Here is a 43,172-nt window from a genome sequence, read left to right as displayed (position 1 = left end):
TGTTGGAAGGCTGGCGTATCCATGATGAAGGTCCTTGCGGTGATGACCTACTTCCAGATTAGCCTTCCAACACATAATTGGGACAGCGCCTTTTTCATGGCCCCATGACCCGTTCCCCGCCAGCCTGTTGGCAGGCATACTGCTCCTTCATCCCCATGCAGGAGCACATATGAAACAGTTGAACACCCTCAAGGCCGAGGGACGGATCGAGGAAGCCCGTCAGCACGGTCTGCTGCAACTCATCGCGCACCCGGCCCACGCCGAGCTGCATTACGAAGTGGCCGGACTGCACGACATGCTGGGGCGAGAGGCACAGGCCATTCCCCTCTATCAGAAGGCCGTGTCGCTGGGGCTTGGCGAGTCGTCGCTGCGCGGAGCCCTGCTTGGACTAGGCAGCTCCTATCGCACCACAGGCCGTCATGCCGAGGCGCTGGCCACCTTTGACGAGGCCCTGTCCCGCTTCCCCGATGCCGTGGAGTTCAAGGTGTTTCGTGCCATGACCTGCTACAACCTGGGGCGCAGCAAGGAGGGAATGGAGACGCTGCTGGGGATCCTCGCGACCACCACCACGGATCCCGCCCTGTTCCCCTACCGGCGCGCCATGGCACTCTATGCCGAGGATCTGGACAGGCGCTGGTGAGCGCCAGAAACGACAAAGCCGCTCAAAAGAGCGGCTTTGTCTGAAAATGGTGGCCCCTGGGGGACTTGAACCCACGACCAATCGATTATGAGTCGACTGCTCTGACCAACTGAGCTAAGGGGCCATTGATGCTGGTTAGCGGCGTGGATTATAGGGGATGGCGGATACCCCGTCCATAGTCAGATCAAACACTTGGCGAGATTTCATCCATATTCAAGCGGTTCCATGACCCCTCTTCACGCCCATGCCAGCACGGATAAAACAAAGCCCCGCATGGCGGGGCTTTTTGTTGCAATGTCAGGCTGACAGAACTCGGGACTACTCGTCCAGGAAACTGCGCAGCACTTCCGAGCGGCTCGGATGGCGCAGTTTGCGCAGGGCCTTGGCTTCGATCTGACGGATACGCTCACGGGTGACGTCGAACTGCTTGCCCACTTCCTCGAGGGTGTGGTCAGTGTTCATGTCGATACCGAAGCGCATGCGCAGTACCTTGGCCTCCCGTGCGGTCAGACCGGCCAGCACTTCGCGGGTCGCGTTGCGCAGGCTCTCGCTGGTGGCCGCATCCGCTGGCAGAGCCAGGGTGGTATCTTCGATGAAGTCACCCAAGTGGGAGTCTTCATCATCACCGATGGGCGTCTCCATGGAGATGGGCTCCTTGGCGATTTTCAGTACCTTACGGATCTTGTCTTCCGGCATGCCCATACGCATGGCCAGCTCTTCCGGGTTCGGTTCACGACCCATCTCCTGCAGCATCTGGCGGGAGATACGGTTGAGCTTGTTGATGGTCTCGATCATGTGCACCGGGATACGGATGGTACGGGCCTGATCCGCGATGGAGCGGGTAATGGCCTGACGGATCCACCAGGTGGCATAGGTCGAGAACTTGTAGCCGCGACGATATTCGAACTTGTCGACCGCCTTCATCAGACCGATGTTACCCTCCTGGATCAGATCCAGGAACTGCAGACCGCGGTTGGTATACTTCTTGGCGATGGAGATAACCAGACGCAAGTTAGCCTCAACCATCTCTTTCTTCGCACGGCGGGCTTTGGCCTCACCAATGCTCATGCGGCGGTTGATATCCTTGATCTGGGCAATCGACAGACCGGTCTCTTCTTCGATCTGCTGCAGCTTGCCGATGGAACGCAGGACTTCTTCGTCCATCTCGAGCAGGCGGGGAGACCACGCCTTGCCGGCCTGCTTCTGGTATTCGAACCAGGCAGTTTCGCACTCGTTGTTGGTGAAGGCCGCGACGAAGGTCTTCTTCGGCATCTTGGCCTGCTCAACGCAGAGCTTCATGATGATGCGTTCCTGCACGCGGACACGCTCCATCATCTCCCGCATGTTGTTGACCAGGCGATCGAACTGCTTGGGCATCAGGCGGAATTGACGGAAGACATCGGCCAGCTGGGCGATGGCATTCTGGGTGTCGTCGTGGGCACGGCCATTCTGCTGAATGGAGAGACGAGTCACCTCGTACTGGGCACGCAGTTCGCCGAATTTCTCGCGAGCGACTTCCGGATCCGGGCCACCGTCGCCGTCATCGTCGGAGTTGTCACCGTCTTCGTCTTCGTCCTCATCTTCGTCTTCGTCTTCGTCGGCGAGGTCGTCCTCGCTGAGTTCGGAGCCGATATGAGTGGCGGTCGGTGCCACGTCATCCACTTCGTTCGGATCGATGAAGCCGGAGATGATGTCGGACAGGCGAAGCTGCTCGGCTTCGTACTTGTCGTACTGTTCGAGCAGATAGGTGATGGCTTCAGGGTACTCGGCGACGGAGCTTTGTACCTGGTTGATACCGTCTTCAATCCGCTTGGCGATGTCGATCTCGCCTTCGCGGGTCAGCAGTTCGACGGTACCCATTTCCCGCATGTACATGCGGACGGGATCGGTCGTGCGACCAATCTCAGATTCAACTGATGCCAGAGCCTGGGCCGCTGCTTCGGCAGCGTCCTCATCGGCGGTACCACCTTCAGCCATGATAAGGTCATCGGCATCCGGAGCGTTTTCAACCACTTGAATGCCCATATCGTTGATCATCTGGATGATGTCTTCGATCTGGTCTGAATCGACAATGTCTTGCGGGAGGTGATCGTTCACCTCGGCATAGGTCAGGTAGCCCTGTTCTTTACCTTTGGCAACGAGGAGTTTAAGCTGAGACTGCGGGGTTTGCTCCATAGAACTCATCCGGTTGGTGTTGCTAGGTTGCGCGTACAGTGCGCTGCTGCGCAAATAGCCAATTCTAATAGAAAACCGCCAGACATGCTATGTCTGGTTGCGGCGTCGGTCATGAGAAACCCCTGCCCGCAGTGTTGTCGGGGCCAGGTGGTTATAAAGTGTTTGCTTTCAATCCCGTCGATTCGGGCAACGCTATTCATATTGGGACTGCTCACTCAAATATCAAGCCCCACTCTCATTTCTTTTCTCAATCTGCACCTCTCTGATCAGCATCATCAGCTCCTGAGTTTCCTCAGAGCTTAGCCCTTCCTGCGCCACCTTGGCCTGCAATTCTTCGATCCGTTGCTTCAGGAAAAGGTTGATGAAACCGACAAAAGTATCCTGCAATTCTCCCAGAATATCGGGCTCCTGGTCGAGCTTTACCTCTTCAAACAGGTCATGCATCGCCAGCTGGGCAAGTATTTCTCCCTCTTTTGTGCCGCGCCAATGCTCCAGCAGGATACCCGTTGTCACTCCCGGCTGGATCAGGATCTGCTGGTGCAGTTGCAGCAGGAAAGGGATCCCCTGCAGGCGCAGCCCGGCCAACTCGGGCATGGCCGGCAGCTCGGCGGTGATCGCCGGATACTGCACCATCAGGGCCAGAGCCCTGCGGATCGGCGTCAGTTTGGTCGCCTTGGGTTTGTTAACTTCCGCCTTGGGCTGGCTGTTGCGGGCAAACAGCTCGGCAATCCGCTGCTTGTTTTCTCCCCAGCGCATCATGCTGGAAAGTCGGGTAATCAACCCCTCGCGAGTGAAACCTTCCGGTACCCGACGAATCAGCTCGGCGGCCTTGTTGGCCACTTCAAACTTGCCTGCCTCACCGGAAAGAGCCGCATCGCGCCCGAGGCGTTCGAACATGAAATCCGCAAACGACTGGGCCTTGTCGAGCAGCGCTTCGAACCCCTCCTTGCCGATCTGGCGTACCAGCGAGTCGGGATCCTCGCCATCCGGCAAAAAGACGAACTTGAGTTCACGGCCGTCCTGCAGGTGGGAGAGCGCGTTATCCAGCGCCCGCCAGGCCGCTTCCCGACCGGCGTTGTCGCCGTCGTAGCAACAGACCACCTCTGCCGTGGTACGGAACAGGGTGTGGATGTGATCGCTGGTGGTCGCAGTCCCCAGTGCCGCCACCGCATAGTCGATGTCGTACTGGCCGAGCGCCACCACATCCATGTAGCCTTCCACCACAAGGATCCGGCGCGGATCCTTGTGTGCCTGCTTGACCTCATAAAGGCCGAACAACTCCCGCCCCTTGTGGAAGATGGGGGTTTCGGGGGAGTTCAGGTACTTGGGCGTGCCATCCCCCAGCACTCGGCCACCGAAGCCGATGACCCGGCCACGCTTGTCACGGATCGGGAACATGATGCGATCGCGGAAACGATCGTAGCTGCCCGGGCCGCTGTCACGGGGGATCAGCATACCGCCCGAAATCAGCAGTTGTTCGTGATCCCTACTGGCGCCAAAGCGGCGACGCACCTGATCCCAGTCCCCAGGGGCATAACCGATGTTGAAGCGCTTGACCACCTCGCCAGTCAGGCCCCGGCCTTTCAGATACTCCACCGCCTGAGGCGCGTTCTTGAGATTGCTCTCGTAGAAGCGCGCAATCTGGTTCATCAGCTCGAACAGATCCTTGCTGACGGCTGGTTGGCTATGGCTTGATCCACCCGCCGTTTGCTCACGGGGGACCTGCATACCGTGCAGGCTTGCCAGCTCTTCGATGGCATCGGGGAATTCCAGGCCGTCGTACTCCATGACAAAGCCGATGGCATTGCCGTGGGCACCACAACCGAAACAGTGATAGAACTGCTTCTCCTGGCTGACGGTAAAGGAGGGGCTTTTTTCGTTATGAAAAGGGCAGCAAGCCTGGTAGTTCTTACCGGCTTTCTTCAACCGCACACGGGAGTCGATCAACTCGACTATGTCCGTGCGTACGAGCAGATCATCGATAAAGGATTGCGGGATCCTGCCAGCCATAACCGTCCTGTTTCATTGCATAGGAAATAAAAAAGCCGCGCATTCCAATGGGAAGCACGGCTTCTTCGACCAAACAAGAGAGTTGCCTGTTACGCCAAGCGGGTTTTCACCTGAGCACTGACGGCGCCGACATCGGCACGCCCCTGAATTTTTGGCTTCAAGACAGCCATGACTTTACCCATGTCAGCCATGACGGCAGCACCACTTTCAGTGATGGCTTGCTCGATCAGGGCGGCAATTTCGTCTGCGGTCAGCTGTTGTGGCAGGAACTCCTGCAGCACAACGATCTCGGCGGACTCTTTGTCGGCAAGATCCTGGCGACCGGCAGCTTCAAACTGGCTGATGGAATCGCGACGCTGTTTGACCATTTTGGTCACGACAGCGAGGATCTCTTCATCATTGAGCTCGACACGGGTATCGACTTCACGCTGCTTGATTTCTGCCATCAACAAGCGGATAGCACCCAACCGAGGCTTGTCTTTGGCAAGCATGGCGAGCTTTTGCTGATCCTTGAGTTGATCCTTCAGAGACACGGCATGATCCCTTGATTAGTACAGGCGGATACGACGTGCGTTTTCGCGGGACAGCTTCTTGGCGTGACGCTTGACAGCGGACGCTTTGGCACGCTTGCGAATGGTAGTCGGCTTCTCGTAGAACTCACGGCTACGAACTTCGGACAGGATACCGGCCTTTTCGCAAGAACGCTTGAAGCGACGCAGAGCAACGTCAAACGGCTCATTTTCACGGACTTTGATTACTGGCATGTGCCTTTCACCTCAGTGATAAATTGTTAGCTGACCTTCAATCGATCAGCATGTCTTAAAATGGTGCGAAATTATACTCTGGACAGGGAATGAAAGTAAACCCGCAGAGATCGCTCTGGTTTAAAAAACCCGCGAAGGTTACCATAGCCGTCTCATTTTAGCAGTGAAATTTTTTAGCAATGCGTGTATTGGGCATAGAGACATCCTGTGACGAAACCGGGATCGCGATCTTCGATGATCAAAAAGGGATCCTTTCCCACCAGTTGTACAGCCAGGTCAAGCTGCATGCGGACTACGGCGGCGTCGTTCCCGAGCTCGCCAGCCGGGACCATGTACGCAAGACGATCCCCTTGATCCAGGCCGCCTTGAAAGAGGCCGGACTTGGCAAGGATGACATCGATGGCATCGCCTATACCGCGGGGCCAGGTCTGGTTGGCGCCATCCTGGTCGGGGCGACCATAGGCCGCTCGCTGGCCATGGCCTGGGACAAGCCGGCCATCGCCGTACACCACATGGAAGGCCACCTGCTGGCCCCCATGCTGGAAGAGCGAGCCCCCGAGTTTCCCTTCGTGGCGCTCTTGGTTTCCGGCGGCCACTCCATGCTGGTCCGGGTCGACGGCATCGGCAGCTACCAGCTGCTGGGCGAATCGATCGACGATGCCGCCGGTGAGGCGTTCGACAAGACCGCCAAGCTGATGGGTCTGGACTATCCCGGTGGTCCACTGCTCTCCCGGCTGGCAGAAAAGGGCACCACTGGGCGCTTCACCTTCCCCCGTCCCATGACCGATCGCCCAGGGCTCGACATGAGCTTCTCCGGCCTCAAGACCTTTGCCGCCAATACCATAGCAGCCAATGGCGACGACGAGCAGACCCGTGCCGACATCGCCCGGGCGTTTGAGGATGCGGTGGTCGACACCCTGGCCATCAAGTGCCGTCGTGCCCTGAAAGAGACCGGCCTCAATCGTCTGGTCGTGGCAGGCGGCGTCAGCGCCAACCGTCATCTGCGCGCCCAGCTGGCCGAGCTGATGGAGAGCCTCAAAGGTGAAGTCTTCTACCCGCGCACCGAATACTGCACCGACAACGGCGCCATGATCGCCTATGCCGGCATGCAACGCCTGAAGGCGGGAGTCTTCGAACCCCTCGTCGTCAAGGCCGTGCCGCGCTGGCCGCTGGACACTCTGGATCCGGTATGATCCGGAAGATCCACGACAAAAAGAAAGGGGCCTGTGGCCCCTTTTTCATCTTGATGACGGTATTCATACCCGTTTAGTTGGTGCGGAACAGCGCTTCGATGGAGAGTCCCTGCCCCAGCAGGATCTCCCGCAAGCGGCGCAACCCTTCCACCTGGATCTGACGCACCCGCTCGCGGGTCAAACCAATCTCGGCACCCACGTCTTCCAGGGTGGCCGGTTCATAGCCGAGCAGACCGAAACGGCGGGCCAGCACTTCGCGCTGCTTGGGATTCAGCTCCTCCAGCCAGTGCACTATGCTGCTGCGCATGTCATCTTCCTGGGACTCCAGCTCGGGCCCCATGCCGCGCTCGTCGGAAAGCACATCCAGCAACGCCTTGTCGCGATCGCCACCAATGGGAGTATCCACCGAGGTGATCTTCTCGTTGAGCTTGAGCATGCGATTCACATCGTCCACAGAGCGATCCAGTGCAGAGGCGATATCCTCGGCGGTCGGCTCATGGTCGAGGCGATGGGAAAGCTCGCGCGCAGTGCGCAGATAGACGTTCAGCTCCTTGACCACATGGATGGGCAGACGAATGGTCCGGGTCTGGTTCATGATGGCCCGCTCTATGGTCTGGCGGATCCACCAGGTGGCATAGGTAGAGAAACGGAAGCCTCGCTCGGGGTCAAACTTCTCGACCGCGCGAATAAGACCGAGGTTGCCCTCTTCGATGAGATCCAGCAGCACCAGGCCGCGGTTGTTGTAGCGCCGGGCAATCTTGACCACTAGGCGCAGGTTGGATTCAATCATGCGCTTGCGCGCCGCTTTGTCGCCACGCAGGGCACGGCGGGCGTAGTAGACTTCCTCTTCGGCCGTGAGCAAGGGGGAGAAGCCTATCTCCCCCAGATAGAGCTGGGTGGCGTCCATTACCTTGTTCAGCTCTGGCGCCATCAGTTCATCGGAAATGGTCTCTTCGGCTTCGGCCGCCACTTCCTGAACCTCTTCTTCCTCCTGAACCTCCAGCTCCTCGTCGAACTCTAACTCTGCATCCTGCATTACCAGTTGTTCTTGGCTCATGATATCTCTCCCTGACCTACACCAGAGTAAGACTCAGCTCTCTGAGTTAACGCTTTGGCAAATAGCCCATCGGGTTGATCGACTTGCCTTTGTACCGGATTTCAAAGTGCAAGCGCACATCCGGCGCATCCGTGCTACCCATATTGGCGATAACCGCTCCGCCCTTCACGGTGTCTCCCTCCTTGACCCTCAACTCATCGTTGTGAGCGTAGGCGGAGAGGTAGTCATCGTTGTGCTTGAGAATTATCAGCTTGCCATAACCTCGCAGTGCACTGCCCGCATAGACCACTTTGCCGCTGCTCGCAGCGTAAATGGGTTGGCCCTTCTGGCCGGAAATGTCGATGCCCTTGTTGCCTTGTTCCGCAACGGAGAAGCCTTCAACGATCCGCCCTTTGGTCGGCCAATGCCAGGAGAGTGTTGACGAGGAACTGACGGTTTTTTGTTCTTTAGCCTGAGCGTATGCTGTTGACGAGGCAGGAGCAATCGTTTTCTGAGCAATAAATGGTGTGGTCGTACCTGCCGGAGCCGTGGCCAGGGGTTTGGGCCCCGTGCTGGTCACCACCGGTGTGGTTGCTGCCACCATCTGACCACCCGAGGAACCCGAGCCCCCCACATTGAGCACCTGGCCCACGTGCAATGCATAAGGAGCCTGGAGGTTGTTGCGCTGGGCCAAGGCCTGGTTGGAAAGACCGAACTGGCGACCGATGCTGCTCAATGTATCGCCACGGCGCACCTCGTAACTACCAGACCCCGTCACGCTGCCACGACTGACAGGGCTGCCGACGGTTGCCACCGCCATGGGGGCGGAAGCGCCATCGAGCCTGAGCTGCTGGCCGGGATAAATGTTATAGGGGGGAGTGATGCCATTGATGCTGATAAGCGAAGCCACATCCATGCCAGAACGAAATGCAATGGAGTAGAGAGTGTCTCCTTTGACCACGGTGTACCCGTTGCCTGCAATGCCGGGCTTGGTCATACCTTGACGCACGGGGATGGTCGAAGCGACCTGATCATTGCCCAGGCTGTGCACCGGAGCCGCAGTCTTGCTGGAGGAACAGGCAAGCAGCAGCCATGACAACACGACGACACCGCTACCTTGCCAAACACGCGAACACATAGTGGATCCTTAACGACTAAACCAGAAATAGGCCGCAACGGCCAAACCAATACAGAGCCAGCCCAGCACATCCACATAGTGCATCAGCTTGCGCTCCATCTTCTCGCCGCCCCAGCGCATCAGACCTGCAACCAGGAAGAAGCGCATGCCACGACCGATCAGCGAGGTCAGGATGAAAGGCAACAGTGCCATGTGGAGCAAGCCAGCCGTGACGGTAAACACCTTGTAGGGGATCGGCGTGAAGCTGGCAATAAAAATAACCCAGATGCCCCACTGCGCGAACCACTGCTCGGCCAGGGCAATCTTGTCCTCATAGCCAACCGAGGTCACCAGCGGCTGCACCACTGGCTCCCACAGGGCATAGCCGAGCAGATAACCAAACAGGGCGCCCAGCACCGACAAGAGGGTAGCCAGCGCGGCATAGTGCCAGGCGCGATGAGGTTTGCCGAGCGCCATGGGCGCCAGCATCACATCCACCGGGATGGGCCAGAAGATGGATTCAATAAAGGCGGTGATGGCCAGATACCAGGGGGCATACTTGTGGCGTGCCCACTGCATCACCAGAACATAAAGGCGGGAAAACAACTTCACTCGACATCTCCGTCAATCAGGGGAACGAAACGTACCGGCTCCAGAATCCGGCTGGTGAGCTGGGAGCCCGATCGCTCGATGAGCTGCAGGGTCTGCTGGCCATCACCCACCGGCAACACCAGACGACCACCATCAGCCAGCTGATCGGTCAGGGCCTTGGGGACCTCACTGGCCGCCGCCGTCACCAGAATGGCGTCGAAAGGGCCCTTGTTGGGCCAACCTAGCCACCCATTGCCGTGCTTGGCCGACACATTGTGCAGATCGAGCTGGCGCAATCTGCGCCGGGCCTGAAACTGCAGCGACTTGATCCGCTCCATGGTGTAGACATGCTCCACCAGGTGGGCCAGTACCGCCGTCTGGTAGCCCGATCCCGTCCCGATCTCCAGCACATGGGCCGGATCGTTCTGGATCAGCAGCTCGGTCATGCGCGCCACGATGTAAGGCTGGGAGATGGTCTGCCCATGGCCGATGGGCAGGGCCGTATTGTCCCAGGCCTTGTGGGCCATGGCCTCGTCCACAAACAGCTGGCGCGGCACCTTCGCGATCGCCGCCAATACGCGGAAATCGCGGACATCCTGGGCAATCAGTTGATTCAACAGGCGCTGTACTATCACAACGTCATCCCTGCAGATCCAGCCACGCGCCCAGGGTCGACAGACTGCCGTAGGCCGTCATGTCGATGGTCAGGGGAGTGATGGAGACATAACCCTGCTCGATGGCGGCAAAGTCCGTTCCCTCTCCCGCATCCTGCTGGTTGCCGGGGGGACCAATCCAGTAGACCGGCTGACCACGGGGATCCTCGGTGCGGATCACCGACTCCGCCCGGTGGCGATTGCCAAGGCGGGTCACCCTGATCCCCTTGATCTGCTCGAGCGGCAGGTCCGGCACATTCACGTTGAGGATCTGATCCGCAGGCAACGGATGCACCATCAGCCCCCGCACCAGCTGGGCGGCGTAGTGGGCCGCACTGGCGAAATGAGTCTTGCCCACCAGCGAAACGGCGATGGAGGGGAAACCAAGATGACGCCCTTCCGTCGCGGCCGCCACCGTCCCCGAGTAGATGACGTCATCCCCCAGGTTGGCCCCGTGATTGATACCGGCCACCACCATGTCGGGCTCAGGGCGCAGCAGTTCGTTGACCGCCAGATGAACGCAGTCGGTCGGCGTCCCCTTGACCGCATAACTCTTGATGCCGTGAAAACTGGACGCATCGAGGCGGATGACCCGCAGCGGCACTTCCAGCGTCAGGGAGTGGCTGGCACCGCTGCGGTTGCGATCCGGCGCCACCACCACGACCTCGCCACAGGCACGCAACGCCTCGCTGAGGGCGCGAATGCCCTCGGCGTGCACCCCATCGTCATTACTGACCAGAATTCGCATCGGTTGAGTTCCTGAAACCGTGATCGGCCTCTTCGGCCTGCATTAATTCGCGTACCACGCTGGTGGCAAAGGCGCCGGCCGGCAGGAAGAACGACAGGGTCAGCACCGCGTCCTCCCGTTGCCAGCTCATCTGCTCCGGCTTGAGCAGCAGCGGGCGCCTGTCCTGATCCAGCCCGGCTTTTTCCAGTCCTTCGCACCAGTCGCCATAAGGGGCCAGCACTCCTTGCTCGAACTCGGCAGCAGCGCCCTGGCTCGCCAGACGGCCACGACCCCACTGGGGAGCGGTCAGCTGCACGTCCCCGGAGGCAAGGCGTGCTTCCAGCTCGGGGGTCACGCTCTCTTCGCTGAAGATGGAGTGGCTGCCCTTGAGCATCACGCAGTCGCCGGCCAGCAGCTGATGGGCCAGTCCCTGCTCGATGCGGGCGCTGACGATGGCATTGAACAGCATGCTGCGGGCGGCGGACAGATAGAGGGAGCGCTTGTTGCGATCCTTGATCCGTTTGCCGGCGAACATCGCCTTGGCGGCCTCCAGGTTGTTGCCACCGCGGCCGAAACGCTGCTCGCCGTAGTAGTTGGGTACCCCCTGGGTTGCAATCGCCTGCAGACGGGATTCCAGCCCGTCGGCCTGCTCCAGCCCGGTGAGACGCAGGGTGAAGTGGTTGCCCTTGAGATAGCCGACCCGCAGCTTCTTGTTGTGGCGCTTCACCTCAAGGATCCGGATGTTGTCGTTCTCGATGACCGAGAGATCCGGTTCGCCCTTGCCCGGCAGATGGATGCCGAACCACTGTTCGGTCACCGCATGGCGATCTTTCAGACCAGCCCAGGTCACCGCATTGCGGGCAACCCCGGCCGCATCGGCCAGCAGGCCAGCCACCCAGGCGGTATTCTCGCCGGTTTTGCGTACCCGGACGAAGATGTGTTCCCCCTCGCCGCAAGGTGCAAACCCGAGATCTTCATTGACCACGAAGTCGGCGGCCTCGGCCTTGAGGATGCCGCGAGCAGTGGGCGTCCCGTGCAGATAGGCAAGTTGTTCAAGCATCATTGTTTCACCAGCAAGACGACGGCTTCGGTGGCGATCCCTTCCTTGCGCCCCGTGAATCCGAGTTGTTCGGTGGTGGTCGCCTTGACGTTCACCCGGTTCAAATCACATTGCAGATCCGCGGCCAGCACGGCGCACATGGCGTCGATATGGGGGGCCATCTTGGGGGCCTGGGCGATGATGGTCACATCCAGGTTGCCGATGGCATAACCTGCGAGCTGCACGCGGGCAAAGACATCCCGCAGCAGGATGCGGCTGTCGATGCCCTTGAATTCGGCTGAGGTATCGGGAAAGTGGCGGCCGATGTCACCGGCGCCGATGGCGCCCAGCAGGGCATCGCTCACCGCATGCAGCACCACGTCGCCATCGGAGTGGGCCAGCAGGCCCTGTTCATAGGGCACTGCCACCCCGCCCAGCATGCAGGGACCGACCCCGCCAAACTTGTGAACATCAAAACCATGTCCGATCCGCATCATGCCTGTGCCCTCCTCAATACACGGAAATCTGTCTCATCAAAACCATGTCCGATGCGGATCATGCCTGCTCCTCTGGGGATGAATCGGGTCGTGCCGACCGGCACGCACGTTGTTGCTGTAAATAGAGCCCGGCCAGGGAGAGATCTTCCGGCCGGGTCACCTTGATGTTGTCGGCCCGCCCTTCCACCATGCGCACGGGGAAACCGGCGCGCTCCATGGCGGAGGCTTCATCGGTGATGGCGGCGCCGAGCGCCAGCCCCTCCTCCAGCGCCCGCTTGAGGGGGCGGACCAAAAACATCTGGGGCGTCAGGGCATGCCAGAGCTGCTCGCGATCCACGGTGGCGAGGATATTGCCGGCCGCATCGGTGCGCTTCATGGTATCGCGCACCCGGCTGCCGAGGATGGCACCGCCAGAGGCCATGGCGGCAGCAATGAGCGCATCGAGATCCTCGTGGGTCAGACAGGGCCGGGCGGCGTCATGCACCAGTGCCCACTCCCCTTCTGCCACGTGCAACGCATTGAGCACGGAGAAGGCGCGCTCGCTTCCCCCTTGCACTCGCAGCACCCGCGGATCGGTTGCCACGGTCAAGGTCTCAAACCAGCTGTCGTGGGGCGCCAGCGCCACGATCACACGGGCGATGGCGGGATGGGAGAGCAGACGCTCCAGGGTGTGCTCCAGAATGCATTTCCCTGCCAGGGAAAGGTACTGCTTGGGGCAACTGGCCCCCATGCGACTACCAATACCGGCAGCCGGGACGATGGCGGTCAGGCCGCTCAGGCTATCAGTCATCGTAGGGGGCACCATCAGGCTCCGTCACCTGATCCTTTTCTTTGGGAATGATTCGGTAGAAGGTCTCGCCCTGCTTGATGTAGCCAAGATCGTTGCGCGACAACTCCTCGATGGCCTCAAGGCCAGAGGTAAGATCGTCGATTTCCCGGTAAATCAGGCTGTTGCGGTCCTTGAGTACCAGGTTGTCCTGTTGCTGCCGCTCGATGGCGGTGGAGAGTTCCCGATAGTCGGAGAGGCCGTTTTTCCCCAGCCAGAGGTCATATTGCAGCCCTCCCAACAGGAGGAGCAGGATAAGAGTGAGTAGCCGCATGCACTGAGTCTCCTTCAAGCGGCCTAGTTTCCCATATTCGCAGGCAAGACAAAAGAAAGCCTGTGTGCCGGATGGGTTGGTCGGAATAAAAAATGCAGGTCGCACACGCCCATAAGCGCAGAACGAAAAAGCCCCGCCAGATGGCGGGGCTTTGTGAAGCATGAACGCAGGCGAAAATTAAGCCTGGTTCTTCACTTCTTTCAGACCACGGAACGGAGCCTTGGCACCCAGGGCTTCTTCGATACGGATCAGCTGGTTGTACTTGGCAACACGGTCAGAACGGCTCATGGAACCGGTCTTGATCTGGCCAGCAGCGGTACCCACAGCCAGGTCGGCGATGGTCGCGTCTTCGGTCTCACCGGAGCGGTGGGAGATGACGGCAGTGTAGCCAGCGTCTTTGGCCATCTTGATGGCAGCCAGCGTTTCGGTCAGGGAACCGATCTGGTTGAACTTGATCAGGATGGAGTTGGCGATGCCATTGTCGATACCGCGCTTCAGGATCTTGGTGTTGGTTACGAACAGGTCGTCACCCACGATCTGGATTTTCTTGCCCAGTTCGGCGGTCTGGTAGGCGAAGCCTTCCCAGTCGGATTCGTCCAGGCCATCTTCGATGGAGACGATCGGGAACTTGGTGGTCAGGTCAGCCAGGAAGTCGGAGAAACCGTTGGAGGTGAAGACACGACCTTCGCCCTTCAGGTTGTACTCTTTCTTCTCTGCGTCGTAGAACTCGGACGCAGCGCAGTCCATGGCCAGGGTGATGTCGGTGCCCAGTTTGTAACCGGCAGCGGCAACGGCTTCAGCGATCACTTCCAGCGCTTCGGCGTTGGATTTCAGGTTCGGAGCGAAACCACCTTCGTCACCGACGGCAGTGTTGTAGCCCTTGGACTTCAGCACTTTGGCCAGGTTGTGGAACACTTCTGCGCCCATGCGAACGGCTTCTTTCAGGGTCTTGGCGCCAACCGGCTGGATCATGAACTCCTGGATGTCGACGTTGTTGTCGGCGTGCTCACCACCGTTGATGATGTTCATCATGGGCAGCGGCATGGAGTAGACACCCGGGGTGCCATTCAGCTCGGCGATGTGGGCGTACAGCGGCATGCCTTTGGCAGCAGCGGCAGCTTTGGCGTTGGCCAGGGAAACAGCCAGGATGGCGTTGGCGCCGAACTTGGATTTGTTCTCGGTACCGTCGAGGTCGATCATGATCTGGTCGACAGTGGCCTGGTCCTTGGCATCTTTACCCAGCAGAGCCTGAGCGATCGGGCCGTTGACGGCTTCGATGGCTTTCAGCACGCCTTTACCCAGGAAACGGCTCTTGTCGCCGTCACGCAGTTCCAGCGCTTCGCGGGAACCGGTGGACGCGCCAGACGGAGCGGCTGCCATACCAACAAAACCACCTTCCAGGTGAACTTCGGCCTCAACGGTCGGGTTACCACGGGAGTCGATGATTTCACGACCGATCACTTTAACGATCTTGGACATGTGTATTTCCTCAGGTTTCGTAAAAAAACAACAAAAATATGCCAAAAAAAGCGGCTGTGGCACAGAGCCCCAACCGCATTTATTTTCAATTACTTCAAATTACGCTTCTGATACTCGCCCGCCGCCTTCACAAAACCGGCGAACAGGGCGTGGCCATCACGGGGAGTCGAGGTGAACTCCGGGTGGAACTGCGCGGCCACGAACCAGGGGTGATCCGGGATCTCGATGATTTCCACCAGCTTCTTGTCGGCGGAGAGACCGGTCACCTTCAGACCTGCCGCTTCAATCTGCGGCAGCAGCTTGTTGTTCACTTCATAACGGTGACGGTGGCGCTCGTAAATGGTCGGGCTGCCGTACATCTGACGGACCTTGGAATCTTCCACCAGGTGGCAGAGCTGGGAGCCCAGACGCATGGTGCCGCCCAGATCGGACTTCTCGGTCCGGGTCTCGACGTTGCCTTCGTCATCCACCCACTCGGTGATGAGACCGACCACGGGGTAAGGGCTGTCTTTCTTGAACTCGGAGGAGTGAGCCCCTTCCATGCCCGCCACGTTGCGGGCGTATTCGATCAAGGCAACCTGCATGCCCAGGCAGATACCGAGGTACGGGATCTTGTTCTCGCGGGCATATTTGGCGGCCAGGATCTTGCCTTCCACACCGCGCTCGCCGAAGCCGCCCGGTACCAGGATCGCATCCAGACCTTCCAGCAGCTCGGCGCCACGGGTCTCGATGTCCTGGGAGTCGATGTACTTGATGTTGACGGAGAGACGGGTCTTCAGGCCACCGTGCTTGAGCGCTTCGTTGACGGACTTGTAGGCGTCCGGCAGGGAGACATACTTGCCCACCATGCCGATGGTGACTTCGGCAGTCGGGTTGGCCTCTTCATAGATGACCTGTTCCCACTCGGCCAGGTCGGCTTCTTTGCACTCGATGCCGAAGCGCTCGGTGATGTAGCCATCCAGCCCCTGGGATTTCAGCAGCGCCGGGATCTTGTAGATGGAGTCGACATCCTTCATGGAGATGACGGCGCGCTCGGGCACGTTACAGAACAGGGCGATCTTGGCACGCTCGTTGGCCGGAATGGCGCGGTCGGAGCGGCAGATCAGCACATCCGGCTGGATACCGATGGAGAGCAGCTCCTTCACGGAGTGCTGGGTCGGCTTGGTCTTCACCTCGCCGGCGGCGGCCAGGTAAGGAACCAGGGTCAGGTGCATGAACATGGCATTGTTGCGACCCACGATGGCCGCCAGCTGACGAATGGCTTCAAGGAACGGCAGGGACTCGATGTCGCCCACGGTACCGCCCACTTCGACGATGGCAACCTGATGGCCTTCGGCACCGGCAATCACCCGCTCCTTGATGGCGTTGGTGATGTGCGGGATCACCTGGATGGTGGCGCCCAGATAGTCACCACGACGCTCCTTGCGCAGCACGTCCGCATAGATGCGGCCGGTGGTGAAGTTGTTGCGGCGGGTCATCTTGGTGCGGATGAAACGCTCGTAGTGGCCCAAATCCAGATCGGTTTCGGCCCCGTCCTCGGTTACGAACACTTCACCATGCTGGGTCGGGCTCATGGTGCCCGGATCCACGTTGATGTACGGGTCCAGTTTCATGATGGTCACATCCAGACCACGGGCTTCCAGAATGGCTGCCAGAGAAGCTGCGGCAATGCCTTTGCCGAGGGATGAAACAACGCCACCAGTCACAAAAATATATTTGGTCGTCATGCTGAACCTGAAAGAAGTTTAGGGAATTTTAAGGGGTGCTTCGGGGATGAAGCAGGACGGGGAAACAGTATACCAAAACCCCCACTCCCAAACAATGAACAAAAATCTATCAGGCTCCCCGCCGCCCCGTCTTGCGCCAAATCAACTTTGTTCGGTTTCCTTGGCCCTGTTCCAGGCCTCGTCCAGCTTCTCCAGGGAGCAATCCGTCATTTTCAGACCTTCTGCGGCAATAAAGTGTTCAACTTGACGAAAACGACGCTCAAACTTGGTGTTGGCAGCCCGCAGCACCTGCTCGGGATCCTTGCCCAGATGGCGCACCAGGTTGACGGTGGCAAACAAGAGATCGCCGAGCTCGTCGCTCACCCGCTCCTCGTCCACGTCGACCATCAGCGCCTCTTCCATCACCTCCTCGATCTCCTCGTGGATCTTGTCCACCACGGGCCCCAGCGTTTTCCAGTCGAAACCGACGGTGGCGCAGCGCTTCTGGATCTTGGCTGCCCGGGTCAGGGCAGGCAGGGAGAGGGGGATATCGTCCAGCACGCTCTCCTTGTCGAGCGCCGCACGCTCTTTGGCCTTTTCCGCCTCCCAGTTCGCTTTGACCGCCTGCTCGTCACCCAGGTCGGCATCGGAGAAGACATGGGGGTGGCGGCGAATGAGCTTCTCGCTCACGGTATCGACGATGTCGGCAAAGTCGAACAATCCCTGCTCCTTGCCGAGCTGGGCATAGAACACGACCTGGAACAGCAGATCACCGAGCTCCCCCTTCAGCCCTTGCCAATCTTCGCTCTCGATGGCATCCGCCACCTCGTAGGCCTCCTCCAGGGTGTGCGGCACTATGGTCTGGAAGCTCTGCTTGAGATCCCAGGGGCAGCCCCCGTTCGGGTCACGCAATCTGGCCATGATGTCGAGCAGTTGGGGAAGGTCGTAGCGTTGGGACATGGGCAACTCACTTTCGATTCAGTAAATGGGTTCATGAATATCCGCTCACGCCACTGCTCCACATGATGTGGAGCCATGGCGGCCGGAGATGGGGCGCGTGATATCCGTCTTCAATGCTCTGCAAGGAGGGAGAAAATGCAGACCGGCCACTGGGGCCGGTCGGTTGAGCATTACAGCCGCTTGGCGCTGATCACGTCGTTGAGCTGACTGAGCTTGGCCAACGCCCGGTTGAAGGCGTTGATGTTGTAAATCTCCAGCTCCATGTCGATTTCGGCGGTCTGCTCGCGCACGTTGGAGCGCGAACGCACTCCCATCACGTTGATCTTCTCGTTGGCGAGCACGGTGGTGATGTCGCGCAGCAGGCCGGATCTGTCGTTGGAGAGAATGCGGATGGTGAGACCGTAACCGCCGGAGTAGTTCTCCCCCCAGACCGCATCGATCAGGCGCTCCGGGTTGCGACGCGACAGCTCCTTGAGCTGCTCGCAATCCTCCCGGTGGATGGAAACCCCCCGTCCCATGGTGATGAAGCCCTGGATGGCGTCCCCCGGGATGGGCTGGCAGCAGCGGGCGATGTGAGTCATCAGGTTGCCCACCCCTTCCACCACGATGTGATCCTTGGGTTTGGGGCGGAAGGGCACATTGGCCTTCTGCTCCAGCTTCTCCAGCAGACGGCGATCTTCTTCTTCCGCCGTCGGCTTGTTGTAGCGGGTGTCGAGGTAGTTGAGCAGCTGGTTGATGCGGATGTCGCCGCTGCCGATACCGGCCAGCAAATCCTCCAGCTCCTCCGCATGGAAACGCTCCAGCACCACCTTGTCCACCTTGGAGAGGGTGAGGTTGTGGCGGTCCAGCTCCTTCTCCAGCAACTCCTTGCCGGCGGCGATGTTCTTGTCCCGGTCCAGCTTTCTGAACCAGGTGGCCACCTTGGCCCGCGCCCGGCTGGAGCGCAGGAAGCCGGCGTTCGGGTTCATCCAGTCGCGGCTCGGGTTCGGCTCCTTCTGGGTGATCACCTCCACCTGATCACCGGTTTGCAGCGTATAGGTGAAGGGCACGATACGACCGTCGATCTTGGTGCCGATGCAGCGGTGACCGATCATGCTGTGCACGTGATAGGCGAAGTCGAGCGGCGTCGCCCCTGCCGGCAGGTCGATGACATCGCCCTTGGGAGTGAAGACATAAACCCTGTCCTCGAACACCTGACTGCGCAGATCGTCCAGCAAGGAGCCGCTCTCCGAGAGATCCTCCTGCCAGGCGAGGAGTTTGCGCAGCCATTCGATCTTGTCTTCGAAGGTGCTGGTCTTCGCAGCGGCCTGGGCCCCTTCCTTGTAGCGCCAGTGCGCAGCCACACCGAGCTCCGCATCCTGATGCATCTGCTCGGTACGGATCTGGATCTCCACCGTCTTGCCCTCCTCCCCCACCACCACGGTGTGGATGGACTGGTAGCCATTGGGCTTGGGGTTGGCGACATAGTCGTCAAATTCGCGGGGAATATGGTGGAAATGGGTGTGAACGATACCGAGCGCCGCGTAGCAATCCTGCAGCCGCTTGGTGATCACCCGCACCGCGCGCACATCGAACAGCTCGTTGAATTCGAGGTGCTTCTTCTGCATCTTGCGCCAGATGCTGTAGATGTGTTTCGGTCGGCCATAGACCTCGGCCTCGACGCCGGCCTCGGCCAGGGCATCGCGCAGAGACTGCACGAATTCACGGATGTAGCGCTCGCGGTCGAGCCGTTTCTCGTCCAGTTGCTTGGCGATCTGCTTGTAGGTGTCCGGGTGCAGGTAGCGGAAGGCGAGATCCTCGAGCTCCCACTTGAGCTGACCGATACCGAGGCGGTTCGCAAGGGGGGCATAGATGTTGGTGATCTCCTGGGCCATCAGCACCCGGGTCTCCTCATCCGCCTTCTTCGCTTCACGCAGGCAGGCGATGCGCTCCGCCAGCTTGATGACCACGGCGCGCACGTCCTCGACCATGGCGAGCAGCATGCGGCGCACGTTGTCCACCTGCTCCGGCGAGGTTTCGCTGCGGTGAAGGGTTTGCAGGGAGCGGATGGCCTCCATCTCCAGCACCCCTTCCACCAGCTTGGCGATCTTGGGGCCGAAGTCCTCGTTCACCTTTTCCTGGCTGATGAGACCGGCTTCGACGAAGGGATAGAGAATGGCGGCCTTGAGGGTGGCGAGATCCATGCTGAGCATCAGCAGGATGCCCACCATCTCGACCCCGCGCACCAGCAGGCGGTTGGTGAGCGCTTCGTCACCCAGGGTCAGGCAATACTGGTAGACGGTTCGCAGCTGATTCTTGTCACTTTCACTCAGGGTAAGGGAACTGACCCACTCATCCAGAGTGAAATTGTCTTTCAAATGAATATCGCGCACCGCAACCATGGTATCAATCCTTAAAAGTGTGGGGTCGAAAGCCGATGCTCTCCTCATCCCCTCATCAACTGATGACTGCCTCAAATGGGGATGCATGAAAGAGTTTTCAAGGCATGTCACCGCGCAAGGTGACAGGGCTCTTCCCCGCATCCGATCCACTATCGACGACCTAGATTACCCTAATCACTCCCGCTCAAACAGCGCTGCCGCCGCTGGAAAACCAAGATAACCGCATGCTGCCCTGCCCGTTGAAGGCAGCGAGAAACACCTGTTTTACCTCACTCTGGCAGCATCATGCACATCGAAAAATCATCACGACCGCATCTTGATTCATCCAGAATAATGCGGTCGCCTCGACTCAACCCCGTTCGAACAGCGCCATGGACTCCAGATGACCGGTGTGGGGGAACATGTCCAGCATCCCCAGACGGGTCAGCTTGTAGCCCCCCTGCACCAGCACCTGGCTGTCACGGGCCAGGGTGACCGGGTTACAGGAAACATAGACCACCCGTTTGGGGGAAAGTGCCACCACGTGGCTCATCACCTCCAGCGCCCCGGGTCTGGCCGGATCCAGCAGTACCAGATCGAACCCTTCCCGGGCCCAGGACATGCCCACGATGTCACCGCTCAAGTCCGCCTTGTAGAAGCGGGCGTTGTCGATGCCGTTGCGGCGGGCATTCTCCTGTGCACGCGTCACCATGGCGAGCTCCCCTTCCACCCCCACCACTTCGCGGGCCTGACGGGCCAGCGGCAGGGTGAAGTTGCCGATGCCGCAGAAGAGGTCCAACACCTTGTCATCCTTGCCTGCGTCGAGCCAGCTCAATGCCTGCTCCACCATGCGCTGGTTGACGGGCCCGTTGACCTGGATGAAGTCGCCGGGAGCGAATGCAAGAGACAGGCCATCCAGCGTGTAACTTGGCTGAGACTGTTGACGCAGAGGTTCGATCTGCTCGTTCGCCGCCTGCAGATAGAGGTCTATCCCCTGGGCGGTGGCAAACTCGGTCAAGTGCGCCCGATCTGCCTCGGTGGGGCGACCGGTGTGGCGCAGCAGCATCAAAATGCCCTGCTCCCCCTGAATGAGTTCCGCATGGCCCAGTTCGCGCTGGCTCTTCAACCGGTTGAGGCATTCGCGCAGAGGGGCGATAAGGGCGGAGAGGGGCTCGGCCAGCACAGGGCAGCCGGCAATCTCTACCAGATCGTTCGACTGGCGACGACGAAAGCCAACCCGGGTGCAGCGACCGTTCTTGTCAAACTTGATGGCCAGACGGCAGACCCTGCGGTAGGCGCGGGACTCCCCCGTCAGCGCAGGTGCCAGCGCCGGCGCCTGGATGTTGCCAAGGCGCTCGAACAGGCTGACCAGTCCCGCCTCCTTGGCCGCCAGTTGATCTCCCTCTCCCAGGTGCTGGGCACTGCAACCGCCACACTCGCGATAGTGGTCGCAGAAGGGGGTGACCCGGTTGGCCGCCGGGGTCACCACCTGTTGCAGGGCGGCGTGGGCATAGTGCTTCTTGTCGTCGATGATGCGGGCCTTGATGGCCTCGCCGGGCAGCGCCCCTTCGACGAAGATGGCCTTGCCCTGATGACGGCCGACGCCGACACAGTGGTGATCCAGACGGTCTACCGTAAATTCAATACGTTGGGGCTGGGTGGACTTCTTTTGGGGCTTGAAAAACTGGGCCATAAAACTTGGTGCCTATAGGTGGCTATGTCATGATTGTGGAATCTGCGGCAGACCATTGTCCCACAAGAATAATCGTATGACCAAATACGGCCTGAGGGCCCCAACAGCGGCATCCGCCCCATCGTCCATTCTGACCAAAAGTGGCCCATTGATATGACCGGATACGGCCTGAGACCCCGTACAGCGACAATGACTGTATTGCCTGCCCGACCCCGGTGCCTGCATGCGCCCCGGATCATGGCTTCTCTTGCGAAAGGCGGGTCGGCGGCATGACCAAGTACGGTCTCAGGGCCCGGGTGCTGGCCTTCACCATCTTGCCGACCCTCATCATCGGCGGCCTCATCGCCGGCTATTTCACCTTCCACCGCTATCAGCAGCTGGAAAACAACCTCATCGATCAGGGCATCAACATCATAGAGCCGCTGGCCATCGCCAGCGAATACGGCATGACACAGCACAGCCGCGAATCCCTCAAGCGGCTGATCGGGCTCACCCATCGCAAGAACTCGCCCTTCATCAAGTCCATCGCCGTCTTCACCCAGGAGAACCAGCTGTTCGTGACGTCCAACTACCACAGGGACTTCAGCCAGCTTCGTCTGCCGGACGGCAGCGTCATCCCGGCCCTGACCAGCGTCTCCGTCAACGGCGATGACATCATACTGCGCACCCCCATCCAGGCAGAGACCAGCCTGGACGGCTTCCCGCTGCCAAGCGATCTGGAGCCGCCGGTCATCGGCTACATCTCCATGCAGCTCGCCACGGACAGGGCCATCGTCCTGCAGTACCGCGACGCCTTCTTCGCGGTCATCATCGTGCTCATCGGGCTGGCCATCAGCGCCCTGTTCGGCTTCCGTCTGGTCAAGAGCGTGACCCAGCCCATCACCGACATGGTGCAGGCGGTGCACCGGATCAGGGAGGGGCGACTCGATACCCGGGTCAGCGGCCAGCTCACCGGCGAGCTCGACATGCTGAAAAACGGCATCAACGCCATGGCCAAGGCGCTCTCCGAATATCACGAGGAGATGCAGCAGAACATCGATCAGGCGACGTCGGATCTGCGGGAGACCCTCGAGCAGATCGAGATCCAGAACGTCGAGCTCGACATGGCGAAGAAGCGCGCCCAGGAGGCGGCCAGGGTCAAGTCCGAGTTCCTCGCCAACATGTCCCACGAGCTGCGCACCCCGCTCAACGGGGTCATCGGCTTCACCCGCCAGCTGCTCAAGACCAGTCTGACCCCGAGCCAGACCGACTACATGCAGACCATCGAGAAGTCGGCGCGCAACCTCCTTGGGATCATCAACGACATCCTCGACTTCTCCAAGCTGGAAGCGGGCAAGCTGCAGCTCGAGCACATCCCCTTCAGCCTGCGGGACACCCTCAACGAGACCATGCACCTGCTGGGGCCGAGCGCCCACGACAAGCAGCTCGAACTCTCCCTCCAGGTGGATGCCGCCGTGCCGGACTACCTCACCGGCGACCCCATGCGTCTGCAGCAGGTGCTCACCAACCTCACCGGCAACGCCATCAAGTTCACCGAGCGCGGCAACGTGGACGTGCGTGTCGAGCAGACCGGGGAATCCAGCGGCAACAAGGTGCGCCTGCGGGTGCTGATTCGCGATACCGGCATCGGCATCTCGGAAGAGCAGCAGCGCCAGTTGTTCCAGGCCTTCAACCAGGCAGACTCCTCCATCTCCCGCCGCTATGGGGGCACCGGGCTCGGGCTCGTCATCACCCAGAAACTGGTGCAGCAGATGGGGGGCCAGATCCGCTTCGAATCCGAACTCGGCAAGGGGTCAGTTTTCTCGTTCCACCTGGATCTGGATGTCTCGCCCCTGCCCCAGAGCGAGCGGCTTCCGCTGGATCGCATCCAGGGCAAGCGGGTCTGGCTGCTGGAGCCGGATCCCTTCACTCACGCCTCCCTGCTCGCCCTGCTGGGAGAGTGGCACCTGGATGTGCACTCCCTGACGGTGGACGAGGAGTGGCCCCCGATGAGCAGCCAGGACATGGTGCTCATCGGTAGCAGCACCGTGCACAGCCCGCAGCAGGTGATTGCCCGTCTCGACGGACTGGACGGCCAGCAGAACACCATAGTGCTGCTCAGCAGCCACGAGCCGGCCCTCTACGACGCCATGCTGGCCCACGGCGCCGTCCACTGCCTCTCCAAGCCCATCAACCATCGCAAGTTGCTGCACGCTCTGCTCTCCCCCGAGGCGGTACGCCGTGCCCCCCTGCCCGCGCCGACGCCGCGCAGCGTGCAGGCGGTCAAGGTGCTGGCGGTGGATGACAACGCCGCCAACCTCAAGCTCATCGCAGCCATGCTCAAGGAGATGGTGACCGAGGTGGTGGTGTGCAAGAACGGCAAGGAGGCGGTCAACCTGGCCCAGAGCCAGCCGTTCGACATCATCTTCATGGATATCCAGATGCCCGTCATGGACGGCATCAGCGCCACCCAGGCGATCCGCCACCACTCCCTCAACACCGAGACCCCCATCGTCGCGGTCACCGCCCATGCCATTCCCGGTGAGCGGGAGCGCCTCATTCGCCAGGGCATGGACGACTACCTGGCCAAACCCATCGACGAGGGGATGCTGGCGCAGCTCATCACCGACTTCGCCCACCGGCGGCACCAGAATCACGGGGATCAGCAGATAGACTGGCCCCTCGCCGTGCGTCAGGCCGCCGGCAAGCCGGCCCTCGCCCGGGAGATGCTGACCATGCTGCTGGCCAGCTTCGACGAGGTGGAGCCCATCCTGGCGGCGGCGCTGGAAGGGAGTGCCGACGATGCAGACGTGCTGGCCCAGCTCCACCGCCTCAACGGTGGCTGCGCCTACTCCGGGGTGCCGGGTCTGCAACGCCTGCTCTCCCAGCTCGAGCAGCAGCTGCGCGACGGGGTCGCCGTGAGCGATCTGGAGCCCGAATTGCTGGAGCTGCAGGATGCCCTGGAGCAGGTGAGGCAAGAGGCTCCCCGCTACCTGGCCCTGACCGACTGAGGCGCTTTTTCTGACTGGACAGGCGGCAGGTGGTAACATCTGCGCCGTTTCCACAGGAGTCAACATGACCAACAACGATATTCTACGCCGCCTGCGCTATGCCCTCAGCATCAGCAACGACCAGATGGTCGAGATCTTTGCCAAGGGCAATCTGGCCATCACCCATGCCCAGTTGCACGGCTGGCTGATGAAAGAGGCCGAAGAGGGCGAGGCACAGGAAGCGGGCTTCGCCGCCTGCCCGGACTCGGCACTGAGTCAGTTCCTCGACGGCTTCATCGCCCTGCGCCGCGGTGTGCGGGAAGATGCCCCGCCCCAGGTCATCCCGAACCGGATCAACAACAACCTGATCCTGCGCAAGCTGCGCATCGGCCTCAACTACAAGGAAGAGGAGATGCTGGGCACCCTCAAGCTCGCGAACTTCAACCTCTCCAAGTCCGAGCTGAGCGCCCTGTTCCGCGCCAGGGATCACAAGCACTATCAGGATTGCGGGGATCAGATCCTGCGCAACTTCCTGATTGGCCTCACCGCCAAATACAGGCCCGGGCCCTGATGACCGCCTCCGGCCAGGTGCGAGGCTAAACCATGGGCTGGCGCCGCCGGCTGACTCCACGCCCGTCGGCGAGCGGCGGTGCGTGCCGGTTCGCGGCGCGCTGGTTCTGGTCACTGCCCCTCATCCTGCTGCTCGGCGCCTGCCAGCCTGCGCCCTATCGGCTCAATCAGGATCATCAGAGCGCCAGCCAGAACGAGCGCATCGCCTTTCTCATCCTGCACTACACGGATGAAGAGGATGCCCGCTCCCTGCGCCTGCTGACCGAGCCGGAGCACAAGGTGAGCGCCCACTACCTGATCCCCCGCGACACCGACGAGCAACCGTTCCCGGTCTACCAGCTGGTGCCCGACAGCCAGCGGGCCTGGCACGCCGGACGCAGTCGCTGGCATCACTACGCCGGGCTCAACGCCAGTTCGCTCGGTATCGAGATAGTGAATCTCGGGTATGACGAGAAAGACGCGGCCCTGCCCGCCCATCTGAGACACTGGCAACCCTATCCCCCTGCCCAGATCGCCGCCCTCGGCGCCCTCGCCCGGGATCTGATCGAACGCTACCAGATCCCCCCCACCCAGGTGCTGGCCCACAGCGACGTCGCCCCCGAGCGCAAGCAGGATCCCGGCCCCCGGTTCCCCTGGCGCGAACTCGCCCTGCGCTACGGTGTCGGCGCCTGGCCCGACGAGGCCCGGGTGGCCGAGCTGCGCCAGACGCAGCTCAATCCTTGGGATGCGCTGCAATGGCAGCAGCAGCTTGCCCGTTACGGCTACGGCCTACCCCAGCACGGCGCCTGGGATGAGCAGAGCCGCGCCGCCCTGCGCGCCTTCCAGCTTCACTTTCGCCCTGCCCTGGTCACCGGCGAGCCGGATGCCGAGTGCCAGGCCATCCTCACCGCCCTGCTGGAGCGCTACTTCCCGGAACCAGGCTGAGGCGCCCCTTCCCTTTCGCCCTCTGCACACGGATGCCCGGCCCCATGCCAGATGAGCTCGGGGTTCACCCCGCCTTCCACTCCTGAAAACCACAAGGGACGCCGAAGCGTCCCTTGTGGTTTTCATACCTGCGAAGCGGCATCAGATCCCCTGACGGGCTTCCTGCATCAGCGCACGCATGTCGCTGACCGCCTTGGCCAGACCGTCGAAGGCGGCGCGGCCGATGATGGCGTGACCGATGTTGAGCTCATAGAGCTCGGGGATGGCGGCGATGGCCTTGACGTTGTGGTAATGCAGACCGTGGCCCGCATTGACCTTCAAGCCCTTGCCAGCGGCGTAGGAAGCACCGGCGGCGATGCGCTTGAACTCGGCGTTGCGCTCGGCATCCGTGGTGGCATCGGCGTAGCGGCCGGTGTGGATCTCGATGAAGGGAGCACCGCTCGCGGCGGCCGCATCGATCTGCAGCGGATCCGCATCGATAAAGAGCGACACTTGGGCGCCCACGGCGGCCAGGCGGGTCACCGCATCGGTCACCTTGTCCAGCTGGCTCGCCACGTCCAGACCACCCTCGGTGGTCACCTCGGTGCGCTTCTCCGGCACCAGGCAGACGAAGTGGGGCTTGATGCGGCAGGCGATGCCGATCATCTCCTCGGTCACCGCCATCTCCAGGTTCATCCTGGTCTGTATGGTCTGGCGCAGGATCTCCACGTCCCGGTCGGTGATGTGGCGGCGATCTTCCCGCAGGTGGACCGTGATGCCATCGGCACCGGCCTGCTCGGCCACGAAGGCGGCCTGTACCGGATCCGGATACTGGGTGCCGCGGGCGTTGCGCAGGGTGGCGATATGGTCGATGTTCACACCCAGGTAGATCTCGCTCATTGCTTACTCCTTGATACAGGTCATCTGTGAATGCCGGAGCGGGTGGAGCCCGCCCCTCTGTCCATGTGCCGCCGCAGGCCGGTTATGGCCACGGCGACAGCATTATTGTTCATGAAAGGCGATGTCATAAACACAAAACATCACCAGATAATAAAAATCAGCTTGAAACACTGCCTTTTCGCTTCAAAAAGAGCTCCCTGCTCTTCAGTTGACGCTTGCCGAGATAGGGCTGCAGCGCCAGCCGGCTGAAACGCTTGGCCGCCTGCAGCAAGGGAGGCGTGTCGAAACGCCCCTCGGCGAAGGCCAGCAGGTGGGCACCGAGGAACAGGGTACGGGGATCCGGCGCCCGCTCGCAAGCGACAAAGCCGAGCTCCCGCTCGAAGCCGTAGAGCAGGGTAGGGTCGATGGGGGAGTCGTCGTCCGCGGCATATTCGAAGTCCACCGCGTAGCCCAGGGCCTGCAGCAGCAGGAACTCGAAGCGGCGCAGGGGCAGCTCCGGGGTCTCGCCGTCCGCCAGGGCCATGATGGCACGGGCATAGGCGTCGAACACCTCGGGGAAGGGGGTGTGCGCTTCCAGCAGGTAGTAGACCAGCTCGTTGAGATAGAGGCCGTAGAAGAGGCGATCCCCGCCGAGGCGCAACGAGTGATCCGGGCACTCCACCTGGGTGAGGTTCTTGAGATCCCCCTTGCCGCGCCAGGCAATGGTGAGCAGGGTGAAGGGCTGAAGCAGCCCCTTCAGAGAGGAGCGTGGCCCGCGGGAACCGCGAGCCACCAGGGTGAATCGACCGCTATCCTGGGTGAAGACCTCGACCAGCTGGCTGGTCTCCCGATAGGGCCGACTGTGGATGACGAAAGCCGGGGTCAGCAATCAGTCGTCGCCATACCCGAGGCTGCGCAGGGCCCGCTCGTCGTCGGCCCAGCCGGACTTGACCTTGACCCACAGTTCGAGATGCACCTTGTTCTGGAACAGCCGTTCCATGTCGATGCGCGCCTCTGTGCCGATGGTCTTGATCTTCTCGCCCTTGTTGCCGATGACCATCTTCTTCTGGCCTTCGCGCTCCACCAGGATGAGCCCGTGGATGTGGTAAAGACCGTTTTCCTCGACCTTGAAGCGCTCGATCTCCACCGTCACCGAATAGGGCAGCTCCTCGCCGGTGAAGCGCATCAGCTTCTCGCGGATGATCTCGGAGGCCATGAAGCGGGAAGAGCGGTCGGTCACGTAATCTTCCGGGAAGAAGTGGACGTTCTCCGGCAGCAGATCCTTGGCCCACTCGCGGATCTTCTCCACGTTGGTGCCCTTCTCGGCACTGATGGGCAGGATGTGGGCAAAGTTCATCTGCTGTCCCAGCCACTCGAGGTGCGGCAGCAGATCCTCTTTCTCCTTGACGTTGTCGATCTTGTTGACCGCCAGCACCACGGGGCACTTGAGGTGGCGCAGCTTGCCCAGCACCATCTCGTCATCCTTGGTCCAGTGGGTGCCGTCCACCACGAACACCACCATGGCCACGTCCCCCAGGGAACTGGTGGCGGCGCGGTTCATCAGGCGGTTGATGGCCCGCTTCTCCTCGATGTGCAGACCCGGGGTATCCACATAGATGGTCTGATGGTTCTCCTCGGTGTCGATCCCCAGGATCCGGTGACGGGTAGTCTGGGGCTTCTTCGAGGTGATGCTGACCTTCTGGCCGAGCAACTTGTTGAGCAGGGTGGACTTGCCCACGTTGGGGCGGCCCACGATGGCGACAAAGCCGCAATAGGTGGTATCTGTCATGACCGCGTTCCCAATGCTGATGGAGTGAAATGAGCGCACAGTGCCGGATCCGTCATGGTGCTCATGACAGCCGTTCCAGTGCTTGCTGCGCCGCGGCCTGTTCGGCCTTGCGGCGGCTGGAGCCGATCCCGACCAGGGGGCCATCCAGCCCATCCACTTCGCACTGGACGGTGAACTCCTGGTTGTGGGCCTCGCCCTTGACGTTGGTCACCGTGTAGGTCGGCAGGGATTTGCGGCTGCCCTGAAGGATCTCTTGCAGACGGGTCTTGGGATCCTTCTGTTCGATCCCGGGCTTGATCTCGCCAAGGCGGCTGGCATACCAGCCGAGCAGGAGGCTGCGCACCCGCTCCAGATCCGTGTCCAGATAGATGGCGCCGATCACCGCCTCGACGGTGTCGGCCAGGATGGACTCGCGGCGAAAACCGCCGCTTTTCAGCTCCCCCGGCCCCAGGATCAGGTGATCCCCGAGGTCGAATTCCCGGCCCAGCTCGGCCAGCGTCTTCTCGCGCACCAGGGTGGCGCGCATACGGCTGAGATCCCCTTCCGCCGCCTGCGGGAAGCGGTGGAAGAGGTCATCGGCAATCACCAGACTCAGGATGGAGTCCCCCAGAAATTCCAGGCGCTCGTTGTGACGGGACCCTGCGCTGCGATGAGTCAGAGCCCGGGTCAGCAGCTCAGGATCCTGAAAGACATGCCCGAGACGGGACTGCAGTCTGTTCATCTTGATATTCATTTACTTGATTCCGCCAATGCGGTTGAAGCGCACACCGGTCGGCACCCAGCTCGGCAAGCTGGACCCTTCCTCGCGCTCGAATTCGAAACTGATCCAGATGGCGACCGCCTTGCCCACCAGGTTCTGCTCGGGCACGAAACCCCAGAAACGGCTGTCGGTGCTGTTGTCGCGGTTGTCACCCATCACGAAATAGTGGCCTTCCGGCACCACCCACTCGTCGGGGTAGGTGCCGGGCTGGCGATAGTAGCGGTCCACCAGGTCCGGCATCAGCGGGTTGCGCAAGGTCTCGTGGGAGACATCACCCAGCTGTTCGGTGTAGCGATCCAGCGGGATCCCCATCTGGCTGAACTCGCCGCGCTGCTCGAACTTGACGTCCAGCTTCTGGAAGCCGGGGCACGTTTTCCCTTCCTGCTCATCGCACTTGGGCCGGATCATCAGCTCCTTGTTGCGATAGATGACCCGATCGCCGGGCATGCCGACCACCCGCTTGATGTAGTCCACCCGGGTATCCAGCGGATACTTGAAGACCACCACATCACCGCGCTTCGGCTCGCCGGTCTCGAGGAACTTGGTGTTGGTCACCGGGTCCTTGAGGCCGTAGGCAAACTTCTCCACCAGGATGAAGTCGCCCACCAGCAGGGTCGGCATCATGGAGCCGGACGGGATCTGGAACGGCTCGAAGATGAAGGAGCGCAGGATCAGCACCAGCGCGATCACCGGGAAAACCCCGCCGGTCTGTTCGATCCAGACCGGCATGGGGGCCACCTTGGCCAGTGTCTTCTCGTCCACATCCGGACCGGCATTGGCACGGGCGGCGGCAATCTTGGCCGCCCGCTGCTTGGCCCAGACCAGCTTGTCGAGCGTCCAGATGATGCCGGTCAGCAGGGTGACGACGACGAGGATCAGGGAAAAGGTGCTTGCCATCGATTAATCCTTTCCGACGTGGAGAATGGCGAGGAAGGCCTCTTGTGGCACGTCCACACGGCCCAGGGACTTCATCCGCTTCTTGCCTTCTTTCTGCTTGTTCAACAGCTTCTTCTTCCGGCTCACGTCACCACCGTAGCACTTGGCGGTGACGTCTTTACGCAATGCCTTGACGGTGCTGCGGGCGATGATCTGGTTGCCGATGGCGGCCTGAATGGCGATGTCGAACATCTGGCGCGGGATCAGCTCACGCATCTTCTCCACCACCTGGCGACCGCGATACTGGGCGTTCTCCTTGTGGGTGATGATGGCCAGGGCGTCGACCCGCTCGCCGTTGATCATGATGTCCAGACGGACCATGTCGGAGGTTTCGAAGCGCTTGAAGCCGTAGTCCAGGGAGGCGTAGCCGCGACTGGTGGACTTCAGACGGTCGAAGAAGTCGAGCACCACTTCCGCCATCGGGATCTCGTAGGTCAGCGCCACCTGCTTGCCGTGGTAGACCATGTTGGTCTGTACGCCGCGCTTCTCGATGCAGAGGGTGATGACGTTGCCCATGTACTCCTGCGGCAGCAGGATGTGACACTCGGCGATGGGCTCGCGCATCTCCTTGATGTTGTTGATGGCGGGCATCTGGGCCGGGCTGTCGATGTGGATGGTGGAGCCATCGTTCAGCTCGATCTCGTAGACCACGGTCGGCGCAGTGGTGATGAGATCCAGATCGTATTCACGCTCCAGACGCTCCTGGATGATCTCCATGTGCAGCATCCCAAGGAAGCCGCAACGGAAGCCGAAGCCCAGTGCCGTGGAACTCTCCGGTTCGTAGAACAGGGAGGCGTCGTTGAGGGAGAGCTTCTCCAGCGCATCGCGGAAGGACTCGTAGTCATCGCTGGAGATGGGGAACAGGCCCGCATAGACCTGGGGCTTCACCTTCTTGAAGCCGGCCAGCGCCTTCTCGGCACCGTGCTTGGCCAGGGTCAGGGTATCCCCCACCGGCGCACCGTGGATATCCTTGATGCCGCAGACGACCCAACCTACCTCGCCACAACCCAGGCCGTCGGTGTCCACCTGCTTCGGCGTGAAGATACCGATGCGATCCACGCCCCATACCTGACCGGTGCTCATCACCTTGATCTTGTCGTTCTTCTTCAGGGAACCGTTCTTGATCCGCACGAGCGACACGACCCCGAGGTAGGAGTCGAACCAGGAGTCGATGATCAGCGCCTGCAGCGGCGCCTCCGGATCCCCTTCCGGGGACGGGATCTTGGCGACGATCTCTTCCAGCACCAGATCGACACCGAGGCCGGTCTTGGCGGAGCAGCGCACCGCGTCCACCGCGTCGATGCCGACGATGTCCTCGATCTCCTCGGCAACCCGCTCGGGCTCTGCGGCCGGCAGGTCAATCTTGTTCAGCACCGGCACCACTTCCAGATCCATTTCCATGGCGGTGTAGCAGTTGGCCAGAGTCTGTGCCTCAACCCCCTGACCGGCATCCACCACCAGCAGTGCCCCTTCACAGGCAGCCAGGGAGCGAGAAACCTCGTAGGAGAAATCCACGTGGCCCGGGGTGTCGATAAAGTTCAGCTGATAGGTGTTACCGTCTTGTGCCTGGTAGTTCAGGGTCACACTCTGTGCCTTGATGGTAATGCCGCGCTCGCGCTCCAGATCCATGGAGTCCAGCACCTGGGCCTGCATCTCGCGATCGGACAGGCCGCCGCAAGTCTGGATCAGACGGTCCGACAGGGTCGACTTACCGTGGTCGATGTGCGCAATAATCGAAAAGTTACGAATGTGTTTCATCGAGCAAGAATCACTCAAAATTAAGTTAGGGTCGGATATGAGGGCAGGATTTTACTGGATAACCCGGTCGACGGCCAATCTTTAGTCGGCGGGCCCCACAAATAGCGCCTTGTCTGGCGGGCGTTGGGCACCTGGATGCCCTCCGCCAGACCCGGCCCCTCAAGAGAGATGACGGGTATTGAGCACCACCCCGAGCATGCGGGGACCGTATTCCCCCTGCTCGAGCCGGTCAGAAAAGTAACGAACCAGTAAAAATCCGATGGCGCCGCCCAGCAGACAGCAGAGGATGGTCACCCCCTCTCCCGCCGACAAGAGCGGCACCAGCCAGAGCTGGCCGAGCAGGGCGCCCAGCAGCAGACAGAAGAGCGGCAGCACGTACACCAGGGCCGCACCGCGCAGGATGCTGGCCTGAGGGATGCCCAGGCGGATCTGCTGGCCCACCGCCACATCGCCGGTGAGGGCGACCCGCAGCCGCTGCGCCTTCATGGGAAAGGCCTTGGCGACGGTGCCGGTCCCGCAGCTGGATTGTTGGTGGCAACCGCTGCAGGCGGATCGCCGCTCGCACTCCACCCAGGCGTGATTGCCGTCGATGGCCACTACTGTGGCCAGCTCTTCACTCATGTTACTCACCTGATGACTCCTCACAGGGGGCGGTGGATGCACCGGATCTCAGCACGGAGGCACCCTCAGGGCAAGTCTCACGGCAAAGACTCACTGCACCGCCTCGTTGCGGGCCAGTGGCTGCACGGCCTCAGCGATGCGCTTGGCGGTTTCGGCGGGCACCTCGCCCACCACGGTGATCTCTACCCCGACCTCGTTGACGAAGCTCACCAGCGAGGTGGCCCCCTGGCGAATCAACTGCTGGCGCACCGCCTGCTTGGGATCGACCCGGGAAACGTAGACGGAGAGATCCACCAGCCCGTCGGAGAGCATCATGTAATCCACCGGCAGACTGGTGCTGACCAGCTGATGCCGATCCTGAGAGAGCACCTTGAAGCCATCGGGCAACCAGGTCAGGTGCCAGTTGAGGGTCTGCTGGGGAGCGGGATAGGCATCTTCCAGCGCCAGCGCATCCGGCAGCTTGCTGCGTGCCAGGGTGACCAGCCAGGGGGCCGGCGCAGATTGCCTGTCCAGATCCACCCCCAGCACCTGTTCCACCAGATTGCCCTCTCGATCCACCATGTCCACCCGCAGCAGCAGATGGCTCTGTTCGTCAATCCAGAGCACGAAGCCGTACTTGTCCGCCTCCTTGGGCACCAGCCGCACCACTTGTGCCACCAGGCCGGCCACCCGGCTGCGGCCCGCCAGCACGGGGTCATAGCTCTCCATCACCCGGGGCAGCGGCATCCTCACCAGGCTCGACCAGACCCCGGGGAAACGCGCCCCCTTGAGGGTGTAGGGTTCATGGGTGTTTTCGAAGAAGGTGTATTCGTTCTGGCGTTGCAGGAACTCCACCGCCTTGCCGTCGAGATAGCTCAGGTGAGCCACCTCCTTGCCATCGATGATCCCGTGGCTGAAACGGATAGGCTCGAGGCGCCCCTGGCGGGCCTTGACCATGGACAATTCGAAGTTTTGTTGCGAAACGGCACTCTGCATCTGCTGCAACAAGGCCTCGGCCGACAGATCGTCGGCCGAGGCCTTGGCACAAATCAACAGGAGAGAGGCCAGCAGGATACGGCTGGACTGGCGCACGATCTGATCCCTAAAAATGCGTTATTCCTGAATCTGCTTGTCTTGCAGCAGACGCTGTTGCAGTTGATGGTCGCGCAGGAAGGCATTGATGCGCTCGCGCTGCTCCTGCATCTGCTGCTCGCTCAGACCTTGCTGACGCACACCGGTCCGGCTGCCATCCTGGGGATAGTGCACGCTCACCGGCGCAGCACTGCCACCCACGGGTATGGTATTGAGCACCGGGCTGCTCGGCACACCATCCTTGCCCTGGTACTGCTGCACGCCGAAGATGACGGCGGCAGCCACGGAGGCGGCAATGGCATACTGCCCCACTTGCTGGCCAAAGCGGCGAACGAAGGGGATCACCTTGCCGGCGGGCTGCACCTGGGGCGCAGCAGGCTGTGCCGGCTTGGGCGCCAGTATGGCGGGTTCATCCTCCAGCGCCAGCATGATGCTGTCGCTGAGATCCAGTTGCAGATTGACCGGCAGGTCACCCCGCATGGCATCACCGATCAGATGGTAACGCGACCAGGTATCCTGCAGAGCGGGATCCGTTCCCAGCTCGTTCAGTACCTCGATTTCGCTGAGGTCGCCATCCATCAGGGCTGAAAGTTGCTCTTTATTTGCCATAAGTTTGCCTGTCTTTCCCCAGTTAATGCTCGATCAGAGGTTGCAGCTTTTTATCGATTGCTTCCCTCGCCCGGAAGATGCGGGATCTCACCGTACCCACCGGACAATCCATGATCTCCGCAATCTCCTCGTAGCTCAGCCCTTCCATTTCACGAAGGGTGATCGCCGTTCTCAAATCTTCTGGCAAGGCTTCTATGGCGGTAAACACAGTACGCTTGATCTCGTCGGTCAGCGCCAGGTTTTCCGGGGTGGCCACCTCTTGCAGGGCTTCACCACCACCATAATATTCAGCCTCGTCCGCTTCGACATCACTGCTGGGCGGTCTGCGCCCCTGTGACGTCAGGTAGTTTTTGGCCGTGTTGACGGCGATCCGGTACAACCAGGTGTAAAACGCGCTCTCACCACGGAATGTCGGCAACGCACGGTAGGCCTTGATGAATGCCTCCTGCGCCACATCCGGTACATCGCCCGGATTGTTGACATACCTGGCCACCAGGTTGACCACCTTGTGCTGGTACTTGCGTACCAACAGGTTGAATGCATTTTTATCGCCACGCTGGACCCGTTCAACCAGCTGTTCGTCCAGTAGATTCTGGTCGCTCATCAGAGCCGTAAAACCCCCATCAGGTTATCGTTTTTCTTTTCCGGCCCCTTCTAAGCGCACAAGTTCAGACAGGAGGAATCAGGGAAAGTTCGCTTGCATTGAAAAAAATGTGATGCGGGCTGCATCACAACCCCCCTTGGGCTACCATGGGGCCAGTTCTTAATCCAGGCCAATGATACTTATGAAAGCAAGTGTTGAATACCTTTGCGACGTACTCATCATTGGCAGCGGTGCCGCCGGTCTGTCCCTCGCGTTGCGATTGGCAGACCAGGCCAAAGTCCTGGTTCTGAGCAAGGGGCCCATCAGTGAGGGGGCCACTCTCTATGCGCAAGGAGGCATCGCTGCCGTGTTCGACGAGACCGACAGCATCGAATCCCACGTGAGCGACACGCTCAACGCCGGCGCCGGGTTGTGCGACCCGGCAGTGGTGGAGTTCACCGCCCGCAACGCCCGCGACTCCATCCAGTGGCTCATTCAGCAGGGAGTCCCCTTCGATCAGGAAGAGGATGCCGAGGGGGAATCCCACTATCACCTGACCCGGGAAGGGGGCCACAGCCATCGCCGCATCTTCCACGCGGCCGACGCCACCGGCAAGGCGGTGCAGCTCACCCTGATCGACCAGGTGCGCGCCCACCCCAACATCCAGCTGATGGAGCGCTTCAACGCGGTCGATCTCATCACCACCCGCAAGCTGGGTCTGCCGGGCAACAAGGTACTGGGAGCCTATGTCTGGAATCGCAACGCCGAGCAGGTCGAGGTGATCCGCGCCCGCTTCGTGGCGCTGGCCACCGGCGGGGCCTCCAAGGTATACCAGTACACCTCCAACCCCGATGTAAGCTCTGGCGACGGCATCGCCATGGCATGGCGCGCCGGCTGCCGGGTGGCGAACCTGGAGTTCAACCAGTTCCACCCCACCAGCCTGTTCCACCCGGACGACCCCAACTTCCTGCTGACCGAGGCCCTGCGCGGCGAAGGGGCCTACCTGCGCCGTCCCGACGGCAGCCGCTTCATGCCGGAGTTTGACGAGCGGGCCGAGCTGGCCCCGCGGGACATCGTCGCCCGCGCCATCGACCACGAGATGAAGCGCCTCGGGGCGGATTGCATGTATCTGGACATCAGCCACAAGCCGGCGGATTTCATCATCAAGCACTTCCCGACCATTTATGAGCGCTGCCTCGCGGTCGGTATCGACATCACCAGGGAGGCGATGCCCATCGTCCCGGCGGCCCACTACACCTGTGGCGGCGTGATGATCGACAACAACGGCCAGACCGACATCCCCGGCCTCTATGCCATCGGCGAGGTGACCTATACCGGGTTGCACGGCGCCAATCGCATGGCCTCCAACTCCCTGCTCGAATGCGTGGTCTATGCCCATCAGGCGGGAGCCGACATCCTGGCCAAGCTGCCCACCAGCGTGGCGCCCCCCAGCCTGCCGGCCTGGGACGAGAGCCAGGTGGATGACTCGGACGAGCAGGTGGTGATCCAGCACAACTGGCACGAACTGCGGCTGATGATGTGGGACTACGTGGGCATAGTGCGCACCAACAAGCGCCTGGCCCGGGCCAAGCGTCGCATCGATCTGCTCAAGCAGGAGGTGCAGGAGTACTACGCCAACTTCCGGGTCTCCAACAACCTGCTGGAGCTGCGCAACCTGTTGCAGGTGGCCGAGCTCATCGTCAACTGCGCCCTGGAGCGCAAGGAGTCTCGCGGTCTGCACTACAACCTGGATTATCCGGACATGCAGCCAGACTCCAAGCCGACCGTGCTGACCCCGGATCGGGAATGACGCCGGATCAGGAATAAGGCCGTTGCGTTCGATTCGGGCGTATGCCCTCCCCCAGATGACCCCGCCCAGGCGGGGTCATCTGCTATGAGCGGCAGATGTGGCAGGTAGAGAGAGACGCCCCTAGCGGACAGCGAGGTGGATGGCGCGGGCCAGGGTGCGGTAGTGTGCAGGGGCCAGGGCATCGGAGAAGAGCCAGAGCTGCCCCTCGGAGCCCTCCACCGTCTTCAGCCGCAACCAGAGCACCCCGGGCAGGATGCGGCTGCGGGGATCCAGCCGATGGCGCCCCCCTTGCCACTCGAGCCACTCCCCATCCCAGACGAGCACGCCGCTCGCCGCCGGATGGCGGCGCAACGCGCGCCACAGACTCAGCCCCCAGACAGGGAGGAACAGCCCCCATTGCCAGCCCTGGATCAGGCTGGCGACGGGCAAGAGCAGCAACAGAAACAGGATGCACAGCAGCAGACGCTGCTGGCGGGAGGCGATCACGGGCATCACTGCCCGCTGGGGAGACGCGAGGCTGGCCATGAGGGGTGGCGGTCGCGAGTCGGGCTCAGCGCAGGCTGTCGTGGCGGGCCTGGTTGCGCTCGAGGATCAGGGGGATCATGGCGGCAAAAGCGGGATCCTCGGGCACGCCGTGACCCATGCACCAGCGGAACAGCTCGGGATCCTCGCACTCCAGCAGGCGGATGAAGGTGCGCTGTTCGGCCTCGCCGAGGCCATCGAACTCGTGCTCAAAGAAGGGCATAAAGATCACATCCAGCTCGAGCATGCCGCGACGGCAGGCCCACTTCAGGCGGGACTTCTCACTTGGGTTCAACATGGAACTCTCCTTACAAAGACCGGGGAATGGTAGCAGCAGGATTTTCCGGCTGACAAACATTCCTTACGTCTTTACCATGCAGGTCACATACTTTCTGTCTCTGGAATCCCATCGTGAGCCTGCCGACCCCTCTTCTTCCTGCCGAGCCGACCCTGTTTTCCCTGACCAATCTGGCCATCACCCGCCTCGGCGGCCCGGATCGCGCCAAGTATCTGCAAGGTCAGGTCACCTGCGACGTCAACGCCCTTCAACCGGGCCAGAGCACCCTCGGCGGCCACTGCGATCCCAAGGGCAAGCTGTGGAGCGATTTTCGCCTGCTCTGCCTGGAAGACAGCCTGCTGATGCTGACCAAGCCCTCGGTGCTGGCCCGCCAGCTGCCGGAGCTCAAGAAGTTTGCGATCTTTGCCAAGGTCGAGATCGGCGAGTTTCAGGGCAGCCTGACCGGACTGGCCGGTCAGGGGACGGACGACTGGATGGCACAGCACTTCGCGCTGACCGGCACCGGTCTGGTGGAGGGCGGCATGGCAGTCAGGGTGGAGGCGGACCGCTGGCTGCTGGCGAGCACATCCCCGCTGGCCCTGAACCTGCCGGTGGGCGACGAAGGACTCTGGTGGGGGCTGGAAATCAAAGCCGGTCTCCCCCATCTGGAAGCTGTCCATCAGGGGGAATACATCCCCCAGATGCTGAACCTGCAAGCTCTTGATGGCATCAGCTTCAACAAGGGCTGCTACATGGGGCAGGAGACGGTGGCGCGCGCCAAGTATCGCGGCGCCAACAACCGCGCCCTCTTCGTGCTGAGCGGCACTGCCGCAACGCAGGTGGCCAGCGGTGACACCCTGGAGATCCAGCTCGGTGACAACTGGCGCCGCAGCGGTCTGGTGCTCAACGCCTGGCAGCAGCAGGGTCAGGTGTGGCTCACCGCCGTGCTGCCCAAGGACACCGAGGCCGACGCCCGCTTCCGCCTCAAGCTGGAAGAGGGCTCCAGCCTCGGTCTGCAACCCCTGCCCTACGCGTTGATCGACTGAATCCCCCCTAGCGAGGCACCCGCGCCAGCAGTGCCTCCTGCAACCAGCGCCCCGCCTGCCCGAGCGGGCGGGCGCGATACCACTGCAACTCCAGCGCCAGTTCCGCCTCGGCGATGAAGTCCGGCTTGAGCACCACCAGCTCCCCCCGCGCCAGGGGCCGGTGCAGCAGAAACTCGGGCACCGCCGCCCATCCCAGCCCCAGTTTCACCAGCTCCAGGATCCCGAGATCCCCCTCCACCCACCACACTTGCGCCGAGAGGCGGAAGCGATGGCGCTCCGTCCCCTCCCGCCGTCCGGTCACCATCAACTGGCGAGCCCCTTGCAGGTCACTCTCCTTCAACGGCGTCTTGTGGGCCAGGGGGTGATCCGGAGAGACCACCAGGGGCATGGTGACCGTCCCCAGGGAGCGGGAGACCAGCTCCCGCTCGGGGTGCGCCTTCTGGTAGCTGATGCCGAGCTGGGCACGGCCGCTCTTGAGCAGCTCGGTCACGTCTTCCATCAGCGGGAACAACAGCTCCAGCTCCACCGCCGGGTAGCGGCTGGCGAACTCCTCCAGCAGGGAGCCAAGCCAGGGCAGGTGGGAGTCATCGTCGATGGCCAGGGTGAGGCGCGACTCGACGCCGTTGGCCAGCTCGCCGGCGATGGCCTGCAGTCGCTCGCTCTGGGCCAGCAGCACCCCCGCCTCCTGACAGATGCGGGCACCCGCCTCGGTCAGCACGGGATAGCGGCCGCTGCGATCGAACAGCGCAAGGCCGAGATCGATCTCCAGGTTGGCGATGGCGGCACTCACCACCGACTGGGCCTTGCCCAGCCTGCGCGCCGCCGCCGAGAACGACCCGGTCTCGGCCGTCGCCAGCAATGCCTTGAAGTGTTCCAGTGAAGGGGTCATGAGCCTGCTCCGCCGTGCTGTTGTGTCGTCACATCTATCTATTTTAGCGATAGATACCAACGTGAATCTATCCGCTTTTGGCGATACATTGCCGCCATTCCCTGACCAAAGAGAGAGACAGACCATGCGTACGACCCGTGACCGCCTGCGCCACGCCATCGGCTTCGAATTGATTGGCCTGCTGATCGCCGCCCCGCTGGCCAGCTGGGTGACCGGCGTCGGGCTCAACCACATGGGCCCCCTGGCCCTGTTCTTCTCGGTGGTCGCCACCGTCTGGAACTATGTCTACAACATCGGGGTGGACAAGCTGCTGCTGCGCTATCAGGGCCACACCCACAAGGCGCTGTGGCAGCGGGTGCTGCACACCCTGGGGTTCGAGGGGGGCCTGCTGATCGTGGCCCTGCCGGTGATGTCCTGGTGGCTCGACATCGGCCTGCTGGAGGCGCTGGTGCTGGATATGGGCTTCGTGCTCTTCTACCTGGTCTATGCCTTCGTCTACAACTGGAGCTACGACAAGGTGTTCCCCATTCCCATGGGACAGGTGCAGAAGGCGCTGGGATAAGCGATTCGAGGGGTAAGGGCGAGGCACCATCATGCGATGGCATGATGGTGCTGAAGAGGGCCTCGCGGGGTCAGGCCTGGGCCTTGACCTCTTCCGGCGGGGCATCGTCCTGCCTGGTTTCCTGGCGCATCATGGCTTCGAGGTCGCTCTGGTACTGGTTCAGCATGCGCTGGGCCGCCACCATGTCCCCCTTGTGCAGGCGCTCGAACAGATGATGCTGCACCACGCCGTTGAGGTACTCCACCGTGATGGGTTGCTCCAACGCCGACAACAGCTCCTCTTTTTCCAGCTCCGCATTGATCTCGTCGACACTGGTACGCAGCAGACCGGCCAGTTGCACCAGCATGCGGCGCTCCCCTTCACGCAACAGGCTCAACATGCGGTTTCTCTGCTGCTCATTCTGTTGGGTCATACATTTCCTTACGTAGAATTGGAACAAGCCCGCTCATTCTGCCCTGTCCTTTTCACAGCGTCCATCTCGGGCGCATGACTTATTCCGGGTGCGGGGGGCCGGGTGCTATTTGCCCCCCGGCCCGGTATAGTAACGGCTGATCCAGGGGGCCCGTGCGCCCCGTTGCCGAGACCGTCCATCCCTATGACCGACGCCATTCTGGTGCTCTGCACCTGCCCCGACGAGACCAGTGCAGACCGCCTCTGCGAGCAGCTGCTCGACCAGCGCCTCGCCGCCTGCATCAACCAGCTGCCCGGGGTTACCTCCGTCTATCGCTGGCAGGGCAAGACGGAACGAACCCGGGAGATCCAGCTCGTCATCAAGAGTCGGGCCGCTCTGTTCGAACCCCTGCGCCAGTGCATTCTCGCCCACCATCCCTACGAGGTACCGGAGATCCTGGCGCTCCCCGCAAGCCAGGGCCACCCTGCCTATCTCGACTGGTTGACACAGGAGACCTCATGACCGCCTCTCACCCCCTCTCCTTCCTGCTGATGCTGCTGGGCCTGCTCTGCGTCCTGACGACGGCCCCCGCCCGGGCCAGCAGCCAGGATCTGCTCGGCAGCCTCGGCATCGAGACCCAGCCCAGATTCCTCAAGGTGGATCAGGCCTTCGCCCTCGAGAGCGAACAACAGGGTGATCGGCTGCTGCTCCGGATACGCATCGCCGACGGCTACTACCTCTATCGCCACAGCATCCGTGTGAAGGGAGAGAACCTCGCCTTCGACGAGCCCGTCCTGCCCCCCGGCACCGAGCACGAGGATGACTTCTTCGGCAAGAGCCAGGTCTATTACCAGGAGGTGCAGATCCCCGTGGCGCTGACCCGGGTCGGGGACGCGGCCAGCCTCACCCTGAGTTACCAGGGCTGCACCGAGGGACTCTGCTACCCACCCACCGACAAGCGGATCGCCGTCGAGCCCCTCGCCGCCCCCGCCCGGGCGGAAGCGGCGGCCCCCCTTCAGGGCACCGACGTGCCGGGCAGCCAGCAGGACAGGCTGGCGGCCGCCCTCGGCAGCCAGGGGTTCTGGATCAGCGTCGCCGCCTTCTTCGCCCTGGGTCTCGGCCTCGCCTTCACCCCCTGCGTCTTCCCCATGTATCCCATCCTGACCGGGATCATCGCCGGGGCCGGGCATCGCCTCTCCACCCGTCGCGCCTTCCTGCTCTCCTTTGTCTATGTGCAGGGGATGGCGGTCACCTATACCCTGCTCGGGCTCGTCGTCGCCTCGGCGGGCCTGCAATTCCAGGCGGCCCTTCAACACCCCTATGTGCTCATCGGCCTCTCGGTGATGTTCGTGCTGCTCGCCCTCTCCATGTTCGGGCTCTACACCCTGCAACTGCCGAGCAGCCTGCAAACCCGTCTCTCGGGCTTCTCCAACCGCCAGCAGGGCGGATCCGTGGCCGGCGTCGCCATCATGGGCATGATCTCGGGACTGGTCTGCTCCCCCTGCACCACGGCGCCGCTCTCCGGGGCCCTCATCTACGTGGCCCAGAGTGGCGACCTCTGGCTCGGCGGTGCGGCCCTCTATGCCCTCTCCCTGGGCATGGGGCTGCCGCTGCTCTTGCTCGGCACCTCTGGCGGCAAGCTGCTGCCCAGGGCCGGCGCCTGGATGGATGTGATCAAGCAACTCTTCGGCTTTGCGCTGCTGGCGGTACCCATCCTGCTGCTCTCAAGGCTCCTGAGCGACCAGATGTCCACCCTGCTCTGGCTCGGCTGGGGACTGGTGCTGTGCGGTTATCTCTATCACCACAACCAGCATCGCGCCCATTCGGTGGGCAAGAGCCTCGGCGGCTTCGTCCTGCTGCTGGGGATGATGGGCCTTGTGGTGGTGGGCAAGGATCTGCTGCTGCCACCCGAGGGGGCCAATGCCGCCGCCCAGACCCAGGCCCCCCGATTCATCCGCATCAAGACCCTGGACGATCTCAAGGTGCAGCTCGCCGCCGCCCGCGGCAAGCCGGTACTGCTGGATCTCTACGCCGACTGGTGCGTGGCCTGCAAGGAGTTCGAGCACAAGACCTTCAGCGACCCCGATGTGCAGGCGCGCTTCGGCGAGATGGTGCTGCTGCAGGCGGACGTCACCGCCAACGACGACGCCGACGTGGATCTGCTCAACGGCCTCAACGTGCTGGGATTGCCGACCCTCATCTTCTTCGATCGCGATGGCAACGAGGTGAACGGCCAGCGGGTGACCGGCTTCATGGGGCCTGTCGAATTTCTCGGCCAGCTGGACAAGCTGCGCTAGATGGAGCTTCGGCGACTGTCAGCGTTTCACCCAGAGCACAGGGGCTGGCTGGAGGAAGTTGTCATGGCAGCCCCAGCCTACAGCTGGCTGACCGAAAGCAAGGGGCCTGCCCCTGCGGATGCCGAAGAGATACTCAAGGTCTGTCCACCGGGGATGGGGCAAGAGGACAAGTTTGTGCTGGCCGTGCTGG

43 protein-coding genes and 1 tRNA gene (1 of these 44 running past the window's edge) are annotated in these 43,172 nt (G+C 61.6%); 11 read left to right on the top strand and 33 right to left on the bottom strand.

Features of this window, described 5'->3' with window-relative positions; translation table 11 throughout:
* Nucleotides 1-169: 169 nt before the first annotated feature.
* Entirely contained in the window at nt 170-640 is a 471-nt protein-coding gene (locus AB5Y68_RS20785; RefSeq protein ID WP_039041048.1) for a tetratricopeptide repeat protein, read from the top strand.
* A gap of 47 nt (nt 641-687) precedes the next feature.
* Here AB5Y68_RS20785 and AB5Y68_RS20780 read toward each other — a convergent pair.
* The 5 genes from AB5Y68_RS20780 to rpsU form a co-directional block, all read right to left on the bottom strand.
* Nucleotides 688-764, bottom strand: a tRNA-Ile gene (locus AB5Y68_RS20780).
* 194 nt (nt 765-958) lie between these two features.
* On the bottom strand, nt 959-2,854 hold the full coding sequence (gene rpoD, locus AB5Y68_RS20775) for an RNA polymerase sigma factor RpoD (protein WP_263639565.1): 1,896 nt from the start codon (nt 2,852-2,854) through the stop codon (nt 959-961).
* Between the two features lie 183 nt (nt 2,855-3,037).
* Nucleotides 3,038-4,825 carry a DNA primase gene (dnaG, locus tag AB5Y68_RS20770; RefSeq protein ID WP_010675617.1) on the bottom strand — a complete coding sequence of 596 codons (1,788 nt, stop codon included), beginning with the start codon at nt 4,823-4,825 and terminating at the stop codon, nt 3,038-3,040.
* An 89-nt stretch (nt 4,826-4,914) separates the two neighbouring features.
* The gene (locus AB5Y68_RS20765) at nt 4,915-5,358 is read right to left on the bottom strand and encodes a GatB/YqeY domain-containing protein (protein ID WP_010675618.1); all 444 of its coding nucleotides are present in this window, start codon (nt 5,356-5,358) and stop codon (nt 4,915-4,917) included.
* 15 nt (nt 5,359-5,373) lie between these two features.
* Nucleotides 5,374-5,589 (bottom strand): 30S ribosomal protein S21, encoded by a 216-nt coding sequence (rpsU, locus tag AB5Y68_RS20760; protein WP_005309452.1) that lies wholly within the window; start codon nt 5,587-5,589, stop codon nt 5,374-5,376.
* Nucleotides 5,590-5,768: 179 nt separating this feature from the next.
* Here rpsU and tsaD point away from each other — a divergent pair, with 179 nt between their 5' ends.
* Complete coding sequence (gene tsaD / locus AB5Y68_RS20755) at nt 5,769-6,782, top strand: tRNA (adenosine(37)-N6)-threonylcarbamoyltransferase complex transferase subunit TsaD (RefSeq protein ID WP_010675619.1); 1,014 nt, start codon at nt 5,769-5,771, stop codon at nt 6,780-6,782.
* Between the two features lie 73 nt (nt 6,783-6,855).
* Here tsaD and rpoS read toward each other — a convergent pair whose 3' ends face one another.
* The 14 genes from rpoS to rlmD all read right to left on the bottom strand — a co-directional run bounded on the left by rpoS (nt 6,856) and on the right by rlmD (nt 21,740).
* On the bottom strand, nt 6,856-7,839 hold the full coding sequence (gene rpoS / locus AB5Y68_RS20750) for an RNA polymerase sigma factor RpoS (RefSeq protein ID WP_010675620.1): 984 nt from the start codon (nt 7,837-7,839) through the stop codon (nt 6,856-6,858).
* Between the two features lie 46 nt (nt 7,840-7,885).
* Nucleotides 7,886-8,956: a LysM peptidoglycan-binding domain-containing protein gene (locus AB5Y68_RS20745; protein ID WP_039041047.1), complete on the bottom strand. Its 1,071-nt coding sequence runs from the start codon at nt 8,954-8,956 to the stop codon at nt 7,886-7,888.
* 9 nt (nt 8,957-8,965) lie between these two features.
* A complete protein-coding gene (locus tag AB5Y68_RS20740) occupies nt 8,966-9,547 on the bottom strand; it encodes a YqaA family protein (protein WP_039041046.1) in 582 nt (193 codons plus the stop codon).
* Nucleotides 9,544-10,161, bottom strand: a complete 618-nt coding sequence (locus tag AB5Y68_RS20735) for a protein-L-isoaspartate(D-aspartate) O-methyltransferase (protein ID WP_010675623.1) — start codon at nt 10,159-10,161, stop codon at nt 9,544-9,546. The genes AB5Y68_RS20740 and AB5Y68_RS20735 overlap by 4 nt, the downstream gene beginning before the upstream one ends.
* Before the next feature lie 4 nt (nt 10,162-10,165).
* Complete coding sequence (gene surE, locus AB5Y68_RS20730) at nt 10,166-10,927, bottom strand: 5'/3'-nucleotidase SurE (RefSeq protein WP_039041045.1); 762 nt, start codon at nt 10,925-10,927, stop codon at nt 10,166-10,168.
* The gene (gene truD / locus AB5Y68_RS20725; RefSeq protein WP_039041049.1) at nt 10,908-11,966 is read right to left on the bottom strand and encodes a tRNA pseudouridine(13) synthase TruD; all 1,059 of its coding nucleotides are present in this window, start codon (nt 11,964-11,966) and stop codon (nt 10,908-10,910) included. Before truD ends, surE begins: the two co-directional genes overlap by 20 nt.
* The gene (gene ispF, locus AB5Y68_RS20720; protein ID WP_042881525.1) at nt 11,966-12,442 is read right to left on the bottom strand and encodes a 2-C-methyl-D-erythritol 2,4-cyclodiphosphate synthase; all 477 of its coding nucleotides are present in this window, start codon (nt 12,440-12,442) and stop codon (nt 11,966-11,968) included. The genes truD and ispF overlap by 1 nt, the downstream gene beginning before the upstream one ends.
* A 58-nt stretch (nt 12,443-12,500) precedes the next feature.
* Nucleotides 12,501-13,232, bottom strand: a complete 732-nt coding sequence (gene ispD / locus AB5Y68_RS20715) for a 2-C-methyl-D-erythritol 4-phosphate cytidylyltransferase (protein WP_323932279.1) — start codon at nt 13,230-13,232, stop codon at nt 12,501-12,503.
* Nucleotides 13,225-13,542: a cell division protein FtsB gene (ftsB, locus tag AB5Y68_RS20710; RefSeq protein ID WP_010675628.1), complete on the bottom strand. Its 318-nt coding sequence runs from the start codon at nt 13,540-13,542 to the stop codon at nt 13,225-13,227. Before ftsB ends, ispD begins: the two co-directional genes overlap by 8 nt.
* 177 nt (nt 13,543-13,719) lie before the next feature.
* Nucleotides 13,720-15,021, bottom strand: coding sequence for a phosphopyruvate hydratase (gene eno, locus AB5Y68_RS20705; protein WP_005335583.1), 1,302 nt, complete (start codon nt 15,019-15,021; stop codon nt 13,720-13,722).
* 89 nt (nt 15,022-15,110) lie between these two features.
* Entirely contained in the window at nt 15,111-16,748 is a 1,638-nt protein-coding gene (pyrG, locus tag AB5Y68_RS20700) for a glutamine hydrolyzing CTP synthase (RefSeq protein WP_039041042.1), read from the bottom strand.
* 141 nt (nt 16,749-16,889) lie between these two features.
* The gene (gene mazG, locus AB5Y68_RS20695; protein WP_039041041.1) at nt 16,890-17,687 is read right to left on the bottom strand and encodes a nucleoside triphosphate pyrophosphohydrolase; all 798 of its coding nucleotides are present in this window, start codon (nt 17,685-17,687) and stop codon (nt 16,890-16,892) included.
* A gap of 170 nt (nt 17,688-17,857) precedes the next feature.
* Entirely contained in the window at nt 17,858-20,068 is a 2,211-nt protein-coding gene (gene relA, locus AB5Y68_RS20690; RefSeq protein ID WP_010675631.1) for a GTP diphosphokinase, read from the bottom strand.
* A 349-nt stretch (nt 20,069-20,417) separates the two neighbouring features.
* Complete coding sequence (gene rlmD / locus AB5Y68_RS20685) at nt 20,418-21,740, bottom strand: 23S rRNA (uracil(1939)-C(5))-methyltransferase RlmD (protein ID WP_039041040.1); 1,323 nt, start codon at nt 21,738-21,740, stop codon at nt 20,418-20,420.
* 269 nt (nt 21,741-22,009) lie between these two features.
* On the opposite strand from rlmD, the gene barA reads away from it, so the two are divergent.
* The 3 genes from barA to AB5Y68_RS20670 all read left to right on the top strand — a co-directional run bounded on the left by barA (nt 22,010) and on the right by AB5Y68_RS20670 (nt 26,203).
* On the top strand, nt 22,010-24,730 hold the full coding sequence (gene barA / locus AB5Y68_RS20680; RefSeq protein ID WP_039041039.1) for a two-component sensor histidine kinase BarA: 2,721 nt from the start codon (nt 22,010-22,012) through the stop codon (nt 24,728-24,730).
* A 64-nt stretch (nt 24,731-24,794) separates the two neighbouring features.
* Nucleotides 24,795-25,280, top strand: a complete 486-nt coding sequence (locus AB5Y68_RS20675; RefSeq protein ID WP_010675634.1) for a DUF1456 family protein — start codon at nt 24,795-24,797, stop codon at nt 25,278-25,280.
* Nucleotides 25,281-25,312: 32 nt separating this feature from the next.
* A complete protein-coding gene (locus AB5Y68_RS20670; RefSeq protein WP_039041038.1) occupies nt 25,313-26,203 on the top strand; it encodes an N-acetylmuramoyl-L-alanine amidase in 891 nt (296 codons plus the stop codon).
* A 141-nt stretch (nt 26,204-26,344) separates the two neighbouring features.
* Here AB5Y68_RS20670 and pdxJ read toward each other — a convergent pair whose 3' ends face one another.
* The 10 genes from pdxJ to rpoE form a co-directional block, all read right to left on the bottom strand.
* Complete coding sequence (gene pdxJ, locus AB5Y68_RS20665; protein WP_039040536.1) at nt 26,345-27,082, bottom strand: pyridoxine 5'-phosphate synthase; 738 nt, start codon at nt 27,080-27,082, stop codon at nt 26,345-26,347.
* A gap of 157 nt (nt 27,083-27,239) precedes the next feature.
* Nucleotides 27,240-27,950: a DNA repair protein RecO gene (recO, locus tag AB5Y68_RS20660; RefSeq protein ID WP_039040537.1), complete on the bottom strand. Its 711-nt coding sequence runs from the start codon at nt 27,948-27,950 to the stop codon at nt 27,240-27,242.
* Nucleotides 27,951-28,850, bottom strand: coding sequence for a GTPase Era (era, locus tag AB5Y68_RS20655; RefSeq protein ID WP_010675638.1), 900 nt, complete (start codon nt 28,848-28,850; stop codon nt 27,951-27,953).
* A gap of 61 nt (nt 28,851-28,911) precedes the next feature.
* Nucleotides 28,912-29,583 carry a ribonuclease III gene (gene rnc, locus AB5Y68_RS20650; RefSeq protein ID WP_010675639.1) on the bottom strand — a complete coding sequence of 224 codons (672 nt, stop codon included), beginning with the start codon at nt 29,581-29,583 and terminating at the stop codon, nt 28,912-28,914.
* A complete protein-coding gene (gene lepB, locus AB5Y68_RS20645) occupies nt 29,584-30,507 on the bottom strand; it encodes a signal peptidase I (protein WP_010675640.1) in 924 nt (307 codons plus the stop codon).
* A gap of 3 nt (nt 30,508-30,510) precedes the next feature.
* Nucleotides 30,511-32,304 (bottom strand): translation elongation factor 4, encoded by a 1,794-nt coding sequence (gene lepA / locus AB5Y68_RS20640; protein WP_010675641.1) that lies wholly within the window; start codon nt 32,302-32,304, stop codon nt 30,511-30,513.
* A 159-nt stretch (nt 32,305-32,463) separates the two neighbouring features.
* Complete coding sequence (locus AB5Y68_RS20635; protein WP_039040538.1) at nt 32,464-32,925, bottom strand: SoxR reducing system RseC family protein; 462 nt, start codon at nt 32,923-32,925, stop codon at nt 32,464-32,466.
* Nucleotides 32,926-33,015: 90 nt separating this feature from the next.
* On the bottom strand, nt 33,016-33,996 hold the full coding sequence (locus AB5Y68_RS20630; protein WP_010675643.1) for a MucB/RseB C-terminal domain-containing protein: 981 nt from the start codon (nt 33,994-33,996) through the stop codon (nt 33,016-33,018).
* Between the two features lie 21 nt (nt 33,997-34,017).
* Nucleotides 34,018-34,605, bottom strand: coding sequence for a sigma-E factor negative regulatory protein (locus AB5Y68_RS20625; protein WP_039040539.1), 588 nt, complete (start codon nt 34,603-34,605; stop codon nt 34,018-34,020).
* A gap of 22 nt (nt 34,606-34,627) precedes the next feature.
* Nucleotides 34,628-35,209, bottom strand: a complete 582-nt coding sequence (rpoE, locus tag AB5Y68_RS20620; protein WP_010675645.1) for an RNA polymerase sigma factor RpoE — start codon at nt 35,207-35,209, stop codon at nt 34,628-34,630.
* 181 nt (nt 35,210-35,390) lie between these two features.
* On the opposite strand from rpoE, the gene nadB reads away from it, so the two are divergent.
* Entirely contained in the window at nt 35,391-36,998 is a 1,608-nt protein-coding gene (gene nadB, locus AB5Y68_RS20615; protein WP_010675646.1) for an L-aspartate oxidase, read from the top strand.
* A 120-nt stretch (nt 36,999-37,118) separates the two neighbouring features.
* Here the strand turns inward: nadB and AB5Y68_RS20610 are convergent, their stop codons facing one another.
* Both AB5Y68_RS20610 and AB5Y68_RS20605 read right to left on the bottom strand, forming a co-directional pair.
* A complete protein-coding gene (locus tag AB5Y68_RS20610; protein WP_039040608.1) occupies nt 37,119-37,490 on the bottom strand; it encodes a protein YgfX in 372 nt (123 codons plus the stop codon).
* 58 nt (nt 37,491-37,548) lie between these two features.
* Nucleotides 37,549-37,818, bottom strand: coding sequence for a succinate dehydrogenase assembly factor 2 (locus AB5Y68_RS20605; protein ID WP_010675648.1), 270 nt, complete (start codon nt 37,816-37,818; stop codon nt 37,549-37,551).
* 113 nt (nt 37,819-37,931) lie between these two features.
* On the opposite strand from AB5Y68_RS20605, the gene ygfZ reads away from it, so the two are divergent.
* On the top strand, nt 37,932-38,843 hold the full coding sequence (gene ygfZ / locus AB5Y68_RS20600) for a tRNA-modifying protein YgfZ (protein ID WP_039040540.1): 912 nt from the start codon (nt 37,932-37,934) through the stop codon (nt 38,841-38,843).
* 7 nt (nt 38,844-38,850) lie between these two features.
* Here the strand turns inward: ygfZ and AB5Y68_RS20595 are convergent, their stop codons facing one another.
* A complete protein-coding gene (locus tag AB5Y68_RS20595) occupies nt 38,851-39,732 on the bottom strand; it encodes a LysR family transcriptional regulator (protein WP_010675650.1) in 882 nt (293 codons plus the stop codon).
* Between the two features lie 124 nt (nt 39,733-39,856).
* On the opposite strand from AB5Y68_RS20595, the gene AB5Y68_RS20590 reads away from it, so the two are divergent.
* Nucleotides 39,857-40,294 carry a PACE efflux transporter gene (locus AB5Y68_RS20590; protein WP_039040541.1) on the top strand — a complete coding sequence of 146 codons (438 nt, stop codon included), beginning with the start codon at nt 39,857-39,859 and terminating at the stop codon, nt 40,292-40,294.
* A gap of 70 nt (nt 40,295-40,364) precedes the next feature.
* Here the strand turns inward: AB5Y68_RS20590 and AB5Y68_RS20585 are convergent, their stop codons facing one another.
* Nucleotides 40,365-40,706, bottom strand: coding sequence for a hypothetical protein (locus AB5Y68_RS20585; RefSeq protein WP_039040542.1), 342 nt, complete (start codon nt 40,704-40,706; stop codon nt 40,365-40,367).
* Nucleotides 40,707-40,889: 183 nt separating this feature from the next.
* On the opposite strand from AB5Y68_RS20585, the gene cutA reads away from it, so the two are divergent.
* From cutA to AB5Y68_RS20570, 3 genes are all read left to right on the top strand, one after another.
* Nucleotides 40,890-41,207: a divalent-cation tolerance protein CutA gene (gene cutA / locus AB5Y68_RS20580; protein ID WP_010675653.1), complete on the top strand. Its 318-nt coding sequence runs from the start codon at nt 40,890-40,892 to the stop codon at nt 41,205-41,207.
* Nucleotides 41,204-42,982 (top strand): protein-disulfide reductase DsbD, encoded by a 1,779-nt coding sequence (locus AB5Y68_RS20575; protein WP_039040543.1) that lies wholly within the window; start codon nt 41,204-41,206, stop codon nt 42,980-42,982. The genes cutA and AB5Y68_RS20575 overlap by 4 nt, the downstream gene beginning before the upstream one ends.
* Before the next feature lie 63 nt (nt 42,983-43,045).
* A protein-coding gene (locus tag AB5Y68_RS20570) for a GNAT family N-acetyltransferase (protein WP_050498250.1) crosses the window boundary here: on the top strand, nt 43,046-43,172 show its 5' end (the start). 326 nt of this gene lie beyond the right edge of the window; only the first 127 of its 453 coding nucleotides appear in the window; the start codon lies at nt 43,046-43,048; the stop codon falls past the right edge of the window.

Origin of the sequence: Aeromonas sp. R6-1 (genome assembly GCF_040908165.1) — a bacterium.
Classification (GTDB): Bacteria; Pseudomonadota; Gammaproteobacteria; order Enterobacterales; family Aeromonadaceae; genus Aeromonas; species Aeromonas caviae.
Note: the sequence above shows the minus strand (reverse complement) of the source record. Positions and strands in the feature narration are given on the sequence as shown.

What these genes read in the sequence shown, in the direction of transcription:
- AB5Y68_RS20785 (WP_039041048.1), top strand. Translation starts at nt 170, where the DNA reads ATGAAACAGTTGAACACCCTCAAGGCCGAGGGACGGATCGAGGAAGCC.
- dnaG (WP_010675617.1), bottom strand. Translation starts at nt 4,825, where the DNA reads ATGGCTGGCAGGATCCCGCAATCCTTTATCGATGATCTGCTCGTACGC.
- rpsU (WP_005309452.1), bottom strand. Translation starts at nt 5,589, where the DNA reads ATGCCAGTAATCAAAGTCCGTGAAAATGAGCCGTTTGACGTTGCTCTG.
- tsaD (WP_010675619.1), top strand. Translation starts at nt 5,769, where the DNA reads ATGCGTGTATTGGGCATAGAGACATCCTGTGACGAAACCGGGATCGCG.
- rpoS (WP_010675620.1), bottom strand. Translation starts at nt 7,839, where the DNA reads ATGAGCCAAGAACAACTGGTAATGCAGGATGCAGAGTTAGAGTTCGAC.
- AB5Y68_RS20745 (WP_039041047.1), bottom strand. Translation starts at nt 8,956, where the DNA reads ATGTGTTCGCGTGTTTGGCAAGGTAGCGGTGTCGTCGTGTTGTCATGG.
- surE (WP_039041045.1), bottom strand. Translation starts at nt 10,927, where the DNA reads ATGCGAATTCTGGTCAGTAATGACGATGGGGTGCACGCCGAGGGCATT.
- truD (WP_039041049.1), bottom strand. Translation starts at nt 11,966, where the DNA reads ATGCTTGAACAACTTGCCTATCTGCACGGGACGCCCACTGCTCGCGGC.
- ispF (WP_042881525.1), bottom strand. Translation starts at nt 12,442, where the DNA reads ATGATGCGGATCGGACATGGTTTTGATGTTCACAAGTTTGGCGGGGTC.
- ispD (WP_323932279.1), bottom strand. Translation starts at nt 13,232, where the DNA reads ATGACTGATAGCCTGAGCGGCCTGACCGCCATCGTCCCGGCTGCCGGT.
- ftsB (WP_010675628.1), bottom strand. Translation starts at nt 13,542, where the DNA reads ATGCGGCTACTCACTCTTATCCTGCTCCTCCTGTTGGGAGGGCTGCAA.
- eno (WP_005335583.1), bottom strand. Translation starts at nt 15,021, where the DNA reads ATGTCCAAGATCGTTAAAGTGATCGGTCGTGAAATCATCGACTCCCGT.
- pyrG (WP_039041042.1), bottom strand. Translation starts at nt 16,748, where the DNA reads ATGACGACCAAATATATTTTTGTGACTGGTGGCGTTGTTTCATCCCTC.
- mazG (WP_039041041.1), bottom strand. Translation starts at nt 17,687, where the DNA reads ATGTCCCAACGCTACGACCTTCCCCAACTGCTCGACATCATGGCCAGA.
- relA (WP_010675631.1), bottom strand. Translation starts at nt 20,068, where the DNA reads ATGGTTGCGGTGCGCGATATTCATTTGAAAGACAATTTCACTCTGGAT.
- rlmD (WP_039041040.1), bottom strand. Translation starts at nt 21,740, where the DNA reads ATGGCCCAGTTTTTCAAGCCCCAAAAGAAGTCCACCCAGCCCCAACGT.
- barA (WP_039041039.1), top strand. Translation starts at nt 22,010, where the DNA reads ATGACCAAGTACGGTCTCAGGGCCCGGGTGCTGGCCTTCACCATCTTG.
- AB5Y68_RS20675 (WP_010675634.1), top strand. Translation starts at nt 24,795, where the DNA reads ATGACCAACAACGATATTCTACGCCGCCTGCGCTATGCCCTCAGCATC.
- AB5Y68_RS20670 (WP_039041038.1), top strand. Translation starts at nt 25,313, where the DNA reads ATGGGCTGGCGCCGCCGGCTGACTCCACGCCCGTCGGCGAGCGGCGGT.
- pdxJ (WP_039040536.1), bottom strand. Translation starts at nt 27,082, where the DNA reads ATGAGCGAGATCTACCTGGGTGTGAACATCGACCATATCGCCACCCTG.
- era (WP_010675638.1), bottom strand. Translation starts at nt 28,850, where the DNA reads ATGACAGATACCACCTATTGCGGCTTTGTCGCCATCGTGGGCCGCCCC.
- rnc (WP_010675639.1), bottom strand. Translation starts at nt 29,583, where the DNA reads ATGAATATCAAGATGAACAGACTGCAGTCCCGTCTCGGGCATGTCTTT.
- lepB (WP_010675640.1), bottom strand. Translation starts at nt 30,507, where the DNA reads ATGGCAAGCACCTTTTCCCTGATCCTCGTCGTCGTCACCCTGCTGACC.
- lepA (WP_010675641.1), bottom strand. Translation starts at nt 32,304, where the DNA reads ATGAAACACATTCGTAACTTTTCGATTATTGCGCACATCGACCACGGT.
- AB5Y68_RS20635 (WP_039040538.1), bottom strand. Translation starts at nt 32,925, where the DNA reads ATGAGTGAAGAGCTGGCCACAGTAGTGGCCATCGACGGCAATCACGCC.
- AB5Y68_RS20625 (WP_039040539.1), bottom strand. Translation starts at nt 34,605, where the DNA reads ATGGCAAATAAAGAGCAACTTTCAGCCCTGATGGATGGCGACCTCAGC.
- rpoE (WP_010675645.1), bottom strand. Translation starts at nt 35,209, where the DNA reads ATGAGCGACCAGAATCTACTGGACGAACAGCTGGTTGAACGGGTCCAG.
- nadB (WP_010675646.1), top strand. Translation starts at nt 35,391, where the DNA reads ATGAAAGCAAGTGTTGAATACCTTTGCGACGTACTCATCATTGGCAGC.
- AB5Y68_RS20610 (WP_039040608.1), bottom strand. Translation starts at nt 37,490, where the DNA reads ATGCCCGTGATCGCCTCCCGCCAGCAGCGTCTGCTGCTGTGCATCCTG.
- AB5Y68_RS20605 (WP_010675648.1), bottom strand. Translation starts at nt 37,818, where the DNA reads ATGTTGAACCCAAGTGAGAAGTCCCGCCTGAAGTGGGCCTGCCGTCGC.
- AB5Y68_RS20595 (WP_010675650.1), bottom strand. Translation starts at nt 39,732, where the DNA reads ATGACCCCTTCACTGGAACACTTCAAGGCATTGCTGGCGACGGCCGAG.
- AB5Y68_RS20590 (WP_039040541.1), top strand. Translation starts at nt 39,857, where the DNA reads ATGCGTACGACCCGTGACCGCCTGCGCCACGCCATCGGCTTCGAATTG.
- AB5Y68_RS20585 (WP_039040542.1), bottom strand. Translation starts at nt 40,706, where the DNA reads ATGACCCAACAGAATGAGCAGCAGAGAAACCGCATGTTGAGCCTGTTG.
- cutA (WP_010675653.1), top strand. Translation starts at nt 40,890, where the DNA reads ATGACCGACGCCATTCTGGTGCTCTGCACCTGCCCCGACGAGACCAGT.
- AB5Y68_RS20575 (WP_039040543.1), top strand. Translation starts at nt 41,204, where the DNA reads ATGACCGCCTCTCACCCCCTCTCCTTCCTGCTGATGCTGCTGGGCCTG.